General features: G+C 41.9%; 45 protein-coding genes and 1 pseudogene (2 of these 46 running past the window's edge). 27 read left to right on the forward strand and 19 right to left on the reverse strand.

The annotated features are described in order from the left end of the window. The 3 genes in view from NBH01_RS09205 to NBH01_RS09215 are tightly spaced (at most 12 nt apart) and all read right to left on the reverse strand, a layout consistent with a single transcriptional unit that may run on beyond the window. On the reverse strand, positions 1–345 hold the 5' portion of the coding sequence (locus NBH01_RS09205) for an HlyD family secretion protein (protein WP_072066287.1). Its footprint begins 723 nt before the window's first position; 345 of the gene's 1,068 nt are visible here — the first part of the coding sequence; its start codon is at positions 343–345; its stop codon lies beyond the left edge, outside the window. 12 nt (positions 346–357) lie between these two features. Continuing rightward, positions 358–1,677: a TolC family protein gene (locus tag NBH01_RS09210; RefSeq protein WP_225679125.1), complete on the reverse strand. Its 1,320-nt coding sequence runs from the start codon at positions 1,675–1,677 to the stop codon at positions 358–360. Then, positions 1,658–2,098 (reverse strand): MarR family winged helix-turn-helix transcriptional regulator, encoded by a 441-nt coding sequence (locus NBH01_RS09215; protein ID WP_072066319.1) that lies wholly within the window; start codon positions 2,096–2,098, stop codon positions 1,658–1,660. The genes NBH01_RS09210 and NBH01_RS09215 overlap by 20 nt, the downstream gene beginning before the upstream one ends. A 203-nt stretch (positions 2,099–2,301) precedes the next feature. On the opposite strand from NBH01_RS09215, the gene NBH01_RS09220 reads away from it, so the two are divergent. From NBH01_RS09220 to creD, 3 genes are read left to right on the forward strand one after another with little or no spacing between them, the layout of a single operon-like run. After that, positions 2,302–2,901 carry a hypothetical protein gene (locus tag NBH01_RS09220; protein WP_162303162.1) on the forward strand — a complete coding sequence of 200 codons (600 nt, stop codon included), beginning with the start codon at positions 2,302–2,304 and terminating at the stop codon, positions 2,899–2,901. Next, a complete protein-coding gene (locus tag NBH01_RS09225; RefSeq protein ID WP_008763041.1) occupies positions 2,902–3,198 on the forward strand; it encodes a winged helix-turn-helix domain-containing protein in 297 nt (98 codons plus the stop codon). It begins immediately after the preceding gene. 24 nt (positions 3,199–3,222) lie between these two features. Next, a complete protein-coding gene (creD, locus tag NBH01_RS09230) occupies positions 3,223–4,578 on the forward strand; it encodes a cell envelope integrity protein CreD (protein ID WP_011107678.1) in 1,356 nt (451 codons plus the stop codon). Positions 4,579–4,702: 124 nt separating this feature from the next. Here the strand turns inward: creD and NBH01_RS09235 are convergent, their stop codons facing one another. Beyond that, positions 4,703–5,287 (reverse strand): hypothetical protein, encoded by a 585-nt coding sequence (locus NBH01_RS09235; protein WP_008765005.1) that lies wholly within the window; start codon positions 5,285–5,287, stop codon positions 4,703–4,705. Next, a complete protein-coding gene (locus NBH01_RS09240) occupies positions 5,287–5,568 on the reverse strand; it encodes a DUF2089 family protein (protein WP_008763038.1) in 282 nt (93 codons plus the stop codon). The genes NBH01_RS09235 and NBH01_RS09240 overlap by 1 nt, the downstream gene beginning before the upstream one ends. 204 nt (positions 5,569–5,772) lie before the next feature. Between NBH01_RS09240 and NBH01_RS09245 the strand changes: the two genes are divergently transcribed. Further along, positions 5,773–6,240 (forward strand): macro domain-containing protein, encoded by a 468-nt coding sequence (locus NBH01_RS09245; RefSeq protein WP_011107679.1) that lies wholly within the window; start codon positions 5,773–5,775, stop codon positions 6,238–6,240. 538 nt (positions 6,241–6,778) lie between these two features. On the opposite strand, the gene NBH01_RS09250 is transcribed toward NBH01_RS09245, so the two are convergent. Continuing rightward, positions 6,779–7,222, reverse strand: a complete 444-nt coding sequence (locus NBH01_RS09250) for a GNAT family N-acetyltransferase (RefSeq protein ID WP_008763036.1) — start codon at positions 7,220–7,222, stop codon at positions 6,779–6,781. A gap of 252 nt (positions 7,223–7,474) precedes the next feature. Here NBH01_RS09250 and NBH01_RS09255 point away from each other — a divergent pair, with 252 nt between their 5' ends. Continuing rightward, positions 7,475–8,455, forward strand: coding sequence for a linear amide C-N hydrolase (locus tag NBH01_RS09255; protein WP_008763035.1), 981 nt, complete (start codon positions 7,475–7,477; stop codon positions 8,453–8,455). Positions 8,456–8,753: 298 nt separating this feature from the next. After that, positions 8,754–10,988, forward strand: coding sequence for a DPP IV N-terminal domain-containing protein (locus tag NBH01_RS09260; protein WP_072066285.1), 2,235 nt, complete (start codon positions 8,754–8,756; stop codon positions 10,986–10,988). Positions 10,989–11,033: 45 nt separating this feature from the next. On the opposite strand, the gene NBH01_RS09265 is transcribed toward NBH01_RS09260, so the two are convergent. Beyond that, on the reverse strand, positions 11,034–11,381 hold the full coding sequence (locus NBH01_RS09265; protein WP_008763033.1) for a winged helix-turn-helix transcriptional regulator: 348 nt from the start codon (positions 11,379–11,381) through the stop codon (positions 11,034–11,036). Positions 11,382–11,548: 167 nt separating this feature from the next. Here NBH01_RS09265 and NBH01_RS09270 point away from each other — a divergent pair, with 167 nt between their 5' ends. The 20 genes from NBH01_RS09270 (at position 11,549) to NBH01_RS09365 (ending at position 40,532) form a co-directional block, all read left to right on the forward strand. Next, positions 11,549–12,076 (forward strand): DJ-1/PfpI family protein, encoded by a 528-nt coding sequence (locus NBH01_RS09270; protein WP_008765001.1) that lies wholly within the window; start codon positions 11,549–11,551, stop codon positions 12,074–12,076. Positions 12,077–12,546: 470 nt separating this feature from the next. Then, positions 12,547–15,666: an ATP-binding protein gene (locus NBH01_RS09275; protein WP_225694104.1), complete on the forward strand. Its 3,120-nt coding sequence runs from the start codon at positions 12,547–12,549 to the stop codon at positions 15,664–15,666. 55 nt (positions 15,667–15,721) lie between these two features. Then, positions 15,722–17,023, forward strand: coding sequence for a Na+/H+ antiporter NhaC family protein (locus NBH01_RS09280; protein WP_132059889.1), 1,302 nt, complete (start codon positions 15,722–15,724; stop codon positions 17,021–17,023). Between the two features lie 108 nt (positions 17,024–17,131). Next, positions 17,132–17,686: a 30S ribosomal protein S16 gene (locus NBH01_RS09285; protein WP_008763025.1), complete on the forward strand. Its 555-nt coding sequence runs from the start codon at positions 17,132–17,134 to the stop codon at positions 17,684–17,686. Positions 17,687–17,861: 175 nt separating this feature from the next. After that, positions 17,862–18,857, forward strand: coding sequence for a GntR family transcriptional regulator (locus tag NBH01_RS09290; RefSeq protein WP_055300181.1), 996 nt, complete (start codon positions 17,862–17,864; stop codon positions 18,855–18,857). Between the two features lie 66 nt (positions 18,858–18,923). After that, on the forward strand, positions 18,924–20,699 hold the full coding sequence (gene fucI, locus NBH01_RS09295; protein ID WP_117977352.1) for an L-fucose isomerase: 1,776 nt from the start codon (positions 18,924–18,926) through the stop codon (positions 20,697–20,699). A 109-nt stretch (positions 20,700–20,808) separates the two neighbouring features. Then, entirely contained in the window at positions 20,809–21,447 is a 639-nt protein-coding gene (locus NBH01_RS09300) for a class II aldolase/adducin family protein (RefSeq protein ID WP_008763022.1), read from the forward strand. 15 nt (positions 21,448–21,462) lie between these two features. Next, a complete protein-coding gene (locus NBH01_RS09305) occupies positions 21,463–22,893 on the forward strand; it encodes a rhamnulokinase (protein WP_225679129.1) in 1,431 nt (476 codons plus the stop codon). A 7-nt stretch (positions 22,894–22,900) separates the two neighbouring features. Then, entirely contained in the window at positions 22,901–23,293 is a 393-nt protein-coding gene (locus NBH01_RS09310) for an L-rhamnose mutarotase (RefSeq protein ID WP_008764989.1), read from the forward strand. A gap of 17 nt (positions 23,294–23,310) precedes the next feature. Next, positions 23,311–24,627, forward strand: a complete 1,317-nt coding sequence (gene fucP / locus NBH01_RS09315; RefSeq protein ID WP_055218472.1) for an L-fucose:H+ symporter permease — start codon at positions 23,311–23,313, stop codon at positions 24,625–24,627. A 186-nt stretch (positions 24,628–24,813) separates the two neighbouring features. Next, positions 24,814–25,365 (forward strand): RNA polymerase sigma-70 factor, encoded by a 552-nt coding sequence (locus NBH01_RS09320; protein ID WP_008764987.1) that lies wholly within the window; start codon positions 24,814–24,816, stop codon positions 25,363–25,365. A gap of 59 nt (positions 25,366–25,424) precedes the next feature. Then, entirely contained in the window at positions 25,425–26,411 is a 987-nt protein-coding gene (locus NBH01_RS09325) for a FecR family protein (protein WP_225679131.1), read from the forward strand. 197 nt (positions 26,412–26,608) lie between these two features. After that, a complete protein-coding gene (locus tag NBH01_RS09330; protein ID WP_234141109.1) occupies positions 26,609–29,941 on the forward strand; it encodes a TonB-dependent receptor in 3,333 nt (1,110 codons plus the stop codon). 13 nt (positions 29,942–29,954) lie between these two features. Next, complete coding sequence (locus tag NBH01_RS09335; RefSeq protein ID WP_250700077.1) at positions 29,955–31,550, forward strand: RagB/SusD family nutrient uptake outer membrane protein; 1,596 nt, start codon at positions 29,955–29,957, stop codon at positions 31,548–31,550. Between the two features lie 23 nt (positions 31,551–31,573). After that, a complete protein-coding gene (locus NBH01_RS09340) occupies positions 31,574–32,557 on the forward strand; it encodes a glycoside hydrolase family 18 (RefSeq protein ID WP_225694102.1) in 984 nt (327 codons plus the stop codon). A gap of 18 nt (positions 32,558–32,575) precedes the next feature. After that, positions 32,576–33,898, forward strand: a complete 1,323-nt coding sequence (locus NBH01_RS09345; protein ID WP_234141108.1) for a DUF1735 and LamG domain-containing protein — start codon at positions 32,576–32,578, stop codon at positions 33,896–33,898. A gap of 27 nt (positions 33,899–33,925) precedes the next feature. Further along, a complete protein-coding gene (locus NBH01_RS09350; RefSeq protein WP_118307495.1) occupies positions 33,926–35,452 on the forward strand; it encodes a BT_3987 domain-containing protein in 1,527 nt (508 codons plus the stop codon). Positions 35,453–35,648: 196 nt separating this feature from the next. Further along, positions 35,649–36,569 carry a glycosyl hydrolase family 18 protein gene (locus NBH01_RS09355; protein ID WP_234141106.1) on the forward strand — a complete coding sequence of 307 codons (921 nt, stop codon included), beginning with the start codon at positions 35,649–35,651 and terminating at the stop codon, positions 36,567–36,569. 1,428 nt (positions 36,570–37,997) lie between these two features. Continuing rightward, positions 37,998–39,698 (forward strand): response regulator transcription factor, encoded by a 1,701-nt coding sequence (locus NBH01_RS09360; RefSeq protein ID WP_250700079.1) that lies wholly within the window; start codon positions 37,998–38,000, stop codon positions 39,696–39,698. Between the two features lie 177 nt (positions 39,699–39,875). Next, positions 39,876–40,532, forward strand: coding sequence for a DUF4840 domain-containing protein (locus tag NBH01_RS09365; protein ID WP_062694887.1), 657 nt, complete (start codon positions 39,876–39,878; stop codon positions 40,530–40,532). Between the two features lie 200 nt (positions 40,533–40,732). Here the strand turns inward: NBH01_RS09365 and NBH01_RS09370 are convergent. The 4 genes and pseudogenes from NBH01_RS09370 to NBH01_RS09385 all read right to left on the reverse strand — a co-directional run bounded on the left by NBH01_RS09370 (position 40,733) and on the right by NBH01_RS09385 (position 45,099). Beyond that, positions 40,733–42,081: pseudogene (locus NBH01_RS09370) on the reverse strand (ABC transporter substrate-binding protein). A gap of 23 nt (positions 42,082–42,104) precedes the next feature. Beyond that, positions 42,105–42,902, reverse strand: a complete 798-nt coding sequence (locus NBH01_RS09375; RefSeq protein ID WP_008762999.1) for an ABC transporter permease — start codon at positions 42,900–42,902, stop codon at positions 42,105–42,107. Continuing rightward, positions 42,896–43,696 (reverse strand): ABC transporter permease, encoded by an 801-nt coding sequence (locus tag NBH01_RS09380; RefSeq protein WP_008762998.1) that lies wholly within the window; start codon positions 43,694–43,696, stop codon positions 42,896–42,898. The genes NBH01_RS09375 and NBH01_RS09380 overlap by 7 nt, the downstream gene beginning before the upstream one ends. Positions 43,697–43,707: 11 nt before the next feature. Beyond that, a complete protein-coding gene (locus NBH01_RS09385) occupies positions 43,708–45,099 on the reverse strand; it encodes a polyamine ABC transporter ATP-binding protein (RefSeq protein WP_008762997.1) in 1,392 nt (463 codons plus the stop codon). Positions 45,100–45,238: 139 nt separating this feature from the next. Between NBH01_RS09385 and NBH01_RS09390 the strand changes: the two genes are divergently transcribed. Then, positions 45,239–46,339 (forward strand): TlpA disulfide reductase family protein, encoded by a 1,101-nt coding sequence (locus tag NBH01_RS09390; RefSeq protein WP_008762996.1) that lies wholly within the window; start codon positions 45,239–45,241, stop codon positions 46,337–46,339. 109 nt (positions 46,340–46,448) lie between these two features. On the opposite strand, the gene NBH01_RS09395 is transcribed toward NBH01_RS09390, so the two are convergent. The 8 genes from NBH01_RS09395 to NBH01_RS09430 form a co-directional block, all read right to left on the reverse strand. Further along, positions 46,449–49,013 (reverse strand): glycosyltransferase family 1 protein, encoded by a 2,565-nt coding sequence (locus NBH01_RS09395; RefSeq protein WP_008762995.1) that lies wholly within the window; start codon positions 49,011–49,013, stop codon positions 46,449–46,451. A gap of 38 nt (positions 49,014–49,051) precedes the next feature. Beyond that, a complete protein-coding gene (locus NBH01_RS09400; RefSeq protein ID WP_062694885.1) occupies positions 49,052–50,713 on the reverse strand; it encodes a glycogen/starch synthase in 1,662 nt (553 codons plus the stop codon). A 205-nt stretch (positions 50,714–50,918) separates the two neighbouring features. Beyond that, a complete protein-coding gene (locus NBH01_RS09405) occupies positions 50,919–51,380 on the reverse strand; it encodes a V-type ATP synthase subunit K (RefSeq protein WP_005675599.1) in 462 nt (153 codons plus the stop codon). A 52-nt stretch (positions 51,381–51,432) separates the two neighbouring features. Beyond that, positions 51,433–53,256 (reverse strand): V-type ATP synthase subunit I, encoded by a 1,824-nt coding sequence (locus NBH01_RS09410; RefSeq protein ID WP_032850648.1) that lies wholly within the window; start codon positions 53,254–53,256, stop codon positions 51,433–51,435. After that, entirely contained in the window at positions 53,253–53,858 is a 606-nt protein-coding gene (locus NBH01_RS09415; RefSeq protein WP_008762992.1) for a V-type ATP synthase subunit D, read from the reverse strand. The genes NBH01_RS09410 and NBH01_RS09415 overlap by 4 nt, the downstream gene beginning before the upstream one ends. 40 nt (positions 53,859–53,898) lie before the next feature. Beyond that, on the reverse strand, positions 53,899–55,224 hold the full coding sequence (locus NBH01_RS09420; protein WP_008762991.1) for a V-type ATP synthase subunit B: 1,326 nt from the start codon (positions 55,222–55,224) through the stop codon (positions 53,899–53,901). A gap of 33 nt (positions 55,225–55,257) precedes the next feature. After that, the gene (locus tag NBH01_RS09425; protein WP_250700078.1) at positions 55,258–57,015 is read right to left on the reverse strand and encodes a V-type ATP synthase subunit A; all 1,758 of its coding nucleotides are present in this window, start codon (positions 57,013–57,015) and stop codon (positions 55,258–55,260) included. Positions 57,016–57,032: 17 nt separating this feature from the next. After that, positions 57,033–57,671, reverse strand: partial view of a DUF2764 domain-containing protein gene (locus NBH01_RS09430; protein ID WP_008764970.1) — the 3' portion only. Its footprint extends 204 nt past the window's final position; only the last 639 of its 843 coding nucleotides appear in the window; its start codon lies off the right edge, out of view; the stop codon is at positions 57,033–57,035.

The raw sequence follows: 57,671 nt of genomic DNA on the forward strand, positions 1-57,671 counted from the left end.
AAGAACATCCTGCAAACCGTGCGCATCCAGCAGAGCTGCTTCGGCTTCCTTCACTTTAATTTGATATTCACGGTTATCGAGTACTAACAAGGTATCTCCCTGACGCACATATTGATGTTCCTTGAAACGGATATCCTTGATATATCCCGAAGCACGTATATTTAAAGGAGCAACGTATTGGTCTACAAAAGCATCATTGGTCACTTCATAGCTAATGTAACGCCAAAAATAAGTAATAGTCCACCAGAGCCCGGAGACAGCCAAACATACACACACCATATTTAAGATGATATTGCGAGCTCTCATTTTTTTAAGTTTCCGTTTTTTTTCCTTTAATGTTGCCATAACCTTAATATATTATAGACGACCACAAGCCTTCTGAAGTTGATAATAAGTATAAATCACACGAGTGCGGGCAGTGACCAGCTGCAACTCTACATTCAAACGGACAGAGTTGGCATCCAGCAAGTCAGTCAGAATAGCCAACTGATTCAGATAACGGTTCTGCATAATACGGTAGTTCTCCTGCGCCTGCCGGACAGACAACTGCAAGGCTTCTACCCGTTGCAAAGCTTCCTGATGCCGCAGAAAAGCAGTGCGCACATCCATGCGGATTCTCTGCATCTTCTGCTCTTCATCATTCTTACGCAAAGACACTACCAGTTTGCTTTCCTTTATTTTATGACTGTTTTTGTAGATTGAGGATAAAGGATAAGAAACCGATAGTCCTACATTCCAGTTATTGTTGTACATATCCGCCAATGTACGCGAAACAGGGCGTGCCAGTGTATTTGAGGCATACAGCGATATGCTGGGAAGAGACAACAACCGAGTCAACCGGATCTCGTTCCGGGCAAGTTCCGTTTGTTTTCTGAGCAATTTCATTGCCGGATCATTTGTGTAAGCAAGGGTGATATAGTCGTCATACGCTTCCAGAGCAACTGCCTGATGCAGTAGGGTCGTATCCGGTTTCAGTAGCAGGTTCTCATTCTGTCCCAATAAAATATCCAGCTGCTGCGACACGAGTACGATGCTATTTTCCGTTTCCTGCAAAGACAAACGATCGTTCGTCAACTGCATCTCGCTGCGCAATACATCATTATTCGTTATCAGCCCTTCCTTTTTCATCCGGCGAATATCCCGCAGGCGTAATTCGGATTCCTCAATGTTCCGCATCAATATCTCATGCTGCTTGAAAAGGCTGAACAGATTCATGTATTGGTTCAGCAAACCAAGTTTGATTTCCGCCTGGTCTGTCAATGTCTGCAACTCGGCAACTTGTTTTTCCATGTCTGCCTTACGGATAGTCCTCCGAATCTTGCCACCTTGATACAGTGGTTGGGAAAAGTCGATGGCGTAATTCTGCGACCAGTCCGGAATGTCCGGATATGTCGGGTCGGACAATCCCCGTTCCCAAACGAGCGGCTGTCCCACAAAACCTCCTTTCAATCCCACTTGCAGATCGGGCAGTGATGATGTGCGTGCCGTTCGTGTCCGTTCTTGTGCCATGGCTTCTTTCAGCGCATCCGCCTGAAGCTGCAAACTATGCTGCACCCCCCGTTCGAAAAGCTGGTCTACGGAAAGAAATAAAGAATCCGTCTGCGCCTTTGCCGGCTGACCGGCGAAGATCAGGCAGAGCGGCCCTAGCAGATATACCCTATACGTTTTCAAGAACATCGTATACTCCCTTTAATTCCGATAACATGACTTTAATGCTTTCTATGCCAATCACCTGTTCCGCGTGTACATAAACCTGATCCAGTATGGGACGAATCTGTTCCTTAAACTCCTCTCCTTCCGGAGTCAGATAAACCAGCTTGTTGCGGCGGTCTGCCGGATCTTCCTTCCGGTAGACATACCCTTTCTTCTCCAGATTGTTCATCAGATTGGTCAGACATGCTTTGTCTTTTGCGATACGTTCAGCCAATATTTGCTGGCTAATGCCTTGTTCATGCCATAAACAGCTCAGTACCTGAAGCATTTCGAATGTGATACCTGCGTTGTTCTTTCTCAGTGTCCGCTGCATCGACCTACGGAAAGCCATGCGGGTGCGGAAAACCTGTAGCATGAGTTCTCTAAACTCTGCTCCTTCTCTTATCATAAAAGTACTTTTTACCTTTTCCGGGCGCAAAGGTATGTATTTCTACCGAATTAGTCAAACGTTTGACTAATTTCATGTAAAACGACTCTATAAATTGTTCCATTCACCCACACTAATCTCTTATTTTCAAAATAAATGAGCAGAATCTTTGTTCATCTGAAATCTTTTATTTTACTTTGCATCACAAAGTACTTTTTTATATGAATAAAGATAAAGCATTAGAATCAGTAAATGAGATAAAAGAGTTGATGGAAAAGTCCTCCAAGTTTATCTCGATCAGTGGATTAGCGGCTATCATGGCCGGAGTTTACGCACTAGCGGGTACATACATCGCCACTTGCCTTGTTACCCCGGACACAACATTAATCACAGCCTTGAAGCTGATGATTATAGTGGCCATCCTTGTATTGGCAGCTGCCACCGTCACTGCCGGCATACTGTCTTACAACAAGTCCAAAAAGCTGCGACAAAAGTTTTTCAGCAAGCTGACCTATCGGGCATTATGGAATTTTTCACTTCCGATGCTGACCGGAGGCGCTTTATGTATTTCTCTGCTGCTGCATGGATATTATGACATTTTATCCTCGGTCATGCTTTTATTCTATGGACTGACTTTGGTCAATGTTTCTAAATTTACCTATGCCAATATAGCTTGGTTGGGATACGCTTTTATCTGTCTGGGAGTCATAGATAGTTTTTGGGAAGGCCACGCCTTACTGTTCTGGACGATAGGTTTCGGTGGATTTCATATCCTCTATGGAATACTGTTCTATTTACATTACGAAAGAAAGCAGTCATAAATGATAGAAGCATTTCAAAATATAAATAAGGCATTCGAGAGTAAGGTCCGGCTAGGAATTATGGCTGTTCTGATGGTCAATGAGGAAGCTGATTTCAATTTTCTGAAAGAACAACTCTCACTGACAGACGGCAATCTGGCCAGCCACACCCGTGCGCTGGAAGAACTCGGCTACATCGAATGCAGCAAAGGCTTTGTAGGACGAAAACCGCGAACTGTTTTCCGGGCCACAAAGCAAGGCAGAGAAGCCTTCAAATCTCATATTGAAGCCCTGGAGAATTTTCTAAAGTCAACATAATAATTCACTAAACACTATTATCTTATGGACGGTTTCAATGAAAAATCAACTGAGCAAGTGCAGGAACAACAACCGCTGGGATGCCTCCGCCGCTTCTCTAAAACAATCAAGGTCATCATTATCGGAGGATTAATCATTCTTCTGATGATACCGATGTTCATGATCGAAGATCTTATTTCCGAGCGGGGACGCACGCAGGAAGAAGCAATTAATGAAGTAAGCGAAAAATGGAGCCTTGCCCAAACCATTACCGGCCCCTATCTGAATATCCAGTATCCGGTAACGACAGAGAACAACGGGGAAAAGAAGGTATCAATCAAGGCCCTTTTCTTGTTTCCGGACGAACTTCTGGTCAATGGACAATTGAAAACCGAAATACTCAAAAGAAGTATTTATGAAGTGAACGTGTATCAGTCGGAACTGACTTTGAAAGGTTTATTCAGTCCCGAAGAGCTGATAAAAAGCAGGGTGGATATGGAACAACTGCAATTTGACAGAGCTGCCATCTGCCTGAACCTGACAGATATGCGGGGCATCAGTGAGCAGATCAGTATCACGCTGGGAGATTCAGTTTACGTCTTTGAACCGGGAATGGATAACAGAGGGATAGGCGCTACGGGAGTACACGCCATTACCGACTTATCCGATCTGAAGAAGAACAAGAAACTGCCTTATGAGATTAAAATCAAGCTGAAAGGTTCGCAGTCCATCAACTTTATCCCACTGGGTAAAACGACCCGTGTTGATTTGAAAGCCAACTGGAATACTCCAAGCTTTACAGGAAACTACTTGCCCAACAACCGCGAGATTACAGAAAAAGAATTCTCGGCACAATGGCAGGTACTGAATCTGAACCGCAACTATTCGCAGGTCCTGATGAATTACAACAATACCAATATCAAGGATATTGAGAACTCCAGTTTCGGCGTCAACTTCAAAATACCGGTAGAGCAGTATCAGCAGTCCATGCGTTCAGCCAAATATGCTATTCTGATTATTCTGCTGACGTTCGGTGTCATTTTCTTCACTGAAATCATGAATAAAACCCGTATTCATGCGTTACAGTATTTGCTGGTAGGTTTAGCACTCTGCCTGTTCTATAGTCTGCTGCTCTCCTTCTCCGAACATATCGGCTTTAATCCTGCTTATTTGTTATCTGCGGCACTGACTATTATATTAGTTGGCGGATATATGTTGGGAATCACCAAAAAGAAGAAACCGTCATTGATCATGTCCGGACTATTAAGTGTACTCTACCTTTATATCTTCGTTTTGATTCAACTGGAAACCTTTGCATTATTAGCAGGCAGTTTGGGACTATTTATCATTTTGGCAATGGTAATGTATTTCTCCAAGAAGATAGACTGGTTCAATGAGTAAAATTAATTATGGTGTAGTAATTACCATGATTGAAAATAGTGTCACTATCCGCTCGTTATAGTGACACTATCACAGAGACATAGTGACACTATCGTGACGGGATAGTGTCACTATATTTAAGCCGTTAATACAACCATCCTATCAGGAACCGGCACAAGACATCACCACCAATAATTCCTATAAGTGCGACTGTCCATAACTTCCATTGTTTCAAGTTACAAGACACTTTCAAGGCATTAAACATCCAAATCAAAGTAAGTATCAGAAACGGCAATCCCAACAGTGTAAGAATCATTGCCAGGATAAAATAAGGCTGTGCCAGCATTTCTTCGGGAGACATATTCATGTTCATTTGTGACATCATCCGCATGGCCGGCAACAGGCTGATCAGATTCATTCCAAGCAACGGCAGCTGAGCAAACAAAACAGTACCCAGTACATCTATCACACGAATGCGGGAATGAGACAGAAAAAGACCTCCTAGATAAAAGAGCAGTGCAGGAATCAGCCACACAATCAGATGTTCCGCCAGATAACACCACCAAGCCGGATTGGGGGCCGGTCCAAAATGAAGCAAACCATGATAATGATAACCCGATATCCAACACAATAAGGTAGATACTATTAAGCCCAGAAAGCCCCATATCAACGCTTGACCACCTGCAATCCGAATAAACGGATTCACTATTAATTTTACTTTGTTTTTCATCACATATCCATTTTAGTTAGTTTATCTATTATATCGTCCAACATATTCCGAACTGTAGGGTAGCTGACTCCTATGTTCTTCGCCATATCTTTCAAACTGCCGCTCGACTTTACAAAATCAAGAACAAATTGCTGCTCTTTCTCCGACAGGCGCGCCAGTAAAGGCAATTCAAAATTGCCACAAACTTCCGTATTGCATTCTTCACAAAACAACCGTCCTACTTTCAATGGAGCATCACAGGATGGACATTGCAATGGTAACCGTTTCTTTACTTCATTCATATCATCTTCATTTATGATGCAAAAGTAGAGATAAATTCGAATAAAAACAAACGATTATATCAATAATATTAATATAGAATTTAATTTTATTCATTATTGATTTAATTATAATCAATTTTATATTCATTCAAAGAAGAACTTTCCATTATTATTCACCATATCTCTGTTTTTTTCTATCTTTGCTTTGATTAAAAAGATAAAACGATGGAAATACTATATATAAAAGGAGATGCCACAGCACCGATTGGTTCAGGTGTCAAAGTGATTACTCATATTTGCAACGATATCGGAGGATGGGGAAAAGGGTTTGTACTGGCACTTTCTAAAAAATGGAAAATGCCGGAAGAAGCCTATCGCCAGTGGTACAAATCACAGGAAGAATTTACTTTGGGAGCTGTACAGTTTGTAAATGTTGAAAATAAGTTATATGTCGCCAATATGATAGGACAACATGGCATTTATAAAGACAGTAAAGGACTCCCTCCCATCCGTTATGACGCCGTCCGGCAATGTTTGAAGGAGGTAGCCCTGTTTACAATTGCCCACAAGGCAAGTGTACATATGCCCCGTATTGGCTGTGGACTGGCAGGTGGCAAGTGGGAACTTATGGAGCAAATCATAAAAGAAGAGCTTATCACCAAAGAAATAGCTGTAACCGTATATGATTTATAAATAAAATCAGAGCTATTTGGTGAACAATCCGCTTTTCTTATGAAACACTTGACAAACGGCTTTTAATGTTGTATCTTTGAGGAAAGAAAACTAAAAAAGAATGAGTTTTATTAAAAAAATAGATACATAGCACACACATAAACTGATATCTCTTTATATCAGAGCAACCATGATATGGGGCAATAAGTCGGATGATTATTGCCCCATTTTGTTTATATTTTCGCTTAATTCATTTTATATTTTCTTCCAAAACTCAAAAAATAGTTTTTAATAAACTCGGATACCGTTTCTAATAAACGTGCAAAAAGTTTATTAGAAACTGAAACTGCGTTTATTAACAACGGAAATAATAAATGTAAGAATAATAGACCTCTCTTTTCAGATGAAGAAACTATCAATATTATGGGTTCTTCTATTGGTAATATAAACATACAGTTCTATTATTTCATCCACACAATCGGATAACCTAAATCTCTTTTGATAGCTTCCATACTCTTTCACCAATCGATTTATATCCATCTCCATCACAAAGCAAATACTAAAATGTCTTTTTCAGATATACCATATCCACCAGTTGCTTGCCGTCTTCGTACATAGGATGGTCGTAATTGTCGGTAAAGAAATTCTTTAGCCGATGGGAAATGGTGAAGCCACAATGTTCGTAGAAAGAAAGCGTAGAAGGTGCATCGCCTGTACCGACCAGCATTTCAGAACATTTCCCCCGATAATGATCAAATAAAAATTGAATCAAGCGTTTTCCATATCCCTGCCGCTGGAAAAAAGAGATCGTAGCTATGTTCTTGATTTCATAAATTCCTTCCCCTTCACGGGTTACGACACAGCACGCTTTCAATCCGTTATCGTACAAGACGAACATATCGCCACGTTCCAGATAGCGGTCGATCATACTCTCCTGTTCATCAGCCAAAAGCAACAGTTCCAAGAACTCTTTTTTATCCGAAATTACTTTTTTTATCTCCATATTTTAAAACTTTGAACCTTTCATCAGTATCTTGCAAAGGTATAAAAATTCACCTGATAAACAATTTCCCGAAAGTATATCTTGAAAAACCGGCTCAGCAATCTCGCACTATCAATACAAACGCTGAACTTTAAGGGCATATTCTTGTTAACTTGTCACTATCGTGACTGATAGTTCTGTGACAGAATTCCGAACAGGTTGCATCTCACAGATGAATAACCAATAATAAACCTATAACTAAAAATCGAAATTATGTGTACGAGAGTCGTTTATTCAGGAAGCAATGGTATGGTAGCAACCGGTCGTTCTATGGACTGGAAAACAGATATGCACAGCAACCTTTGGGTGTTTCCCAGAGGGATGAAACGGAACGGAGAAACCGGAGAGAACTCGCTGGAATGGACTTCCAGATACGGTAGCGTAGTGACTTCCGCTTTCGAGATCGCCAGTACGGACGGTATGAATGAGAAAGGATTGGTCGCCAATCTGCTTTGGTTGCCCGAAACCGAATACCCCGTAAGAGATAAGAATAAACCGGGACTTGCCATTACAGCCTGGGTGCAATATATGCTGGACAATTTTGCCACCGTAGAAGAAGCCGTAGCATACATTGACGAAGATACCTTTCAGGTCGTTTCGGATATGATGCCGGACGGTTCCCGTCTGGCCACTTTACATTTATCTATTTCGGATGCTACAGGTGACTGTGCCATTTTTGAATATATCGGTGGGAAACTCACGGTATATCATAGTAAGGAATACAAGGTTATGACCAACTCTCCTACTTACAACAAGCAACTGGCACTTAGCGAATACTGGAAATCGATAGGAGGACTGAGCTTTCTGCCCGGTACGAATCGCGCTGCCGACCGCTTTGCCAGAGCCAGCTTCTACATCAACGCATTGCCCGAGACCGATGATGAAAGAATAGCTGTTGCCAGTGTATTCAGTGTTGTACGCAATGCTTCTGTTCCTTACGGGATATCCACTCCCGAAAGTCCCGAGATTTCCACTACGCAATGGAGAACCGTTTCGGAGAGCAAGAACCTGAGATACTTTTTCGAATCAAGTCTGACTCCGAATACCTTTTGGGTAAATCTGAAAGATTTCGATTTATCGGAAGGGGCTCCGGTGTTCAAACTGTCTATTGCCAATGGAGAAATGTATCATGGAAATACAGCCAAGAATTTTAAAACAGCGTTGCCTTTCAAATTTATGGGCGTAAAGGGATAAATTGATAGCAGCTTGCTGCATCACATATATCAGAGAAGTATTTTCTCCACGTCTTCGGGAACATATACTGTTCCCGAAAACTCCTGAGCAGCTTCTTCCGTATAATACAACAAAATATTTCCGAATACTATTCACGCACCACACCACTGACTTCCATTTCAAGGAAGTAGTCATTCTCCAATTTAAAGGTGTACTAAAGAATCAAACAATCATCCAAATCAATAGAAAAATAATACAATGCACTTGTTTTCTCTTATTATTATCGTTTACTTTGTTGGCAAAAATTAATTAACGAGCCATGAAAAACCTACTATTAGCAGCCATGCTTTTCTGCACAAACATAGCCATCGCACAAGGTACTATAGAAGATTACCGTCGTGCTTACTCAGCAGGAGAAAAATTCAGTGCAAACAAAGTATCCTATTCCAATGTCAATCCGGAGTGGATTGGTAAAACGCATTATTTCTGGTATGTACGAAATACTCCCGACGGACGTATCTATGTATTAGTGGATGCCGACACTCAAAACAGAAAAGACTTGTTTGACCACAAACTCGTGGCAGCAGCTTTAAGTGAGGCATCGGGACGCAAAATAGAAGCCACTTCTCTTTATCTGGATCGTCTGTCTGTCAACAACGGACTGGATACGCTACGTTTCGTTTTCAATAATCATCGCTGGATGTATGTCATCGATAAAAATCAGCTGACAGATGAAGGTGCTCTGCCCACTCCACGCAAACAACGCCACTGGATGGAAACAGATGATGAAAAGACGGCTGCTCCCGTCACCTCTCCTGACAAGAAATATACAGCATTCATTAAGAATCATAATATATATGTAAAAGAAACAGCTACCGGAAAAGAAAAACAGCTAAGTCTGGACGGTACTTTGGGAAATTATTACTCAGCCTATATCCGCTGGTCTCCCGACAGCAAAAAAGTCGCTTCCTGCAAGATTCGTCCGGTAGAAAAACGCTATGTATATTATGTGGAATCCTCCCCAAGCGATCAGCTTCAACCCAAACTCCACAAACAAGAGTATGCCAAACCGGGCGATGAACTTCCGTTTAAGATACCCTGCATATACGATGTGGAAACAGGACACAGTGTGATTCCATCGACAGATTTATTCTCTCAACAATATTACATTACGGCCCCCGAATGGAACAGTGACAGTCAAGCCATCACTTTCGAATACAATCAGCGCGGACATCAGGTCTACCGGGTATTGGAATTTTCTGCCGCAACAGGAAAGGTACGCCCGTTAATAGAAGAGACAAGCGACAAATACGTTAATTATTCCCGTCGTTTCCGACATGATTTACAAAATGGAAAACGAATGATATGGATGAGTGAACGTGACAACTGGAATCACCTGTATATGTATGACCGTACTACAGCCCAGCCTATTCGTCAGATAACCAAAGGCGAATGGTACGTACGTGATATCCTCCGGGTAGATGAAACCAACCAACTTATTTATTTCTCGGCAAATGGCGTACAAGCTAAAGAAGATCCCTACCTGATCCGTTATTATCGTATCGGCTTCGACGGTAAGAATCTCACTTGTCTCACTCCGGCAGAAGGAATGCATAATGCATGGTTCTCAAAAGATATGCAATATTTAGTTGATGTATATTCTATGGTAGACAAAGCTCCTGTAGCCGTACTCCGGGATGCCAAAAACGGAAAAGTCATCATGCCACTTGAAACGGCTGATATCAGTCGTCTGGAAGCTGAAGGCTGGAAAGCTCCCGAAGTATTCACCGCCAAAGGTCGTGACGGAAAAACGGATATGTGGGGAATCATCATTCGTCCCAGCAATTTTGATCCTGACAAAAAATACCCCGTTTTGGAGTATATCTATCAAGGACCGGGTAATCAATACGTACCCAAAACCTTTATTCCTTATAACTACTTTATGAGTGGTATTGCCGAACTCGGTTTTATTGTTGTCATGGTAGATGGGATGGGAACTTCTTTCCGTTCACGCACTTTCGAAAACGTATGTTACAAGAATCTGAAAGATGCCGGATTGCCCGATCATATTGCCTGGATAAAATCCGCTGCCCAAAAGTACCCTTATATGGACATAGATCGTGTCGGAATTTATGGTTGTTCCGCAGGTGGACAGGAATCAATGACAGCAGTACTGTTTCATCCCGAATTTTATAAAGCAGCATATTCTGCCTGTGGCTGCCATGACAATCGTATGGATAAGATATGGTGGAATGAACAATGGCTGGGTTATCCGGTTGGTGAACAATATAAAGAAGGATCGAATGTTGAGAATGCTCACTTGCTCAGTCGCCCGTTAATGCTGGTAGTAGGTGAAATGGATGATAACGTAGATCCGGCTTCTACCATGCAGGTAGCAAATGCGTTGATCAAAGCCAATAAAGATTTTGAGTTAGTGGTTATTCCCGGTGCTCACCACACTATGGGAGAAAGTTTCGGTGAACATAAACGCTACGACTTCTTCGTGCGCAATCTATTAAATACAACTCCGCCGAAATGGAATGAAATAAAATAGTGAATACTTTGTAGAACAGTATCCACTACTTTATTCATAATCCAGTCAGTTACTTTTTCTATGCTCCAGAATCGTATCCATATTTTCCAAAGCCCAGCCTACTAATCCTTCAATATGCGGAATCAAAGTTCCTCCTGTATCTGTTAGATAATACTCTACACGGGGAGGTACTTCCGCATATATTTTCCGTTCAATCAAACCGTCAGATTCGAGCGTACGAAGAGTAACAGTCAGCATCCGCTGTGAAATATCCTCTATCGTTTTATGAATATCGCTAAAACGCATCGTACCATTCGCATTCAAAGTTATCAGTACCAGCATCGACCATTTGTCTCCCAAGCGGCTTATGACATCTCTTACAGGGCAATTCCCTGTCGGGTGAAAGTTTTTCATCTTTTTAACGTTTTGTATTATACTGAGTTTCAACAATAGTTACTTCCATGTAACTACCTTATTCTAAGGTTCGTTCTTGTATTTTTCAATTAAGGTAGATACATTTGCATCACAAAAGTAATAAACTTACTAAAAATAACTATTGTTTCATTTAAATAATTATGATTATGGCAAAGAAAGTAGCAGTTTTAGCAGTGAATCCGGTAAATGGTTGTGGTTTATTCCAATACTTGGAAGCCTTTTTCGAAAATGGCATTTCCTATAAAGTATTTGCCGTATCGGATACGAAAGAGATCAAAACCAATTCAGGAATGGTCCTAATAGTAGATGATGTGATTGCTAATCTAAAAGGGCATGAAGACGAATTTGATGCACTTGTATTCTCCTGTGGAGATGCAGTACCTGTATTCCAGCAGTATGCAAACCAGCCATACAATGTGGACTTGATGGAAGTCATCAAGACTTTCGGAGAAAAAGGAAAGATGATGATCGGACACTGTGCCGGTGCAATGATGTTTGACTTTACAGGTATAACAAAAGGTAAAAAAGTCGCTGTCCATCCGCTGGCCAAACCTGCCATTCAAAACGGAATTGCCACGGATGAAAAATCTGAGATAGATGGCAACTTCTTTACTGCACAAGATGAGAATACGATCTGGACAATGTTGCCGAAAGTCATAGAAGCATTGAAATAATGCCGGAAAGTATAGAAAGGAATAAATCCACACACAAAAAGAATTGTTCATACAATTGAATAATAAACTCATTCTTTCCTTTAAAACCAACGGCCCGTTCCTCGGTGTGCAACGGGTCCTTCCTTTAAAACCAACGAGCCGTTGGTTTTAAAGGAAAAAACAGTCGCCCATACAACATTCATAATCAACAATTTACGCATTCTGCTTTTAACAAGCAAATATTGCAGCTTCATTCATTAATAAAAACAGACAACAATAGGCCAATTATTGATAAAAACAAGTGTATCCTTTTTCGTACACCTACATATTTTTGGTTTACACATCCGCATAAGGTCGGATTCGAAATTCCTTGAACAATACATCTACTTTATTATTTTTTAATTGGATGCCATCGTTTTTCAGATTGTTTTTAGTACTTTTGCCCGTATCAAATCAATAAATAATATATCGAACACAAACATCATACTCTCATGAATATGAAAAAATATGTGCTAGCATTTTTTCTATGTTTCATATCTATTACTCCTATTTTAGCACAAAGAGACCACATAGATATTTCAAACTATATTTTATGCATCAATTCCTATGCAGAATCTTCTCCTTGGAGTAACAGGATGATTTCAACCGTATCGGAGTACGTTCAAAAGAACCCAAAACTGGCATTATATGCGGAACATATGAATACTTTAATGATCGATAACGATACGATTTTAGGAGAATTCAAGAATATGATCTCTCAGAAATACGAGCATCATCGCCCACGGCTGCTAATATTATTGGGAAACCCTTCTCTATTACTACGTGATGAATATAGAGAGCTTTGGGGAGACATTCCTATTGTACTCTGTTCGGAAGAAAAGTTTATAGGTCCTAAAGACACCTACATCTACAAACAGCCAGTTACACAAGCGGAGCGTGTTCCGATCTCCCAACTTGCCGATCCCTACAATCTGGTACTTTTATATTCAAACCTTTATTTACGGGAAAATATCCAACTGATTTCTCACATAATCCCTGATATGAAGAAATTCATATTTATCGGTGACGAGCGAGAAATCAATCAGACCAATAATTTGGAAATACAGACAAAGTTAAAAGCCATAAATCCTAATATTGAATACCAGTACATCACGCCACAAAAAATGACAACGAACCAATTATTGGATTCATTGTATCATGTTGATCCGAATACAACCGGAATTTTATTTGCTTCCTGGTTCTACAAAACGACATTTGCAGGTAATACTTCATTAGTCACCAATGCTCACAAACTTATCGTAACAACTACAGCTCCAATTTTCACCCTTAATATGGCTGATATAACAGAAGAAAACGGTGGCATGATAGGTGGTTATACTTATGACCAAAAACACTATAACCAGCAATTAATTCATACCATTTCAGAAATACTTACAGGAAAGCCGGCTAGAGAAATTCCCTTTTATATGCCATCAGATGGCGCACCTATTATCAACTATACGATATTACTCCGTAAAGGATTCTCTCCTTCCATGTGTCCTCCAAACACACATTTTCTGAATAAACCGCTTGGATTCTGGAAACAGAACAAATATTTCATTATGGGTACCTTGTCTTTTATGATATTACTGGCAATCGTATTCTTTTATCGTATCCATAGCCTGAATAGCATCAAAAAAGCACAGCAAAAAGAAATTGACGCAATGACAAATTATAAGAATCTGGTTAATAACATGCCCATTCTCTATATGCAGGAAGAAGTGCTTGCTGATAAAAATGGCATTCCCGTAGAACTGATTTACCGCAATGTGAATGCGCATTTTGAGAAAAACTTTTTCCGCAAAGAAGAAGTTGTCGGGAAAAAAGCGAGTGAAATATTTCCGGAATCAATGCCGGACTTCCTGCACTTCACTCAAATAGCCTTATCAGAAAATAAAGTAATAACATTCCCCTACTATTTCAAAAAAATAGATACCTTCTACGATATAGTACTTAAAGCAAACCGGCAAAATAATATGATTGATGTATTTTGCCTGAACAGCACAGAGCTCCATAAGGCACAACAAAAGCTAAGCACTATCAACAACAAACTCGCCATGTCACTTGACGTAGCTAATATCGTGCCATGGAAATGGGATTTGCGAAGTAAAACAATTTTATGCGACATCAACAAACCGATAGAACTTAGCACACAAGGAAAAGACGTTGCCGAAGAACAACTGGCAGTACCCGACTATCACTATTTTTCCAAGATATTTAAGGAAGACCGGAAACGGGTAGAACAAGCTTATCAGAACTTAATAGACGGTCATTCGGAAAAAGTAAAAGAAGAATATCGCGTAGTCAGCACACAAAAAGGATTTCATAGGATAGAATGGGTGGAAGCCCAAGCAGCCGTTGAAACGCGGGACGGAAATGGCAACCCATTGACTCTTGTTGGCTCCTCACTCGTTATCACTGAACGAAAAAAAATGGAGATGGAACTGATTAATGCCAAAAACCGTGCCGAAGAGTCCAATCGGCTGAAGTCTGCTTTCCTTGCCAACATGAGTCATGAAATTCGTACTCCTCTAAATGCTATCGTCGGTTTCTCCGGTATATTGGCATCCACCGAAGAAGAAGAGGAAAAACAAGAATATGTCAGTATCATTGAAAACAATAATACGTTATTATTGCAGCTCATCAGTGATATCCTTGATTTATCAAAAATAGAAGCAGGAACATTGGACCTGCACTATTCCAATGTTGAAATCAATGATTTAATGAAAGACCTGGAAAACATGTGTCAACTGAAACTTAAGTCGGATGCTGTCAAACTGGAATTCGTAGCTCCTGAAGAACCATGTTTCGCACATATAGAAAAGAACAGGTTATCTCAGTTAATTATTAACCTGGTGACGAATGCCATAAAATTCACCATTCAAGGTAGTATCCGATTTGGATACAAACGTCAGAACAATGAATTATATTTCTATGTGGCTGATACAGGTTGCGGCATTCCTCAAGATAAGCAAAAAAGTATTTTTGGACGTTTCGTCAAATTAAATTCATTTGCACAAGGTACGGGTTTAGGACTCTCAATCTGCCAGACACTTGTCGAACACATGGGAGGTAAAATCGGGGTAGAATCAGAAGAAGGAAACGGCTCTACATTCTGGTTCACTTTGCCTTACAAGCAAGCAGAGACTGTTAAGAAGAGCCTTCCAAAGGACATACAACCTATTGCCATAGAAAAGGATAAGCTGGTAATTTTGATTGCTGAAGATAATGAAAGCAATTATAAGTTGTTCGAATCTATTCTAAAATATGATTATCATCTGCTTCATGCCTGGGATGGTCAGGAAGCTGTAAACATGTTCAAGGAGCATAATCCACAAATTATATTAATGGATATCAATATGCCTGTCCTGGATGGATATGAAGCAACCAAAGAAATCCGCAAGTACTCTGCCAAAGTACCGATTATCGCCATTACGGCTTTTGCATATGCTTCAGACGAGCAACGGGTGATGGAAAGTGGTTTTGACGGGTATATGCCGAAACCTATCAATGCCCGTCAGTTGAAGGCGCAACTGACAGATATCATGCAAAAACGTATTGTATTGCTATGACTTATGTGTTTCCTTACTATCTTTGCAGTTCGAATATATACCACAATATCAATTTATGACTGAAGAAAAAATACATAAAGAACGTCATGGCAGCTGGTGGGCATTGAGTCCGTTACTCGTCTTTCTCTGCCTTTATCTGGTAACTTCCATTCTTGTTAATGACTTTTATAAAGTACCCATCACTGTGGCTTTCCTCGTGTCTTCCTGTTACGCAATTGCCATTACGCGAGGATTGAAGCTCGACCAGCGTATCTACCAGTTCTCCGTAGGAGCCGCCAACAAGAATATCCTTCTGATGATATGGATATTCATCCTTGCCGGAGCTTTCGCACAAAGCGCCAAGCAGATGGGAGCTATTGATGCAACCGTCAATCTGACACTGCATATCCTCCCTGATAATCTGCTATTGGCCGGGATATTCATTGCCGCCTGTTTTATATCATTATCCATCGGAACCAGCGTAGGGACAATTGTAGCCCTTACTCCCGTTGCTGTCGGCCTGGCCGAAAAGACAGAAATCGCCCTTCCGTTTATGGTAGCAGTCGTTGTCGGAGGTTCTTTCTTTGGAGATAACCTGTCGTTTATATCCGATACGACCATTGCCTCAACCAAAACTCAGGAATGCGTGATGCGTGATAAGTTTCGGGTAAATTCTATGATTGTGGTTCCGGCAGCGATTATCGTACTGGGAATCTACATTTTTCAAGGACTATCCATCACTGCGCCCGCACAAGTACAGACTATTGAATGGATAAAAGTCATACCTTATATAATAGTACTGGGAACAGCCATTGCCGGAATGAACGTGATGTTGGTATTAATAATTGGTATCCTGACCAGCGGTATCATCGGCATAGCTACCGGAAGTTTTGGCGTATTCGATTGGTTTGGGGCAATGGGTACGGGTATCACAGGCATGGGTGAATTGATCATTATCACATTACTGGCAGGCGGTATGCTCGAAACAATCCGTTATAACGGAGGTATCAATTTCATCATCAAAAAACTGACCCGTCATGTCAACAGCAAGCGTGGTGCGGAACTGAGCATCGCCGCTCTGGTAAGTATCGCCAACCTATGCACTGCCAACAATACGATTGCCATCATCACCACAGGACCTATTGCAAAGGATATTGCAAAGAGATTCCATCTCGACCGGAGAAAAACAGCCAGTATTCTGGATACATTCTCCTGTCTGATACAAGGCATCATACCCTATGGAGCACAAATGCTGATTGCTGCAGGGTTAGCCAACATCTCTCCTATCAGTATCATCGGCAATCTCTATTATCCGTTTACGATGGGGATCTGTGCCCTGCTCGCTATCCTGTTCCGATATCCGAGGAGGTATTCATAAGAAAAAGAAAGGAAATATTTGTCAATCAAAAGAAAAGCTGTATCTTTGCGCCCGCTATTACGAGTTAGTAGCATAATTCAAATCATTAATTAAAAACAATTATTAAAAATGGCAACTAGAATCAGATTGCAAAGACACGGACGTAAAAGTTACGCGTTTTATTCAATTGTAATTGCAGACAGCAGAGCACCACGTGATGGTAAATTTATTGAGAAGATTGGTACTTACAACCCGAACACCAATCCTGCTACAGTAGATTTGAATTTCGACGCTGCATTGGCATGGGTACTGAAAGGTGCACAACCAAGTGACACTGTACGTAATATCCTTTCTCGTGAAGGTGTTTACATGAAGAAACATCTTCTTGGCGGTGTTGCAAAAGGCGCATTCGGAGAAGCAGAAGCAGAAGCTAAATTCGAAGCTTGGAAGAACAACAAACAGTCAGGTCTGGCTGCTTTGAAAGCTAAACAAGACGAAGAAAAGAAAGCTGAAGCTAAAGCACGTCTGGAAGCAGAAAAGAAGATCAACGAAGTGAAAGCAAAAGCACTCGCTGAAAAGAAAGCTGCTGAAGCTGCTGAAAAAGCTGCTGCTGAAGCACCTGCAGAAGAAGCAACTGAAGCTCCGGCTGAAGAAGCTGCTGCAACAGAAGCTGCTGCTGAATAAATTTCGGCAGGTTCCTAACAAGACATTTGGAAAAAGCTATAAATCCTCTTCGGTTCGCCGAAGGGGATTTTTTTATTTCCTGCTATAGAACATATTAAAATAGTTCTCTACTTCTGAATAAATTTCTTTTCTTTGCAACAGCATAGCTCAGCACAGTCATTTATCTTATAACAGTATGAGACGAACTGATAAAAAGAAAACATTCGGTCAACAGTCCAGCAAGGTTACGCAATTAGCGGATACATTAAGCCAGGCGATTTCCATGAAAAAATTTCGTGAAGGAGATTCTTTGCCTTCCATCAATCAGTTAAGTGCAGAATATGGAGTATCACGCGATACCGTTTTCAAGGCCTTTCTTGATTTGCGCGAACGGGGACTGATCGATTCCACTCCGGGAAAAGGATATTATGTAACCAGTCAGGTGACCAATGTCCTGCTCCTGCTCGACCAGTACACTCCTTTTAAAGAAGCCCTTTACAATAGTTTCGTCAAACATCTGCCTATTAATTACAAAGTAGACTTGCTGTTTCATCAATATAATGAACGGCTTTTCAATACCATTATCCGCGAATCTGTCGGAAAATATAATAAATACATAGTGATGAATTTCGATAATGAGAAATTCAGTATGGTTCTCAATAAGATTCATCCAACAAAATTATTGCTTCTTGACTTCGGTAAATTCGAGAAAGAAAAGTATTCTTATATCTGTCAGGATTTTGATGAAGCTTTCTATCAGGCATTACTCATGCTGAAGGAGAAACTACGGCACTACCCACAACTTGTTCTGTTATTCTCTAAAAATCTGAAGCATCCCCAAAGCAGTAAAGAGTATTTTACCCGTTTTTGTGAGGAACAAGGATTTTTATACGAAATTCAGGAAGATATCGAGAATCTGACCGTACGCAAAGGAGTAGTCTACATAGCCATCAAGCAACAAGATGTAGTGAAGGTTGTGAAACAAGGAAGACTGGAAGGACTAAAATGCGGAAGAGATTTCGGTCTGTTGGCATACAATGATATTCCTTCCTACGAAGTGATCGACGAAGGAATTACTTCATTGAGTATTGATTGGGAGATGATGGGAAATGAAGCGGCAAACTTTGTCCTGAATAATGTCCCGATACAAAAGTACCTGCCTACTGAAGTAAGACTCCGAAAGTCCCTGTAATTTTTTTGCCGTATTGACAGCACAGTTCAGCACAGAATTCAATCACCAAATAAAAATTTAGAAACCATGAAAAAGTATCCGAAAATCGGGATTCGTCCCACTATCGACGGTCGCCAGGGCGGCGTTCGTGAAAGCCTTGAAGAAAAGACAATGAATCTTGCCAAAGCAGTAGCCGAGTTAATCAGCAGCAACCTGAAGAACGGTGACGGAAGTCCTGTAGAATGTGTTATTGCAGACAATACTATCGGACGTGTAGCCGAAAGCGCTGCTTGCGCAGAGAAATTCGAAAGAGAAGGCGTTGGGTCCACTATCACTGTTACCTCCTGCTGGTGCTATGGTGCGGAGACAATGGATATGAATCCTCATTACCCGAAAGCTGTCTGGGGCTTCAACGGAACCGAGCGTCCGGGAGCAGTATACCTTGCAGCCGTATTGGCAGGTCATGCACAAAAAGGACTCCCTGCATTCGGTATCTACGGACGCGACGTACAAGACCTTGACGATAATACAATTCCTGAAGACGTAGCGGAAAAAATTCTTCGTTTTGCACGTGCCGCACAGGCAGTAGCAACGATGAGAGGCAAATCTTATTTGTCAATGGGTAGTGTATCAATGGGTATCGCCGGCTCTATTGTCAACCCCGACTTCTTCCAGGAATATCTGGGAATGCGCAATGAGTCAATTGACCTGACGGAAATCATCCGCCGCATGGAAGAAGGTATCTATGACCACGAAGAATATGCCAAAGCAATGGCATGGACTGAAAAATACTGCAAAGTAAATGAAGGAGAAGACTTCAAGAACCGCCCGGAGAAACGCAAAAAGCGCGAACAAAAAGATGCTGACTGGGAATTTGTCGTGAAGATGATGATCATCATGCGTGACCTGATGACCGGAAACCCGAAACTGAAAGAAATGGGATTCAAGGAAGAAGCTTTGGGACACAATGCTATCGCTGCCGGCTTCCAGGGACAACGCCAATGGACAGACTTTTATCCTAACGGTGACTATCCGGAAGCATTGCTCAACACTTCTTTCGACTGGAACGGTATTCGTGAAGCATTCGTAGTGGCTACCGAAAACGATGCTTGTAACGGTGTAGCAATGCTGTTCGGACACTTGCTGACCAATCGTGCACAAATATTCTCTGATGTACGTACGTATTGGAGCCCTGAAGCCGTGAAACGTGTAACCGGTAAAGAACTGACCGGCTTGGCAGCCAACGGTATCATCCACCTGATCAACTCCGGTGCAACAACACTCGACGGTTCCGGCCAGTCATTAGACGCAGAAGGAAATCCTGTCATGAAAGAACCATGGAATCTGACTGATGCAGACGTAGAAAACTGCCTCAAAGCAACGACCTGGTATCCGGCAGACCGCGATTACTTCCGTGGCGGCGGCTTCTCGTCCAACTTTCTTTCAAAAGGTGGAATGCCTGTTACTATGATGCGTCTGAACCTGATCAAAGGCTTGGGCCCTGTCCTGCAAATCGCAGAAGGATGGACCGTTGAGATTGATCCGGAAATCCATCAGAAACTGAATATGCGTACCGACCCGACATGGCCGACTACGTGGTTCGTTCCTCGTCTGTGTGATAAATCCGCTTTCAAGGATGTATATTCTGTGATGAACAACTGGGGCGCTAACCACGGAGCCATCAGCTACGGTCACATCGGACAAGACCTGATTACGCTTGCCTCTATGCTTCGTATCCCTGTTTGCATGCACAATGTAGATGAAAACGAAATTTTCCGTCCGGCTGCATGGAACGCATTCGGTATGGACAAAGAAGGAGCAGATTACAGAGCTTGTACAACTTACGGTCCTATCTATAAATAAACAAGAATCTTTCGTCCTATTTGATTTAATAATTTAACTTTGCCGTATCATAGTGGAAGCAGTCTTCAAACACAAGCTTCCACTATATGACGGCTTAAATAAAAACACTATGATAACTGACGAACACATCGAACTGTTTCTGGCACAGGCACACCGCTACGGAGACGCAAAATTAATGCTTTGCAGCAGCGGTAATCTTTCCTGGAGAATCGGAGAAGAAGCACTGATTTCGGGTACAGGTTCATGGGTCCCTACCCTTGCCAAAGAAAAAGTTTCTATCTGTAATATAGCCAGCGGTACACCGACGAATGGCGTAAAACCATCTATGGAAAGCACATTCCATCTTGGCGTTCTCCGCGAACGGCCGGATGTAAATGTAGTACTCCATTTCCAGTCGGAATATGCCACTGCCATCTCTTGCATGAAAAACAAACCGACAAATTTCAACGTAACGGCAGAAATACCTTGTCATGTCGGGTCGGAAATTCCCGTAATTCCTTACTATCGGCCGGGATCTCCCGAATTGGCCAAAGCGGTAGTAGAAGCAATGCTGAAGCATAATTCCGTCTTACTGACCAATCACGGACAAGTAGTATGCGGAAAAGACTTCGACCAAGTTTACGAACGGGCTACCTTCTTCGAAATGGCTTGCCGCATCATTGTTCAGTCCGGCGGCGATTACTCCGTACTGACACCGGAAGAAATAGAAGACCTGGAAATATACGTATTAGGAAAGAAAACCAAATAAGTATCCGGGAATACCATGAAAGATACCACAAGAAACACATATTTGGCAGTAGACTTTGGAGGAGGAAGCGGTCGGGTCATCGCCGGCTCCCTTCTCCAGGGAAAGCTGGAATTAGAAGAAATACACCGCTTTACCAACCGGCAGGTTAAACTCGGGAATCATGTTTACTGGGACTTTCCCGCCCTGTTCGAAGATATGAAAACCGGACTGAAACTTGCTGCACAAAAGGGATATCATGTCAAAGGAATCGGCATAGATACCTGGGGAGTAGACTTCGGCCTGATTGACAAAAAAGGAAATCTACTGGGCAACCCCGTCTGCTATCGGGATGCCCGAACAGACGGAATGCCGGACAAGGTATTTCAAATACTGGATGCACAAAAGCATTACGCCTGCACAGGCATACAAGTAATGCCTATCAATACGCTGTTTCAGCTTTACAGCATGCAACAGAATCAGGACGTACTGCTAGAAGTTGCACAGCGACTTCTCTTTATGCCCGACCTCTTCAGCTATTACCTGACGGGAGTAGCCAATAATGAATATTGCATAGCTTCCACCTCCGAACTGCTCGATGCACGCCAACGAAACTGGTCGATGGATACCATCCGTGCTTTGGGACTCCCCGAACACTTATTCGGAGAAATTATTCTGCCGGGAACTGTCAGAGGAACACTTAAAGAAGAGATAGGCCGTGAAACAGGATTAGGTCCTGTCGACATTATTGCTGTCGGCTCGCATGACACAGCCAGTGCCGTTGCTGCCGTTCCGGCAACCAAAGGTCAAGTAGCCTTTCTCAGTTCCGGCACCTGGTCATTGTTGGGAGTCGAAGTGGATGAACCCATATTGACGGAAGAAGCGAGACTGGCTCAATTTACCAATGAAGGAGGCGTAGGCGGTCACATCCGATTCTTGCAAAACATTACCGGACTGTGGATTCTGCAACGCTTGATGAGCGAATGGAAGCTACGTGGCGAAGAACAAAGTTATGATACGATTCTTCCGCAAGCTGCGGACGCAGAAATTGACACGATTATTCCTGTGGACGATGCAGAGTTCATGAACCCCGAAAATATGGAAACAGCCCTTCTGAACTACTGCCGGAATCATTCACTTAAAGTTCCCGGAAACAAGGCAGAAATGGTCAAATGCGTACTACAGTCACTGGCCTTCAAATATCGCGAGGCGGTAGCACAGCTCAATCGTTGTCTCCCCTCTCCGATTCACCGGCTAAACATTATCGGAGGAGGCTCACAAAATAAACTGCTCAACCAACTTACTGCCAACGCACTCGGCATCCCTGTTTATGCCGGACCGGTAGAAGCCACAGCAATGGGGAATATCCTGACTCAGGCAATGGCGAAAGGAGAAATATCCAGCCTCCGGGAAATCAGAGAAGTAGTAAGCCACAGTGTTACACCACAAGTATATTACCCTGAAAAATAAGAAAGATATGGAAACACCTCAAACTGGCTATCAAGTAAAAACCTACAACGTCCCTGTCAAGCGATATTGCCAGACTCTTGATCTACGGGATTCACCGGAGTTAATAGCTGAGTATCGGAAAAGACACAGTCAGGCAGAAGTATGGCCCGAAATCCTTGCAGGAATCCGTGAAGTAGGTATCCTTGAGATGGAAATCTACATTCTCGGTACCCGTCTGTTCATGATCGTCGAAACACCCGTCGACTTTGACTGGGACACAGCCATGGCACGTCTGAACACTCTCCCCCGGCAACAAGAATGGGAAGAATACATGTCCATCCTCCAGCAAGCCGCTCCGGGAATGAGTTCCGCTGAGAAATGGATCCCCATGGAGAGAATGTTCCATTTATATAATACCTAAAATAACAAGAAATTACCATGAAACACACTAAGCAGTCTATTATCTCAAAGGATGGCGTCAGCTATCTTATTCCATTCATACTTATTACCTCCTGCTTTGCACTGTGGGGATTTGCGAACGATATTACCAACCCGATGGTAAAGGCATTCTCCAAAATTTTCCGGATGAGCGCTACCGACGGGGCACTGGTTCAGGTAGCCTTCTACGGTGGATATTTTGCCATGGCTTTCCCTGCCGCCATGTTCATCCGCAAATTCTCCTATAAAGCCGGAGTATTGTTAGGACTCGGCCTGTATGCTTTCGGAGCCTTCTTATTCTTTCCCGCCAAGATGACAGGAGAGTATTACCCGTTTCTGATCGCTTACTTTATTCTGACCTGTGGACTCTCCTTCCTGGAAACCAGTTGCAACCCCTATATACTTTCTATGGGAACGGAAGAGACAGCTACAAGACGTCTGAACCTTGCCCAGTCTTTCAATCCGATGGGATCGCTGCTCGGAATGTACGTAGCGATGCAATTTATTCAGGCTAAACTGCACCCGATGGGCACTGATGAACGCGCTTTACTGAACGACAGTGAGTTTCAGGCCATCAAGGAAAGCGATCTTGCCGTGCTGATAGCTCCTTATCTCATTATCGGACTCGTTATTCTGGCGATGCTGCTTCTGATACGATTTGTAAAAATGCCCAAGAATGGAGATCAGAATCACAAAATAGATTTCTTTCCTACGCTAAAACGTATTTTCACCCAGACACGCTATCGGGAAGGTGTAATTGCACAATTCTTCTATGTGGGTGTTCAGATTATGTGCTGGACCTTTATCATTCAGTATGGTACACGCCTGTTTATGTCGCCGGAATATGGCATGGATGAAAAAAGTGCGGAAGTACTGTCCCAGCAATACAACATCGTAGCGATGGTTATTTTCTGTATCAGCCGCTTTATCTGTACTTTCATTCTGCGCTATCTCAATGCAGGAAAGTTGCTCATGATCCTTGCCATCTTCGGAGGCATTTTCACATTAGGAACGATCTTCCTTCAGAATATCTTCGGACTATATTGTCTGGTAGCGGTTTCTGCCTGTATGTCTTTGATGTTCCCTACCATTTACGGAATTGCACTGAAAGGTATGGGAGACGATGCCAAGTTCGGAGCAGCCGGTCTGATTATGGCCATTTTGGGAGGTTCCATACTTCCTCCCTTGCAAGCAAGTATTATTGACATGAAAGAGATAGCTTCCATGCCTGCTGTCAATGTATCATTCATTTTGCCGTTCATTTGCTTCCTGGTAATCATCGGTTATGGCTACCGTACAGTAAAAAGAAACTGGTAAAAACTAACTTTAAGATAGTAACACTATCCTGTTGCGATAGTGTCAGCATCCCACTCATATAGTGACACTATCCGGACCGGATGGTGTCACTATCTTTTTTCTTTTTTATAAACTATTCCTTTTTTCTTCGTATCTTAATTTAATTTGTTTACATTTGTCTTTCGATTTCAATAATCTGTTAACCCGATGACCCCAAACCAAGACGAAAGACTTTTAGCGCAACAATTCGAAACAATATTCACGAAATATTATTCGGTAGTGAAATATTTCGCCCTAATGCTGCTTAAATCCGAAGAAGACGCAAAGGATATTACCCAAGATGTTTTCACAAAACTATGGACTAAGCCTGAATTATGGACGGAAGTTCCTAATCCGACTCCTTATATCTATACCCTTACTAAAAGTACAACTCTCAATTTTATCAAACACAAAAAAGTAGAATTGGCTTATCAGGAGAAAATTATAGAAAAGTCTCTCATCGACGAACTTTTCCAATCAGAAGATACACTCAATCCCATCTATTATAAAGAGGCTCAACTAATCATCAAATTAGTTCTCGAACGCCTTCCGGAGCAACGCAGAATGATTTTCGAAATGAGTCGTTTCAAGCATATGAGCAATCTTGAGATAGCCGAGAAACTAAATATTTCGAAACGAACAGTGGAACATCACATCTACTTAACTCTGCTTGAAATGAAAAAAATCATCTTTTTTGCATTTTTTTTGCTGTTCCCTTAAGTAAGCTGCCTTAGTTAATTGAAGTATTAATATAACAGTTATAACATTAATACCTCAATATGAAGAATTACTTTCAGAAAATAATAACATTATTCACCGGAAACGACTATCCGGAATCAACCCAGCAAGATTTCTACAAGTGGCTGGTAGATGAAGAGCATACTTCCGAAAAAGACGAAGCATTACAAAAATTATGGAATGAGGCTCATAAACAGAGAACTGCAACCGACATGCAGGAGGCTTATGAACTTTTGAAAAAGAATGCCGGAATACCTCCCATACAACGAAAAAGAACAATCCGACCGATTCATATATGGCAGGCTGCCGCTGCGGTTTTCTTTTTAGTAGCGGCTTCTTCTGTTTACCTTTCTACCATCGGCAAAGAAATACAAGAAACTCTTATTCAGCAATACATTCCAACTGCTGAAATAAGGACTCTCACTTTACCCGATGGAACTCAGGTACAGCTGAACTCACAAAGTACACTTTTATATCCACAAAACTTTACCGGGAAAGATCGTAGTGTCTTTTTGATCGGTGAAGCTAACTTTAAAGTTAAACCGGATAAGAAACATCCGTTCATCGTCAAGTCCAATGATTTTCAGGTGACGGCGTTGGGTACGGAGTTCAACATTTCGGCTTATCCGGAAAATTCGGTGTTGGCAGCCACATTGATTTCAGGAAGCGTATTGGTAGAATACAATGATTTAAAATCGCAGGTGATTCTAAAACCGAATGAGCAGCTGGCTTATAACAAAAATACTCATTACCATAGCCTGGACCATCCGGATATGAAAGAAGTTACCGCCTGGCAACGTGGAGAACTTGTGTTCAGAGAAATGTCCGTCAAAGATATCATCACAATCCTTGAACGTAAATATCCTTATACATTCGAGTATCAGCTCAAAACGCTGAAAGACGACAGATATAGTTTCCGGTTTAAAGACCAGGCACCACTATCTGAGGTTATGGATGTGATAGTAAATGTGGTAGGCCAAATGAACTATAAGATAAAAGGAGACCGCTGCTACTTAATCCCAAAGTAATGGGTATCATCCCAAAAGAAAAACAGTAAAAAAACAACAATATAATAACCTTTTTAACCACTAAAGATTCATGCAAAAAAGTATCCGGAACGGAGCCCTAACTCTATCCCGGATATGAAATCAAGATTCTCAATATTAGAGTTTTACTCTATTCAATTACCGTGAAATAATTTAGTTAATAACCTAATACTAAGAAAATGCTACAAATTTATGAATTTATAGTAGATCAAACCGCAAAGGAAAGAAGTTTTTTACTTTTTTTCTGTTTGTTGATGATGCAAACACCCTCCTTTGCACAAAATAGTGCCAAGATCACGATTCAGAAGAAAAATATATCTGTTATCGAGGCACTTAAGGAAATAGAAAAACAATCCGATTATTCTGTCGGATACAATGATTCGCAACTGAAAAACAAGCCTGTTTTAAATCTTGACCTAAAAGCAGCGACACTTGAATATGCCCTTTCGCAAATCCTTCGGGGAAGTGGATTTACTTATCAGTTCAAAGATAAGTATATCATGATTATTCCCGACAAGAAACTTAAAGAAACTCCTACAAAAAAAGTAAGTGGAATAGTAATCGATGAAAATAATGAGCCACTGATCGGAGTGAATATTAAAGTAGAAGGAAGCTCTGAAGGTGCAATCACCGACATTGATGGTAATTTCAATATAATGGCTCCTCAAGGCAGCACATTAAGCTTCACTTACGTGGGATATACACCTCAAACTGTAAAAATAACAGATAAGAATATCTACGAAATAAGATTGGCAAGTGATACTAAACAGCTGAACGAAGTGGTAGTCACCGCTTTAGGTATCAAACGCGAACAAAAAGCGTTAAGTTACAATGTACAACAAGTCAAGAGCGATCAATTGACTACAATCAAAGACGCTAACTTTGTGAACAGCTTGAGTGGTAAGGTAGCGGGTGTCATTATCAATAGCAGTTCTTCCGGTGTCGGCGGTGCCAGCAAAGTAGTGATGCGCGGTACAAAATCCATCGAAAAGAGTAATAATGCACTTTATGTAATCGACGGTATACCTATGTATAACTTCGGAGGTGGTGGCAGCACAGAATTTGGTTCAAAAGGAGAGACGGAAAGCATTGCCGACCTCAATCCGGATGACATCGAAAGTCTGTCCGTTCTTACGGGAGCAGCCGCAGCCGCCCTTTATGGCAGCAATGCTGCGAATGGCGCTATTATTGTCACTACAAAAAAAGGGAAAATAGGGAAATTACAGGCCAGTGTTTCTACCGGCATCGACTGGTTGAAACCATTCGTAATGCCCGAATTTCAAAACCGTTACGGGACAGGAAGTAACGGTAAATCTGACGGTTCCACCGTATGGAGCTGGGGACCGAAAATGGGAAACAGTCCTGGCTACACCCCCAACGACTTTCTAAAAACAGGAGCTGTTTACAACAATTCAGTCACTTTATCCACCGGTACGGAAAAGAACCAGACTTTCTTCTCTGCCGCTGCGCTGAACTCCGACGGAATGATTCCCAACAATAGGTATAACAGATATAATTTTACTTTCCGCAACACTACAAGTTTCCTCAATGACAAGATGAAGCTAGACGTAGGAGCCAGCTACATCCTGCAAAACGACCGTAATATGACTAATCAGGGACAGTATTCCAATCCTTTAGTTCCTGCTTACCTTTACCCGCGTGGTGATAATTTCTCTACAGTCAAGGTCTTTGAACGCTACAACGAAGCTCGCAAAATCAACGAACAGTTCTGGCCATCGGGCGAAGGTGATCTCCGCATGCAGAATCCTTATTGGATAGCCTATCGTAATCTACGTGAAAACAGTAAAAAACGTTATATGCTCTCTGCCGGATTAACTTACGACGTGCTCGACTGGTTGAGTTTATCAGGACGCATCCGCATAGATAATTCAAACAACACGTATGAACAAAAATACTATGCAAGTACCATCACTACACTTACCGAAGGTAGCGAACAAGGATACTACGGCATAGAAAAGAGTGGAAACAGCCAGACGTACGCTGACTTTCTTGTAAATATTAACAAGAGAGTGGGCGACTTCACTATCGTAGCCAATATTGGTACATCATTAAGCGACAACAGCTATGATATGCTAGGCTACAACGGTCCGATACAGGAAAAAGGAATACCTAATGTATTCAACGTATTCGACCTTGATAACACAAAGAAACGCGCCACACAAGAAGGATGGGAAGAAATGACCCAATCCATATTTGCAAGTGCGGAAGTGGGATGGAAAAGTATGCTCTATCTTACTTTAACAGGACGTAACGACTGGGCTTCACAATTACTGGGTTCGTCACAAACCTCTTTCTTCTATCCCTCCGTCGGACTTTCCGGCGTGATCAGCGAAATGGTCAAACTCCCCGAATGGATTGATTATTTGAAAGTGCGTGGATCATTCAGTTCTGTAGGTATGCCCTACCCCCGATTCCTGACTATCCCAACTTATAAATATGATACCACTATATTAGGATGGCTGCCAAAAACGCATTATCCTATCGGTAAGCTTTATCCGGAACGTACGGATTCATGGGAAGTCGGCTTAGACGCCACTTTCTTCAAAGACCTTCGCCTAAGTGCTTCATTCTACTATGCCAATACTTATAACCAAACCTTCGACCCCAAAATATCCGCCTCTTTCGGGTATTCTAAATTCTACGTACAGACAGGTTATGTACGTAATATGGGTATGGAAGGAATGTTAAGTTATGGACACCGCTGGAATGAATTTGGCTGGAATAGCAACTTTACTTTCTCATGGAATAAAAACAAGATCATAGAACTGGTAAAAGATTTTCACCATCCCGAAACTGGTAAAATCCTCAATATACCCGAACTTGAGATGAACGGTCTGGGCTATTCACGTTTCATCTTGAAAGAAGGCGGAACTTTGGGCGATCTCTACTCTAAAGCTGACCTTGTACGTAATGACAAAGGTTATATTGAGATGGACGCCAATGGTGCTTTGGCCAAAGATGCCAACGTAGAACCGATCAAATTGGGAAGCGTGTTACCTAAAGCCAACTTTGCTTTCAGTAATGAGTTCACATACAAAGGTGTTTCTGCCGGCTTCTTGCTTTCCTGCCGGTTGGGAGGTATCGTTTATTCTGCTACGCAAGCAGCTCTCGACCAATACGGAGTATCTGAAGCCAGTGCAAAAGCCCGCGACGCAGGCGGTGTAGTTATCAACGGACGCACTATGATCAATGCCCAGCAATGGTACGAAACAATTGGCAGTTCCAGCGGACTCCCGCAATACTATACTTACAGCGCGACTAATATTCGCCTGCAAGAAGCACATATCGGATATACTATTCCCCGCCGTTGGTTGAAAAACATATGTGATATCAACGTGTCTTTGGTAGGGCGTAATCTCTGGATGATTTATTGCAAAGCACCTTTCGATCCCGAATCAGTCGCTACTACCAGCAACTATTATCAAGGGATAGATTACTTCATGATGCCGAGCACCCGCAACATCGGGTTTAATGTTAAGTTTAACTTCTAAAACCATGAAATTTATGAAAAACCTGCGATATATGCTGATAGCAGTATATTCAGCCTTCCTGCTTCTGCCTTTGGGAAGTTGCATGGATACGGACATGAACCGTAATAAATACGAAGTGGACAGCGAAGAAATCGGCCGTGAAAACTACGACCTCGGCTCCACTATCAGAGGCCTGCAAGGCTTAGTAATACCTGCACAAGAGCATCTTTACCAATTCATGGAAGCCATGTGTGGTGGTTCTTATGCAGGATATTTCGGTGAAACACGTACCGGATGGCTGGAGAAATACTCTACCTATAATCCTAAAACCGACTGGTTGAAGGCACCATTTACAGATGTTATATCAGAAACATATCCTAAATATTATGCAGTCTTACAACATGAAGATGCCCCTGTAGCCCTTGCATTAGCCAAACTGCTACGAGTAACTATCATGCAACGCGTAACGGACATTTACGGCCCTATCCCCTATAGCAAAGTGTTAGTATCCGGAGAAGGTTCTGAAAGCGACGGACTGAATGCGGCTTACGATTCACAGAAAGATGTCTACATGCGTATGTTTCAAGAACTTGAAGAAGCCGATCAGGCACTTGAAGACAACATGACAGAAGGCAATAGCGGATTTGAAAAGCTGGATGATGTCTACTACGGAAAACTGCAGCAATGGCGACTTTTTCTCCATTCACTACAACTACGCATGGCTATGCGCCTATGCTACACCGATATGGCTACCGAAGCTCAAAGCATTGCCGAGAAAGCCGTAGCGGCAGGAGTGATCGAAAAGAACGACGACAATGCCTTATTCCATGTAGCAGAAAATCGTTCCGCACTCTGCTTCAACGATTGGAAAGACTATCGTATAGGAGCCGATATTATCTGTTACATGAATGGTTATGCAGACCCACGTCGGGATAAATATTTTACCAAGGTGAAGAATAACGATCAGGAAGGTTATTACGGCATGCGTATCGGCATAAATTCACCATTTTCTGATGACGACATGATAACATCGTACTCCAATCGTTTGATGACCGCCAGCGATCCTTATGTATGGATGACTGCCTCCGAAGTAGCATTCCTGCGAGCTGAAGGAGCATTACGCAAATGGAATATGGGCGGTGAAGCCAAAGATTTCTACGAAACAGGGGTTAAGCTTTCTTTCGAAGAACATGGAGCCAGCGGAGCGAAAGACTACCTGAATTCAATAGCTTCTCCAAGTGGCTATACTGATCCGCTAGGTTCGTATAGCACAGGTAGCCCCGCCAACATTACAGTAAAATGGAATGAAATGGGAGAACAGGCATTCGAAGAGAATCTGGAACGTATCATTACCCAAAAGTGGATTGCACTTTTCCCCAACGGCATTGAATCATGGAGTGAACACAGGCGTACCGGATATCCCAAATTATTGCCTGTTGTCGTGAACAAAGGCCGCAATGTCAGTACCGAAGCCGGCATGCGCCGACTCATGTATCCCAACGAAGAATACACCCAGAATTCTTTCCACCTTAACAATGCCATTAATGTATTGATAAAGGAAAGTAGTAATAATCAGGGAGGAGATACCGGTGGCACTCATGTGTGGTGGGATCGTAAAGCAAACAAGTAAGAATCTTTAAAAACTAAGATAATATGAAAAATAAAAACCTTATATTCAGTTTCCTAACTGTCGTTACTCTCACGATTGGTGCAGGCTGTCTGTGGACATCGTGTGACGATTGGACCGAAACGGAACAGGTGGATTACGGAGTAACTACCCCCGATGGTCAGAACCCTGAACTATATGCCCGCTACACACAAGCTGTTCGCAACTATAAAAGTCGCAAACACTATGCCGTATGTGTACGCTTCGACAATGGACATAGCGGAGACGGAGAAAAAGACTTTCTTCGTTCGATGCCGGATAGCATTGATGCCGTCATTCTGGAAAATGCGGCAACACTTAATTCAGCCGATCTGGAAGACATTCCTGTATTGCAGACTAATTTTGCAACAAAGGTTCTTTTTAGTTTCAATCTGACCAGTATCAAAGAAAACGCAGAAAGTTCGGGACAAGAAATCAAAACACTTCTGGCTCCCGCTTTAGAGCAAATGGTATCCGCCATTAACGACAATGGGCTTGACGGAGCCTCAATCTCCTACACCGGTGACATCGGACTTGGTAATAACGCAACAGTCAATGCAAGTATAGCCGAGATGCGTCAGTTACTGCTTGACAAAATTACACCGTTAGCAAAAAATGGAAAAATCTTTTTTCTGGAAAGTAATCCACTTTTTATTCCCGAAGCGAACCGGGATGTATTCACCCGCTACGTACTCAATACTACGTCCTCTAAAAATGCCAGCCAGTTACGTCTTCTGATTAATGAAGCTATCTATTATGCAGGTATTCCCTCGGACAAGCTGCTCATTACCGGCGATCCGGAGCTAATGACTACGGACAATAATGACGGGCTTGTCTCACAAGTGCCTTTTTTCGCCATACAGGTAATAGACTGCGGGCCTATCGGCGGCTTAATGATACAGAATGTCGCTGCAGATTATTCGCATGCTAACATCACCTATAAGGAGACACGTGGTGCCATACAGACTTTAAACCCTTCACCTTCAAAATAAACACAGGAGGAATCTAAGATGAAAAAGCAAAAAATACAATTCGCAATTTTCATGTTGTTACTTGCTGTCACTGCTTGCGACAATGCCGATTATAGTAAAAGCGCCCCCTTCGACAACGGTGTCTATTTAAGTGTAGCCGAAAGCAAAACATCGGAGACTATGACATTCAACAAAACGATTATTCAGCGCGAAAAGAGCTTCACAGCCCGGCTGGCATATCCTGCCGGTACTGATGTTACAGTCAACGTAACAGTTGACCCTTCACAAGTAGAAGCCTACAACTCACGAAACAATACCAGCTATGATATATTGCCGACCAAACATTACCGATTGGAGAGCAACGAAATGACAATACGCGCAGGCAAAATCAATTCTGCTCCGTTACATATTTATTTCGAAAACCTGACAGAATTGGAGATTGATAAAGCATATCTCTGCCCAGTGTCTCTTAACTCCGCACAAGGTGTAGGCCTATTGGATGGCTCAACCACCTACTGGTATATAGTGAAACGCTCCAGCGCCATCACTACCGCTGTTGACTTACGCTATTGCTACGTCGAAGTTCCCGGATTCTATGTACCCAAATGGGGAACAGAGCCTGCCGGCAATGCTGCTCATCTGAACAATTTGAAGGCTGTCACCTTTGAAATAATCACCCGTATAACCAATTTCGACGAAGCCAATACAGACATTTCCAGTCTGATGGGCATCGAGCAATATTTCTGTTTCCGGGCAGGCGATGCAGGCTTCCCACGCCAACAGTTGCAGATACAGACTCCGGCAGGAAAGTTCCCCGAAGCCAACAAAGCCAAATTACTGAAAGAAAATGAATGGTACCATCTCGCACTAACGTACGACATTGCCACCAAAACAATTATTTTCTACGTCAATGGAAAAGAACAAAGTCGAAGCACTAACTATGGCAACAGCGAGTTCTCTGAAATAAAACTTGCCAACCGCAAACAGGAAAGTTTTCCCGGTGCAAGCGACGGTGACTGGCTTTTCTACATAGGACGTTCTTATAATGACCGCTGGCTTATCGACCGACAACTTAACGGTAATGTCTGTGAGGCACGTATCTGGGATGTAGCACGTACACAACAGGAAATATGGAAAAACATGTACGACATTGAAGATCCGGAAAATGAAGCACACCTCGCTGCTTACTGGAAATTCAATGAAGGAAGCGGCAATGATATCAAGGATTACTCCAAATATCATAACGATGCACACATTGTTCGTTATTGGAAAGATTTCAATAGTAAAGAAGAATATGACGTAAAAAATGAGGAACTATGGCCAAGCGGCATAGAAGTTCCGCAAGTGAATAGGGAAGATTAGAAATGAGAAACTTATAAAAATCAAAATATGAAACAAATATTGAAACATATACTGATTCTGGCATTTGCGGCAGGTTTTATTGGGACTGCCTGCGAAAATAACGATCTTACTATCGATGCCGGCACATTCCCCGAAACCGGAGGTATAGGTCTTTCTATGGGTATATTACAAAGCGATAATTATGCGATGGAAAACCCGCAGATAAACATGGACCATGCCAGTTTGAGCGATCAATTTCACATCAGCTTAACAGAACCGGCTTCACAAACAGGAAATTATACCGTAAAAGTAGACGAATCCAAAGTACTGGACTTCAATTCGAAACACGGAACGAATTACCCTCTGTATCCTACAGAATACGTAGATTTAGGTAACAGTGGAAAAATGACAATAGAGAAAGGAGAACAGCAGTCAAACTCTGTCTCTATTGCTTTCAAATATGATGAAGCCATAGAAGATTCTGTTATTTATGTACTCCCTCTGACAGTGGAAGAGAACAATAGTTCCCCGGCCATGTCTAGTGAACGCAAAACATTATATTATATAATTAATGTATGGGGAATGGCTCCTGCCGAATATAACGCCATAAAGAAAAACTTCATTCAGATAGCAGGGGTAGATCCCGAATTCACCAATCCTCTACTGCTCAACAAGCTCTATTTTGAATCTCTGTCTCTTTCATCACCAGAAGTAGATTACTACAATCCATTCGATATAATCAACCTACAGTTCGCTACCGTCAAGGCAGACGATAATCAGTTGCCATCCTTATATCTAAAAGATGATCTGGCATACGTACTAAAAAAACGTGAGAAGTACATTGTACCATTACAACAGTTGGATCACAAAGTTTGCCTTGCCATTAAGGGAGCCGGAGAAGGAATTGGGTTTTCCAATCTGGGAGAAAAAGAAATGATGATATTTGTAGAAAGAATAAAACAAGTGATTGATATATATCATTTAGATGGAGTCAATCTATATGATGCTAATTTCTCCTATGAAGAAAGTAATGAAAACATTAATTACTCAAACAATCTATGCAAATTCGTAGCATCTTTACGAGATAAGCTAGGAAACAAGATCATAACCTATACACAAACTTCTGAATCTCCGGAAGGGATTACTAATGACGCTAATTTGAAATTAGGAGAACTTGTAGATTATGCTTGGTGTGATCAATTGAACACAATTATTGATCCTTGGAGTACTCCTGAAAAATGGACACGTCCTATTGCAGGATTAAACAAAGAAAAATGGGGAGCTTTGAACACTGATATACATATATCAAGTGAACAAACTAATATTTTAGATCAAGTGATAGAAATGTTTACTCAACCCTCACCAATGATAACCGCTGGAATAAACCATGTATTTGTAGTAAATAGAGTAGACTATGTTAGTGCAGGAACAGAATCTTATGCACCGACTTATATGGCTTATGGTGCTATCTGTAACTTATGTGATATGGAAAAAGAATATTTTGTAACAGGTATTAACTCTCCAAATAATCAATACCTCAACATTCATGATCTTCTCATGCCTAAAGATTATTAAGATATAACATTCATATTTATAAAGCATCTGTGAATATGGACAAACTGAGAAAGGAGATGCAGAATATTTACGCATAAAAATCAGACTATGAAGGAGGAACTTCCACCAAACACGTATCCTATCAATGCCAAAGACATGTCTTCCGCATTGATTATAAGAAAAGAAAAATCATTAAATCAATTTTAAAATTTACATTATGAAAAACTTGTATAAAATTTTAGCGTCATCTATCGCTATATTTGCATTTTGCGCATGCTCACAAGAAGAAATGCCAGTAAATCAATCAGATAATAATCAATCTGAAGTAGTCACTCGTTCGGCCACAGGTATTAAAAACATCGTTTATATTGAAGTAAATGATATCAATCCTCTTAATGCAGGGTCATATATTATGGATGATGCTCCATTTTTCGATTATGTAATTCTGTTCGCTGCCAACATAAGAGGTGTAGGCTCAGACGCTACTTTATATAACAATCCAAATGTACAGTACATTTTGGACCACAAAGACACTCTGATTAAGCCTCTTCAAGACAAAGGTATCAAAGTTTTACTCGGTCTATTAGGTGACCATACAGGACTCGGATTCGCAAACATGAATTCAGCTCAGACTGAACAGTTTGCTACCGCCGTTGCCAATGCTGTTAGTCAATATGGATTAGATGGTGTAGACTTTGACGACGAATGGGCTGAATACGGTAGAAATGGTTATCCATCTGGAAGTACAGGTTCTTTCTCTAATTTGATTACTGCGCTCCATAACAAAATGCCAAGTAAGACGATTACTGTATTCAATTATGGCTACACAAGTGAGCTTACAGGAGTTAATAGCTATATTGACTATGGCATTTACGCATTCTTCAACTATCCATCATGGGGTACAGATTTTGGTATGCCGAACAGTAAATGGGCACCATTAACCATCAACCTTAACAGTACCCCATCTGCTAGTAGTGCCCAACTTTATGCAACACAAGTTGCAAATAAAGGTTTTGGTGCTATTGGTTACTATGACCTTAGAGCCAACAACATTGTAAGCGTATTGAATGGTGTTGCAAAAGGAGCTTTCAAGTCTACTTGTACTTATGACGGTAATTCTTATCCAAAGAATTATTAATCAAAGGATTTAAAGCATCATACTTGATAAAGTATTAAAATACACTTCTCCCTCTTTCAACAAAAGAGGGGGAAGTAGTTTAAAGTGAGAGAGTAATGTATTTCTTCACATGTTCCTTTTTAGTGAAGGAAACATGTGAAGAATTACTCATATAACATTTATTAGATAATATATCCTTCGGAAGCTACTCGCTCTTCTAACGCTCATATAATTAACTGGAGGGAAAGTTACGGGCAAGAAAAGAAGAGAAGTAGCAACCGAGGATAATCAGATGAATGCTGTGACATTTTTGTATCTAACCTAATTATTATAAGGGGAAAAACAAAAATGTCACAGCATTACTAATCAACACTTTAAGTCCCAAAACAGTTCTTTTTCCTACAAGTTTACAAAAATCATCTATATACTTTTCACTTTTTCATAGAAGAAAACTGCACTTTTTCACTCCCCCCTATCCAATCATAAAGAAACAATAAAGTTACAGTCGAGTAATCAGACAGGCAGACTAGTGCAACAAGTCTGCTACAGTTATGTATCCCTGTAGCTATACAAGTGCAACAGAATAAAACATAAGCAACAAACAGCTAATAGCTGGCGAGAATTTATTAATTCATATGGTAGAATGCTTCAAACCAACCTGATAAATATAGGAAAAGATATATAGCATTATACCAATTTATTAAGCATACTCCATAGAACCATACTATAAATCTACGTATCAATCTCCCAAATCAGGAATAAAAACAAAGAATTCCATGACTGTTTTGATCTAATTATGATTTTATTAAACATAAATTAATAATAAGCAGAACCTTAAATAAGCAAGCATTATTATTTTCTACGAACAATAAATATAACATTGTATTAAAAATATACAAGTTTTCAATACATTTTATCGCAAACATCATACAAAAAGTAACAAGTCTCTATTTTTAATCAGATATTATATCAATTTTTTATAACTATGGCGTATATTTACCTCATAAGAACAAGCAATATTATATTATAAAAAAATACGTATATATTATCCAAAAACCCAAAAATGAGAGAATCTGAATTGGTACTAAATGGAAGTTATTCCAAAAGTACCCAACCAAAAGCACGGGCACCTCCTGAGCAGCCCGCATTACTTACAATATATTTAACATTTATGTTTAATAAAAAATAATCAAATTAATTATTGTTACTTGGAGGAGATTTGCCCTATTCCTTTCAAAAGGGTTCAAACATTAGAATTAAAACTCTACATATATACTACGCATTCCCGATATCAGCCTTCAAAGAACAAATAATTTTGAGATCATGTTATTTGAACTTATTGATATACAATCATGAGACCATAATACTGTGCATTTTTCCTTGCTTCAAACCCGAACAAGAGGAATAGATCAATTTCACCAAGTGACGTTACTAAAAAAACAGATTAATATGAAATATTTAATTATAACGTCATTATACACTTCTATTATCGCAGTTACAACCACCCAAAGTGAATTATTTCCAATTTTATTTTCAACAGCAGGAATACTTTTATTGTATTGGTTCTTGTCTCATTCTTTTGCCATGCGGAAAGAAATTGCTTTCTTAAAAGAAGAAAATCAGTACTTCATGGATTCCTTCCGAAACATTCGCACCCCAATCACATTGCTTCATACGCCTTTAAAGTCAACCTATAGTAATAACTGTCCAGACAATATCAAAAAAGAGCTGTCACTGGCTATCCGCAACATAGATTGCCTTAATGATCATTTAACCAGATTAATGGACCTGAAGCAAATAGCCGCTCATTCCAAAAAAATGAATATTACGGAACATGAATTAGGAAATTTCCTTAAAAATAAAATATCTTCTCTGAAAGATCACGCAGCAAACAGACATATTAAATTAGAAATCCAAACAGAATTCAAATATGCAAGCGTGTGGATAGATCAAAGTAAAATATCTCCCGTAATAGAGAAATTCATAAAGAATATAATAGATCATACAGAATATTCAAAAAAAGTTATTATACACGCATCTTTATGCAACAAATATTGGATAATTAAAGCGAGTTATACTGGAAATGAAAACCTAATCAAATGCTATAAATGCTCCGGTAAACATCTTATTAAACAAAAAACAGAACCTAAATATTACTTTGCAAAAAGTGCTTTATGCAAAAAACTGACAGAAATATGCAATGGAGAAATATTAATCAATAATTCATGTCATACGATCACATTACGTTTTCCTGTAAAACCCTCTTATGAAAATGTATCCGAACGCAGTTTGGTTCATATAGAGAAGAATATAGAGGAAGAAAAGATTGATGCCTTATTCCACAAAAGTTCACAGAAAAGAAATTCATCCAGACCTGTCGTGATTATGGTCGACAGTAACGAAGAATTCAGATCCTATCTGGAGACCTGTTTATCAGAGGAATACATAGTCAGAGGTTTTGAAAACGGAGCGGACGCATTGGGATATATCAAAAATGAACATCCGGATCTGGTAATATGCGATACAGTGCTCAACGGAATGGGCGGTGATGAACTTTCTTCAAGACTGAAGACGTCTAAAGAAACATCTATTATACCAGTCATCCTTTACGGATCGCACATAGATGCCGACCAACGCAGTAAAAGGGAAGCGTCATTGGCAGATACATTTATGCATACCCCCTTTCATGTGGAGGATTTAAAAATAGAGATTGCTGTTCTTATCAGAAATAGCCGCCTTCTTAGAAAAGCATTCCTGCACAAAGTATTCGGAGAACATTTTCTGCAAGTACAACCAGTAGAAATCATAAAGGAAGCTACTGAGGGGGCTAAAAACTCATTGATCAATGAAGTGAAAGATTATATTCTGGAACGAATAGAGCACGAAGACCTGACTATTGATGCAATTGCTTCACACTTAAGAATGAGCAGAACTAAATTCTACAACAGGTGGAAAACGCTGACCGGTGAAGCTCCCACTGTCTTTATTGAAGCTATTCGAATGGAGAAGGCACATGAATTGTTAGAAAGTGGGAAATATCCTGTCGGCACCATACCGGAAATGATCGGATTGAAAGATGTAAAAAACTTCCGCAACAGATATAAAGAATACTTCGGAATTACCCCTAAAGAATCTATCAAGAAAAAATAGTCGGAATAAAACGAACATATAAAAATATGTCCGGAGGTACTCCAGCGTGGTATTTACGGAGAAAGTGACTGGAGTACTTTTTTATTTCCATGATGCAGTATTTCGTTATTTCCGGTATTTACTCTATGTACGTACACCTTAATTTTGAGAATTAATAACCTAATTTGTTTAACAAGTATGAAAACTTTAACTAAAATGAAAAAAGTATGTTGCTTAAGTCGTTTTGTTTTATTGGTAATGGCATTGGGTATGACCAGTATCTTTACCTCTTGTAGTAGTGATGATGATGAAAATATTCCGGTATATTCTCTCAAAGATGTAGAAGGCACCTATTCCGGCAAAATGCAGACAACCTCTATCGCTCCTTTGGAAAATGCAGAGAATGAAGCTGAAGACGGAGTCACCGTAAATGCCGAATTAAAAGATAATCATATATTAATCAGCAAATTCCCGGTAGAGGATCTGATCAAAAGCATTATCGAAGATCCGGACGCAGCCGAAGCCATCATCAAAGCGGTAGGAGATGTAGAATACAAAATCCCTTATCAGGCAGCTTTCAACGACAATAAAGACAATATCTTACTTCAAATGTCACCTGAACCCTTGGTATTGGAAATTGCAATGAAACCACAACCCATAAGAAAAACTGAAGGGGAAGAAGAAACTCCTAAACTCACCGTAAAAGTGACAATCAAAGCTGACGAAAAAGGCAGTTATGCTTATGAAGGTCAGAAACTGAAGTTTGCTATTCAGGCAACAGAAGTTACAGTAAATGAAGAACGGTTTGATAAATTTCCGGCAACGACCTTTTCTTTTGATATGACTAAGAAATAAGGTGACTGTTTAATTATTTACAGAATAAAATGTAAAAGAGAGTGTGTCTGCGAAAGAAGACGCACTCTTTTTTTTATAGACGAAAGGCATCATCCGTTCTATGAAAAGAGTAGGATAAAAAACGGTGGATGACAAACGATGCCCGGTTTTAACCGTATCATTCGTTTATCATCCACCGCTTATTACCGGGTGTTTTTAACTTACCGCTTCACATTCTTTTTTCTCTTTCTTCTGCTTCTGCGATTTTGTTGTTTCCGACGGCTGTAGCGTTGCCATCTCTTATAAATCATCCATCCGCTCATCAAGGCTACAACAACAAAAATCAGAATAGTAATGCCTACCCCAAGTTGTCACCTTTGATGCGTGACCAGATATCCAGTACCTCTTTGGTTTTATCTCCGAAGTCACGAATCATAGCGCAGCGTTCCACCACCTTACGGTCGGGATATTGAATCTTATCAATCTGTATGCTGTCGGCATCCGGACCGAAGAAATAACTTAAATCCGCATAATAATCCAGAGTCGTATCCACTTTCTCTTCCAGAATCTCCGGTGTAGCGATAGAACTCACATATCCACAGAAATCCATATTACGCAACGCAATGTCCGGACGGCACATAAAGTTGATAAAGTAGCTGGCAGCCACCGGATTCTTCGCATATTTAGGAATCACCCAGCCATCATACCAGATATTACTTCCTTCTTTCGGAACCACGTAGTCAAGGTCCACTCCTACCGCATTCGCCTCTTCAATCGCCCATATCGCATCGCCACTCCAGGTCATATTCAGCCAAGCTTTATTCTTCGTCATCATCTCCTTACCGAAGTCCGCTTCCCAACCGGCAATATTCGGTTTCATAGCTTTCAGATACTTTTCGGCTACCTCCATAGCACGTGGCGAGTAATCATTCATCAGGTCTTCCACCGTCACCGTCCCTTCTTCCAGCTCTTTGGCATGGGCATAGATAACGGCTGTTCCATAAGCGTCACGGTAACTGTCTTTCATCAGAATCTTTCCTGCATATTTCTTATCCCAAAGACATTCCCAGGAGAAAGCGTCGGAATCGGGAACGTATGCCCGGTTATAAAGAATACCTGCGGTCCCCCACATATAGCAGACAGCGTAACGGCTTGCTTCTTCACCCGGCTGACTCAGTTTATTAATCTGTTCGCGAATAAATGGTGACACATTATTCATGTAATTAGGGGAATGAGCGAAAGTGGTGTCAATAGGCAACAACAGATGCTTTTTCAGCATTCTCTCAATGATATATTCCGAAGGACAAACCACATCAAAATCCTCATGTCCCTTTTCTATTTTCGTCAACATGATCTCGTTGATGTCGAATGTCTGATAGACGATGTGGATATCTTCACCTGTCTGTTCTTTATAGTACGCCTGGAAATCTTCGAGTACACCTTCTCCTATATAATCTGCCCAGTTATAGATCTTAAGGACTCTCTCGCGTGACTCACCGGAATTGTAGCAACCGCTCAGAAAACCAGCCAGCACCAGCAAAAACAAGTTAACAGCAACTATTCTTTTCATTTTATTTACGTAGCAGCACATGTTCATGATTCTTTCTTCTTCGTTTTTCCGGCACGGTAATTAATCACTATCAGTAAAGCCAGTACCACCACAAAAATAATGGCGGACAACGGGCGGAGCTCAGGAGTCAGACCTCCCTTGCGGGCATCGGCATAGATATAGGTGGAAAGCGTTTCCAGCCCTTGATTACCGATGGTAAATACAGTTACGGCAAAATCATCGATTGAAAGCGTCAGTGCAAGCATAAAGCCACTGATCATTCCCGGACGAATCTCCGGAATGATTACCTTCCGCAAAGCCTGCATAGGTGTAGCTCCCAAATCGAGGGCAGCTTCATAAATGTTCGGATTCATTTGTTTCAGGCGCGGCAGAACGCTTAATACGACGTAAGGAGTACAAAAAGTGATGTGCGCCAGTACCACTGTGGTATATCCCTGCGTGATTCCGAGAGATACGAATAAAAGGAAAAGCGATATACCGGTTATGATATCACCGTTCAGAATAGGAATACTATTCACAAAACCAATCGCCTTGCGCGAGCGTGCTTTTAAGTTGAAGATGCCGATGGCAGCGATGCTGCCCAACAAGGTAGATGCCGTGGCAGCCAGCAGCGCAATGGTAATGGTATTGATCAGAGCATTCATCAGAGAATGATGGGCACCTGTATTAAATAGCGATGAATAAAGTTTGGTCGAAAACCCGGTCCAGTTACCTAATACCTTCGCCTCGGTAAAAGAGTAAATCACAATGATCACAATAGGGGAATATAGCAACAGCAGTAATACCCACAGGTAAGTCTGAGCGAATATCTTCTTTACCATAGCCCACCTCCTTCGTTCGTATTATCCTTATCATCGGTACTGAACAGTGAAGTCGCGGCTATCAGCAGCAGCATGATCAGCGAAAGTGCTGCCCCATAGTTCCACATACTGTTATTGATATTCTCCTGAATGGTAGTACCAAAGAGTTTGATATTGTTCATCGTCAGCAGTTCGGCAATGGCGAATGTCGAAATAGTCGGCATAAACACCATCATGATACCGCTCATGACTCCCGGCATGGAAAGCGGGAGAACTGCTTTGAAAAAGACCTGTACAGGATTAGCCCCCAAGTCCTGCGCCGCCTCAATGTAGCTATGGTCCATCTTCTGCAATGTGTTATAGATGGGATAGATCATGAAGGGGATAAAGTTGTAAACCATACCGAAGATCAGTGCTCCCTCCCCCAGCGGAACGCTGAAAAAGTCGAATAAAGCGACAGTGGCAAGGGTACGTACCAGAATATTCACCCACATGGGCAGGATAAACAACACCACCATTGTTTTGGAACGGTTCAGCTTGCTGTTGCTTAATATCCAGGCTGCGGGATATCCCAGCAGGATACAGATAAGAGTCGTAATAATGGCAATACCTATGGAATAGACGAAGGTATTGATCGCTTCGGGATGTTCGAAGAATTTCTGAAAATTGGCGAGTGTCAGATGACCGTTATCATCGGTAAACGCATACACGACAATTAGAACCAACGGTATGACCACAAAGATCGCCGAGAAAATAATGTAAGGAAGAGTCCAGCTCTTACGTGATGACAAAAATACTATAAACTTCTTATTCACTTCCTTTCCTGTTAATCGGTTATTTTAATTACACGAATCGCATCCGGAGGGATAGTAATACCCACACGGTCTCCGTCATCCCAGACATCGTTCGTATCCACAAACACATTCTCGTCCCAGTCAGACCATACAGTCAGATGGTAATGATCACCTTTATAAAGGATGAACTTCACTTCTCCCGTCAGCGTACCGTCTTCTTCGTTATCCTGCAGGATCACTTTATCAAAGTCTACTTCGACCTTGACATCCGTACCGGATTCCAGCCCTTCCACAGAGGCACATTCGAACGTACAGCCCAGGAACTCTACATGAGTAGCATCCTGCAACTTTCCTTCAAATGTATTGCATACACGTTCTTTCTTCATAATATGAATATCAAACGGCTTCACCAGCAGCCCCACTTCCGCACCGACTTCAAAATGATGATAATCCTGAACAAGGAACTCATATCCGCCACAAAGCACAGTCATTTCATAGTGTACCCCTTTGAAGATCGAAGTCTGTACCACACCGGTCAGTTGCGCCATCTCCGAAACCGGGAAAATATAAAGGTCTTCCGGACGAATGACTACGTCCACCGGAGTATTTTCACCGAAACCTTCGTCCACGCATTCAAACTCCGTACCACAAAAGCGTACCAGTTTATCATGAATCATCGTTCCGTTGAGAATATTACTTTCTCCGATAAAATCCGCCACAAATGAATTGATCGGCTCATTGTAGATATCAATCGGCGTACCGATCTGCTGGATTTTTCCTTCGCTCATCACGACAATCGTATCACTCAATGTCAAGGCTTCCTCCTGATCATGAGTTACGTATACAAATGTAATGCCCAGAGATTTATGCATTTCTTTCAGTTCCATCTGCATATCCTTGCGCATTTTAAGGTCGAGTGCAGCCAACGGTTCGTCGAGCAGCAACACTTCCGGCTCATTGACAATGGCACGGGCAATAGCTACACGCTGTTGCTGGCCACCGGAAAGAGAATCTACATCCCGATACTCGTAATCTGTCATACCAACCATCTTCAATGCGGCTTTCACCTTCTTGCCGATTGTCTGTTTCGGCGTCTTTTTCAATTTCAAGCCGAAAGCAATATTGTCGTATACATTCAAATGCGGGAACAGGGCATATTTCTGAAATACCGTGTTCACCGGACGTTTATGGGGTGGAGTCTGTGTGATTTCCTTACCCGATATTCGGATTTCGCCTTCCGAAGCTGTCTGAAAACCGGCAATGAGACGCAACAATGTCGTTTTTCCGCAGCCGGAAGGTCCGAGAATCGTAACAAACTCGCCCTTTTTCACGTTCAGAGTTACATCATCCAAAGCTGTTTTGTCGCCAAAAAACTTCGATACATGGCTAACCTCAATGATGGATTTGTCTTCTTGCATATTCATACTAAAAGTTTGGGCTGCAAAGGTACACATTTCTACGATTTCCACCTACGTGTTAATCTAATATAACAGTGTTTTTCGATGCCAGACAGAAAAAAAATCTATCTTTGCATAAATATTTATTCACTAATTTTACAAAAGCATGAAAAAGTTAACTTATTTAGTTATTGCGACGGCAGCGTTGGGTATGGTAGCTTGTACCGGAAACAAAGCCGGATACGTTATCACAGGTACAGTAGAAGGCGCTGCTGACGGCGACACTGTTTACCTTCAGGAAGCAACAGGCAGAAATCTTACAAAACTAGATACCGCAGTCATCTCTAAAGGTACTTTCACCTTCGAAGGCACGCAGGATTCTGCAGTAAACCGTTATGTCACTTGCGAAGTGAACGGAGAACCTCTGATGATTGATTTCTTCCTCGAAAACGGTAAAATAAACATTGCGCTGACAAAGGACAATGATTCTGCAACCGGTACTTCAAACAATGACGCTTACCAGGCAATCAGAACTCAAATCAATGATATCAGCCAAAAGATGAACGCTATCTACGAAGCGATGGGAGATTCTTCTTTGAGTGACGAACAGAAAGAAGCCAAACAAAAAGAAGGTGCCCGGCTGGAAGAAGAATATGATAAAGTAATCAAAGAAGGTGTACAGAAAAACATCACCAACCCGGTAGGTGTATTCTTGTTCAAACAGACTTTCTACAATAACTCTACTGAAGAGAATGCAGCTTTGCTGGAACAAATCCCGGCTAATTTCCAGAATGACGAAACAATCGTAAAAGTTAAGGAACAGACTGAAAAACAAAAGAAGACTGCCGTAGGTACTAAGTTCATTGACTTCGAAATGCAGACTCCGGAAGGAAAAACTGTGAAACTGTCTGATTACGCAGGGAAAGGTAAAGTGGTACTGGTAGACTTCTGGGCTAGCTGGTGTGGTCCTTGCCGTCGTGAAATGCCTAACCTGGTAGAAGCTTACGCTCAGTACAAAGGCAAAAACTTCGAAATCGTCGGTGTATCTCTGGATCAGGATGCTGCTGCATGGAAAGAGTCTATTAAAAAACTGAATATGACCTGGCCGCAAATGTCTGACCTGAAGTTCTGGCAGAGTGAAGGCGCACAGCTTTATGCAGTGAACAGCATTCCTCACACTGTTCTGATTGATGGCGACGGTACTATCATTGCCCGTGGTCTTCATGGAGAAGGTCTTCAGGCTAAATTGGCAGAAGTAGTCAAATAAAACACTTTAAAAAGATAGCCCCTGCAATCTAGATCATTCGAATTGCAGGGGCTTCTTTTATATAGGGACGTCAAGCAGGGAAGCGTCACTTCCCTACTCCGTCAAGCTATCAGATAAACCAACGTACGTAGCAGAAGTCTTGACGGTGCGGAAGTTCCGGATTTTTCGGGAACATACGGTAAGACACCTTGAAGCTACCGGCATTTGACAGGCTATGTTTAACCTGGAATGTGTAAAGGTCGCCTTCTTTCTTGATAACGCTGAACGGTTCTACAGAGTAAACGTGTTGTTTACCATCCGCAGTTGTATAAGTAGTTACCAGTTCAAGCCCTATAGCATCATTCAAGCCTTTTTCATCGATTACGTAAGTAATAGTATATTCTTTTCCGCTTTCGATATCACCGGCTTTCAAATCTTCCAGCTTGTCGCAAGATACGATTTCGATAGAATCCCACTTGGCAACGACTTCTTCTTTCCATGCAGCAATTTCTTTTGCTTTTGCATTGTCATTAGCAGACAGCATATGGAAACGTTTTGCCAACTTATTGTAGAACTTATTGTAGTAGTCGTCCAACTGGCGTTTCATCGTATAGTGAGGAGCGATCTGAGCGATAGAATTCTTCACTACCTTGATCCAGCCTTCCGAGTAGCCTTTCTTGTTACGAGCATAGTACAACGGCAGGATTTCGGTTTCAAGAATGCTGTAGATTGTAGCAGCATCCAACTGATCCTGATGTTCCTGATTCTGATATGTACGTTTTTCAGTCAACGCCCAACCTGCACCTTCACGGTAACCTTCCAGCCACCATCCGTCTAATACAGAGAAGTTGACAACACCGTTCATCAAAGCCTTTTCACCGGATGTACCGGATGCTTCCAACGGACGAGTCGGAGTATTCAACCAAATATCAACACCGGAAACCAGACGACGCGCCAACTGCATATCGTAGTTTTCGAGGAAGATGATCTTACCCAGGAATTCCGGACGACGGGAAATTTCGATAATACGTTTGATCAGCCCCTGTCCTGCTCCATCGTGCGGGTGAGCCTTACCTGTAAACAGGAACTGTACCGGATAGTCAGGATTGTTCACAATCTTAGAAAGACGTTCCAGATCAGTAAACAGCAGGTGCGCACGTTTGTAAGTAGCAAAACGACGGCCGAAACCGATCAGCAATGCATTCGGATTGATCTTATCCATCAATGAAACGATACGTGAAGGATCTCCCTGATTCTTCAGCCATGTATCACGGAATGACTTGCGGATATAATCTACCAGCTTGTTCTTCATCGTCATACGAGTCTTCCAGATCTCTTCATCGGGCACATTATAGATTGCTTCCCAAATCTTAGGATTCGACTGGTCGAACCAGAAGTTTTCATTGAAATATTTAAAGTACAGTTCTTTCCACTCCGTAGCACTCCATGTAGGGAAGTGAACACCGTTAGTCACATAACCTACGTGCATTTCTTCGGGGAAGTAACCTTTCCAGATAGTAGAGAACATCTCCTGAGATACTTTTCCATGCAGCCAGCTTACACCGTTTACTTCCTGAGCAGTGTTGCAAGCAAATACTGACATGCAGAAACGTTCGCCCTTATCCCCCGGATTATTACGTCCAAGGTCCATCAGGTCATCCCAGCTGATACCCATTCTTGCAGGGTAACCGCCCATGTATTTACCGAACAAACCTTCGTCGAAGTAGTCGTGACCGGCAGGAACCGGAGTATGAACTGTATAAAGAGAAGAAGCGCGAACCAGCTCGATAGCCTGATCAAATGTCAGTCCGGTAGCTACATAGTCGCAGATACGCTGAACATTGATCAATGCAGCGTGTCCTTCGTTACAATGATAAACGTCTTTTTTGATGCCCAATGCTTTCAGTGTCAGGATACCACCGATACCCAACAGGATTTCCTGTTTCAGACGGTTTTCCCAGTCGCCACCATAAAGCTGGTGAGTAATAGGACGGTCGAATTCGCTGTTCATTTCATTATCCGTATCCAACAGATACAAAGAAATACGTCCTACGTTTACGCGCCATACGTTAGCATGTACATAATAGTCCAGATAAGGAACATCCACTACCAACGGCTGACCATTCGCATCCATCACTCGGTCGATAGGAAGCTGACCGAAGTTTTGTGCTTCATAGTTAGCAATCTGCTGACCGTCCATAGACAACGTTTGAGTAAAGTAGCCGTAACGGTACAAGAAACCTACTGCACAAAGATCTACATTGCTGTCAGAAGCTTCTTTCAGGTAGTCGCCAGCCAATACACCCAAACCACCGGAATATATTTTCAGGACGCTGCTTAAACCATATTCCATGCTGAAATAGGCTACAGACGGACGATTCTCATCCGGCTTCACATCCAGATAATCTCTGAATTTTGTATAAACATCATTCATTCTTCTCAGAATTACCTTGTCTTTTGCCAAAGCTTCCAGCTTCTCATAGCTCATACGTTCCAGCAACAACACAGGATTCTGTCCACATTCTTTCCAAAGTTCCGGATCTAGATCTCTAAATAGTTCTGTCGCTTCAAAATTCCATGCCCACCAGATGTTGCGTGAAATTTCGGACAATTTCTCCAACTCAGCAGGGATACGTGATTTCACTGTAACCTCTTTCCAGTTCGGAGTATTCACATTACTAACTTTAATTTTCATAATGTTTTTGTTTACTTATTGATGAATAAAATGTTTTTTTAGCTTAACTGACGCTTCAGAGCATTGCGCAGAGCAATGTCATAAGCCTCATAATAATATTGAATGAAGTGCTTCCACAGTGCCTGCTCTGCAACATCTGCCGCACGTTTGCGGATTTCCTTCACTTCTTTTTCCGATTTATCCGCAAAGAGCGTAATCGTATCCTTGATACCATCCGCCACTTCCGAATCATTATAGTCCGAACGATGCAGCACTTCTACTCCATCATTGATGCCATGCTGATTCTTCAGACTGTTCACCCAAAGGCCAAAGCCTGCCAGATCAGTAGTTATTGTAGGTACACGGAACGCTACACTTTCCAAAGGAGTATATCCCCAAGGTTCGTAATAGGAAGCATAAACGCTCAAATCCTGTCCCAGCAATATATCATAATACTCTTTGTTCATAATACCATCACGACCGTCCAGATAGCAAGGTACGAAAATCACCTTTACTTTATCTTCGGGACGATTGCCCATTCCTAAATACTTCAGCATATCCAATACCTGGTCATGCGTCATATTGTGCAGCCAGTGAGTGATGAAAGGAACTTCAAGCGGTGTGTCGAACTTTTCTTTGCTTTTCAATCGCGCCTGTAAATCCTCACGGGGATCTCCCACCCAACCGGGTACATTGATGAATGCCAATACATTCTTATGCAGGTTTTTATCTCTGTTCAGGCGGTTCAATGACTCCAGAAAGACATCGATCCCCTTGTTCTTGAATTCATAACGACCACTGGTTCCGATGATTAACGTATCATCATCCAGATTTGTTCCCAACAATTTATTGGCTACGTTCAACATTAATGAGCGCGCACGCTTACGTTTTCCGGTAAATGTATTGCCTTTGGGTACGAAATCGTCTTCGAAACCGTTCATCAGTACTACATCTGCCGGTTTGTCGAGCAATTCCTTGCACTCGTTATTGGTGATTTCACTTACTGTCGTAAAACAGTCTACATGATGCGCCGTCTGCTTCTCAATGGAATGCTTCGACTGCATATTCAGTTCCTGCGCCATCTGATCGCCATTATACGCAAACAGATAGTCATACAGCGGCTTATGATTGCCGGCTATCGAACGTCCGATGGAAGTAGCGTGGGTTGTAAAAATAGTAGCAACTTCGGGGACAGCTTCCTGTACATAAAGTGCTCCCATTCCGGTCATCCATTCATGTGCCTGATATACCACCTTATCCGTTTCTGTCAGGTTGTAGCGGTAGAAACTTTCTACTACTCTTCCAGCAGCGTACGAAAACATAGAAGCCTCGTCATAATCGCCATAAGCGTGCAACGAGTCTACTTGAAAACGATTCCACATTTCTGTGTATATATCGTTCTTCTTTTCAAAAAAAGGTTGGAAATCAACAAGAATGACAATAGGTTCACCGGGTATATTCCATCGTCCTATACGGACGGAAAGATGATCGTTTTCAAGTGCATGCGTTTTCCAGACAGCGCACAGATTATCCGACTCGATGAATAGAGGGTTCTCTTTTCCTTGCCACACATCAGGACCTATGAAAAAAATTCTGTCGCGGAATTTTTCCTGCAATGTATTCGCCCGTGTCGACAATACGGTGTATATCCCTCCCACTTTATTACATACTTCCCAGCTGGACTCGAAGATATAATCGGGGGTTAATAAATCTTTTACCATATAATATATTAAAACTCTTTTTAGTATGCGAGTGCAAAAGTACGCATTATTCTTTGAAAAATAATACTTTATGCGAAAAATATGAGTTAATAAGAGGAAAGAAAGGTTAGCCCGCCATGAAAAAAGAATATCCCCTTGCGAACGCAAAGCTGCATTCACAAGGGGATTGAAAGATCTTTATTAAAAAATTTTTTCCTTGAAAAATTTACGCAAGTGCACTACCGATCAAGAAAGTGGCAGCCAAAGCAACGATAGCGTAAAGTTCCGGGAATACGGCAAGAATCAATGTATTACTAAACACGTTGTGTCCCTGGCCGATAGCAGCGATACCGTTTGCACAAACCTGTCCCTGACGGATAGCCGAGAACAAGGCTACCAATCCCAAAGCGATACCTGCACCGAGAACTGCCGATGCCTGGATAGCAGTGATTTCAGGAGTCAAGATACCGAAGATAGTCTGGAACATAAAGTAACCGGCAAAACCGTACAGACCCTGTGTACCCGGAAGCGCAGTCAATACCAGGAAGTTACCGAATGCACTATCATTCTTTTTCAATGCGCCGATAGCAGCGTTACCTGCAATAGTTACTCCGTAAGCACTACCAATGCCTGACAAACCAACCATAACCGCGATGCCAATGTAGGCAATAAACAAATTCATTTCCATAATCTTATTCTATTTTTATTGTTTAATTCTTAGTTTATTATTTCTCAATGTTTTATTCTAAATTTCTAAAAGGCTTGTACTCCTTGCCGCCTCCTTCATAACCGGAGTTCTTGAAGAACTCTACAAATGTCAGACGCATCGGGTGAACCATTGCACCAAGCACATTCATAAAGATGTTGATTGCATGACCGATCACAAAGATCAGCACCATTACGATAGGACCGGCAATCACGTTATCCGGACTCATACCTACTGCCAGACTGTTGAACACTCCCGCCAGAATACCTCCGGAAAGTCCGAGGGCAAACAGACGAACGTAGGACAAAACATCTCCCAGCAGACCGGTAGCCATGTTATATGAATCCCACAAACCAAGTCCGATATTCATGAATATGTTCTTTCCCGGACTGTTATAGAGGAATATCATCGCACCGGAGATACCCAGAATAACCAAATGCACTGTACCTCCCATTGGCAGCACATTCGGCAACAAAGCCGAAACAGCCATTGAAACCAACAGGATAATCCATCCGATCGTTGCCACTGCATATTTGAAACCAAACTGAATCGTCTGATTGACTGCTTTTAGCACCATACCGAACAAAATCTGAATAGCACCCAAAATCAATGATAACTGGAACATATCGTTATTATCCATCAGCACCGCGTGTTTCAGACGTTGCACGATAGGCCAGTCCAGATCATAAATGTTCGCTCCGAAGAATGTACCTGTCAGCAACCCGCAGAAGAAAGTTGAAACAGCCAATACTTGTATCAGCGAAAGAATCGACTTCATTGACGGAGTCACCTTCTTTGCCAGTAAGCGATATGCCGTAGCTCCAAGGAACAGGAAAAGTCCATATCCGGAATCTCCCAGACAGAGTCCGAAGAAGATCATAAAGAACGGGGCGAAGAACGGTGTCAAATCCAGTTCGTTATACTTCGGAAGCATATACAATTTACAGATCGGTTCAAACCAGGCAAAGAATCCCTTGTTATTCAATCGAATAGGAACATTATCACCCGGCATCGGATCGGTTATCTCATAATATACATGTGCGTCATTCAGATAGGCTTCTATCTCCACCTTACTATAGGCAGGAGCCCATCCTTCAATCAACATCAGTTTATCACCGGCAGCCTGTTCAGAACTCAATACTACTTTCGAGAATTCAATCTGTCCCTGCAACTCCCTCAAAGCAACCTTCAAGGAAGGCACATCCGTTTCAGAAAGTGTTACCAACTTCTTTTCGTTCTCTTCGATAGCCTGCTCCGTTGTATTATACAACGTTTCAAGATGTGCCAGCGAATAGGCGGGAAGTTTTGCCTGCTCAACGTCCAAATCTACTTCCTGACCGGCTTTGGTGACAGTCACAAAGAATACTTTGGAAGAAATACGATTTATGATCATCGCATTGTATTCCGTCTCCCATTCTTGCTGGTAGTTTCCTTCCGAACAGCTATAGAAACCGATTACATAGCCGGCATCTTTCAACTTCCGGACACTTGCCGGATCGAAGTTGCCCCATGCCTGCAATGCTTCCTTTTCTTTGGCATAGCCCTGCAATTGCTGAGACAATTTGCCGTGTTCAGTCTGCAAAGCATCTACTTCATCCAATACCTGCAAACCACGAGCAGCTGTCCCTCCTTCCGTTGCGATCACAGCATCTTTCTCATGCTTCTGATTCTGAAGCAATTTCAGAGTAGCTGTCAGACGGTTGGAAAGACGGATATTCTCTTGCAGTTCCGTATTGTCGGCAGCACCTTGCTGTTTCTCCACGATGTGGACTACACCAAGTTCGCGCAGACTGTTCAGGAATTCTTCGTATTCCTTATGATAAACCAGGAATGTGAGTTTCTTCATTTTTGTAATCATGCCTCTTCCTCCTTCCTTTTTTCCTGATGGGACTTCATGATCTTTTGCGATGATTTCGACAAGTTCTCTTCATCTTCCATAAATCTCTTGATCTTTCGCAATGCATCCTGATAGCCCGGTATCTGTACCTTCTCAAAAAGATTCACTTTCTGAGTGGTCTTTTTCCTCGCATGTTCTAGCAGATTCAGCTTGGCGAGCATAAACTCACGTTCAATTGCCGTATGCGCAAGTTCCTCCAGCAAATGGATACCGTCGGCATACCATTTGGGAGCGTTAAACATACTGTACGGACGTATCTCGAAATCGATATTTTCGAGAAGCGGTACACGTACACCCGCAATCTTTTTCACGCCAAGATGAACGTCATTCACCTTTATCAATGAAGCGTCAAACTCATTCCAAAGGGCGAACATGGCTTCATAGGCTTGAATTTGTTGTTCGAGCCTATCCTCCAGATCGGCAGCTTCCGTTTTACAGCGCTTCACTTCCATGCGGAGGGCGCTTTCCTTATTCTTGATGATAGGAAGCGTACGCACCCGCACTTTCAGTTGCTTTTCGAGCTGCTGAAGAGAGGTTTTGTTATATTGAAACTTTATAGCCACGTTGTTTTTGCTAATTATTGGTTATAAATTTAGTTGCTGACTATTCTCCTTTCGGCCAGTACTGGTCAACAAGCTCCTTCTTGATATTTACTTCTTCCGGACGGAAGTATTCGCCGAACAAGCCCCAGGCCACATCCAGCATTTCAGTAGTATCAAGGTTAACATCAATAGCCAGCAACTGGTTAGAATAGTCCTTCGCAAAAGCCAACGTACGTTCGTCGTAATTTGTCAGGTCGAAACCGTTTTCCATCTTAGTCTTCGCATTTGCAGCATCGGCATACAGACGTACAGCGGCATTCATCACCTGCGGATGGTCTTTACGTGTCTTCTTACCGGTTACCAGCTGTTTCAGACGAGACAATGAACGGAACGGGTCAACAATAACCTTACCGATATCACTGTCACGACGCAAGAACAACTGTCCTTCTGTGATATAACCCGTATTATCAGGCACAGCATGTGTGATATCTCCACCGGACAACGTTGTCACCGCAATAATCGTAATAGAGCCACCGGAAGGGAACTGCACCGCCTTTTCGTAAATCTTCGCCAAATCCGAATAGAGCGAACCCGGCATAGAGTCTTTGGACGGAATCTGATCCATACGGTTGGATACGATAGCCAACGCATCGGCGTAGCTGGTCATATCGGTCAACAGTACCAATACTTTCTCGTTATTGTTTACGGCGAAGTATTCGGCAGCAGTCAGTGCCATATCCGGAATCAGCAGACGTTCTACCGGAGGATTTTCCGTCGTATTCATGAAGCTCACAATACGGTCGAGAGCACCGGCGTTGGAGAATACATTCTTAAAGTAGAGGTAGTCATCGTTCGTCATACCCATACCGCCCAGAATGATCTTATCTGTTTCAGCACGCAATGCCACGTTTGCCATCACCTGATTGAAAGGCTGGTCGGGGTCGGCGAAGAACGGAATCTTCTGACCGGATACCAGTGTGTTATTCAAGTCGATACCGGCAATACCCGTTGCAATCAGTTCCGACGGCTGTTTACGGCGCACCGGATTCACTGACGGACCACCGATTTCCACTTCCTGTCCTTCAATTTCCGGACCTCCGTCAATCGGATCACCGAAAGCATTGAAGAAACGTCCTGCCAACTGCTCACTCACTTTCAACGTAGGCGATTTGCCGAGGAACACCACTTCGGCGTTGGTAGGAATACCTTCCGTACCTTCAAATACCTGCAGAGTGACATCGTCACCGGCAATCTTAACCACCTGTGCCAGTTTACCGTTCACAGTGGCAAGCTCGTCATACCCTACTCCTGTCGCTTTCAGCGAACAAGTAGCCTTGGTAATCTGAGTAATCTTGGTATATATCTTTTGAAAAGCTTTTGTTGCCATCTATATATTTACAATTTAGCTATTTACAATTTACTATTTAACGCTTCTTTCGGCAATCAATTCTTTTAATTGCTGCTGGAATCCTTCGTACTGCTCAGATTTGAACTTCGAGTAGTTCATCTGCTTGCATACATTGATCATCCTTTTGAAGTAATCCATTACTTCATTGAAATTGTCAAATTCAAATTCTGTATGGCAGATGTCGATTATCATATTCAGAATTGCTTCCTGACGTTCCATCGGAGTCACCGAGTCAACCTCATCAAAGGCATCCTGTTGCAGGATTACGAAGTCGATCAATTCGGATTTCCAGAAAATCACGTGGTATTCCACAGGTACACCGTCATCACCCAGAATGTTAATCTGCTCGGCAATTTCCTTACCACGCTGCAAGCGGGTTTTAAGTTCATTCACCTTGCCGATCCATTCGTCATTGATATGTTCCTTGATATATTCTTCAAATTCCGGATATTCGATATATTTGGAATAAGAGTCAATCGGGTTCACGGCCGGATAGCGTTTCTTATCGGCACGATCCTGTTCCAATGCGTAGAAACAGCGGGCTACCTTCTTTGTATTTTCCGTTACAGGCTCTTTCAAGTTACCACCGGCAGGTGACACCGTACCAATGAAAGTAATTGAACCGGTTTCGTCGTTACCCAGTTTCACATAACCTGCACGACCGTAGAAGTTAGAAATAATAGCAGAAATATCCATCGGGAACGCATCCGGTCCGGGCAATTCTTCCATACGGTTGGACATTTCGCGCAACGCCTGCGCCCAACGGGAAGTAGAGTCAGCCATCAGCAATACCTTCAGTCCCATCGAACGGTAATACTCAGCCAAAGACATTGCTGTATATACAGATGCTTCACGGGCGGCTACCGGCATGTTGGAAGTATTTGCAATAATAATGGTACGCTCCATCAATTTGCGTCCTGTATGCGGGTCCACCAATTCCGGGAATTCTGTAAAGATTTCCACTACCTCGTTGGCACGTTCACCACAAGCCGCAATAATTACGATATCCGCTTCCGCCTGTTTGGAGATAGCGTGCTGAAGCACTGTCTTACCTGTACCGAACGGGCCGGGGATAAATCCTGTACCGCCTTCCACAATCGGGTTCAGCGTATCGATTACACGTACACCGGTTTCCAGCAATTTGAAAGGACGCGGCTTTCCTTTGTAATTCGTCATAGCCCGTTTTACCGGCCATTTCTGAATCATCGTTACCGGAATGTCATTTCCTTCCTCATCTGTCAGGATCGCAATGGTATCTTCTATTTTATAATCTCCTTCGGGCATAATGGTCTTTACGGTAGCCGTTCCGTTCATAGTAAACGGAGCCATAATTTTCAGCGGCTGGAAGTTTTCGTCCACCTGTCCCAGCCATGCGGAAGCTACGACTTTATCGCCGGCTTTCACCATCGGAACAAAATGCCATATACGTTCTTTATCCAATGGATATGTATATTGTCCTCTTTTCAGGAAAACACCGTCCATCTTGTCAAGGTCGTTTTGCAGACCATCGTAGTTCTTCGATAACATACCCGGACCTAAGGTCACTTCAAGCATGTGTCCTGTAAATTCGGCTTCGGCACCTACCTTCAGTCCACGGGTGCTTTCGAACACCTGGACATATACGTTTGCACCTACCACCTTAATCACCTCCGCCATCAACTTATCGCCACCGGTAGAGATATAACAAATCTCATTCTGAGCTACCGGTCCGTCAACGACGAGGGTCACCATGTTGGCAATAACGCCACTAACAGTTCCTTTTGTTGCCATATATTTTTTTAAATTTATTATCTGAATTCTGCGGGAATCTGTACTTCATTCTTCAGCGATTCAATGATGCTTCGGAACAATTGATTTCCTCTTTCCTTATCCAATGAAATCCAACGCTCAATCATTTCCAGTTTCAGCAAGAAAGCGAAAATACGTTCAACGGTGAAATAGTCGAAGAAAATAGCATCTTCCATCCAGTTCCACCGCAGAGCATCCAATTTCTTCTCACGTTCCACCAGTTCCGTGATCTCACTGATCTTCACCAACGATTCAAAAACATCCACCTCACCGGACAATCCGAAATCGCGGGCGCTGGATGTACGCAAGGCTTCGCATACTTCCGTGTTTCCTACGATATGGGCAGCAATATCCCATTTGAATTTACGAGCGGTAAATGCAACAAGAATATTATTAATGTTCAGATTGAATTCAAACCAGGAAGAGACGAACTTATTTCCACATTTCATGGCGTACTCATAATATAAAGCAGCCAAATGATCTTCCTGCAACACCATGCTTTCGGCAGGTGTATTCAGATAATCGGAAATAAAAACAGACAGATAAGAAGGAAATTCTTTAGGGCTGATTTCCCCGCCTTCTCTCAGAATAGAAATATATTCGGTGAGTTCCGCGGCAGAGTAGTTTCCACGTTTGTC

Source organism: Bacteroides sp. B1-V-101 (genome assembly GCF_023656585.1).
GTDB lineage: Bacteria > Bacteroidota > Bacteroidia > Bacteroidales > Bacteroidaceae > Bacteroides > Bacteroides thetaiotaomicron.

What these genes read in the sequence shown, in the direction of transcription:
- NBH01_RS09210 (WP_225679125.1), bottom strand. Translation starts at nt 1,677, where the DNA reads ATGTTCTTGAAAACGTATAGGGTATATCTGCTAGGGCCGCTCTGCCTG.
- NBH01_RS09220 (WP_162303162.1), top strand. Translation starts at nt 2,302, where the DNA reads ATGAATAAAGATAAAGCATTAGAATCAGTAAATGAGATAAAAGAGTTG.
- NBH01_RS09225 (WP_008763041.1), top strand. Translation starts at nt 2,902, where the DNA reads ATGATAGAAGCATTTCAAAATATAAATAAGGCATTCGAGAGTAAGGTC.
- creD (WP_011107678.1), top strand. Translation starts at nt 3,223, where the DNA reads ATGGACGGTTTCAATGAAAAATCAACTGAGCAAGTGCAGGAACAACAA.
- NBH01_RS09235 (WP_008765005.1), bottom strand. Translation starts at nt 5,287, where the DNA reads ATGAAAAACAAAGTAAAATTAATAGTGAATCCGTTTATTCGGATTGCA.
- NBH01_RS09240 (WP_008763038.1), bottom strand. Translation starts at nt 5,568, where the DNA reads ATGAATGAAGTAAAGAAACGGTTACCATTGCAATGTCCATCCTGTGAT.
- NBH01_RS09245 (WP_011107679.1), top strand. Translation starts at nt 5,773, where the DNA reads ATGGAAATACTATATATAAAAGGAGATGCCACAGCACCGATTGGTTCA.
- NBH01_RS09250 (WP_008763036.1), bottom strand. Translation starts at nt 7,222, where the DNA reads ATGGAGATAAAAAAAGTAATTTCGGATAAAAAAGAGTTCTTGGAACTG.
- NBH01_RS09255 (WP_008763035.1), top strand. Translation starts at nt 7,475, where the DNA reads ATGTGTACGAGAGTCGTTTATTCAGGAAGCAATGGTATGGTAGCAACC.
- NBH01_RS09260 (WP_072066285.1), top strand. Translation starts at nt 8,754, where the DNA reads ATGAAAAACCTACTATTAGCAGCCATGCTTTTCTGCACAAACATAGCC.
- NBH01_RS09265 (WP_008763033.1), bottom strand. Translation starts at nt 11,381, where the DNA reads ATGAAAAACTTTCACCCGACAGGGAATTGCCCTGTAAGAGATGTCATA.
- NBH01_RS09270 (WP_008765001.1), top strand. Translation starts at nt 11,549, where the DNA reads ATGGCAAAGAAAGTAGCAGTTTTAGCAGTGAATCCGGTAAATGGTTGT.
- NBH01_RS09275 (WP_225694104.1), top strand. Translation starts at nt 12,547, where the DNA reads ATGAATATGAAAAAATATGTGCTAGCATTTTTTCTATGTTTCATATCT.
- NBH01_RS09280 (WP_132059889.1), top strand. Translation starts at nt 15,722, where the DNA reads ATGACTGAAGAAAAAATACATAAAGAACGTCATGGCAGCTGGTGGGCA.
- NBH01_RS09285 (WP_008763025.1), top strand. Translation starts at nt 17,132, where the DNA reads ATGGCAACTAGAATCAGATTGCAAAGACACGGACGTAAAAGTTACGCG.
- NBH01_RS09290 (WP_055300181.1), top strand. Translation starts at nt 17,862, where the DNA reads ATGAGACGAACTGATAAAAAGAAAACATTCGGTCAACAGTCCAGCAAG.
- fucI (WP_117977352.1), top strand. Translation starts at nt 18,924, where the DNA reads ATGAAAAAGTATCCGAAAATCGGGATTCGTCCCACTATCGACGGTCGC.
- NBH01_RS09300 (WP_008763022.1), top strand. Translation starts at nt 20,809, where the DNA reads ATGATAACTGACGAACACATCGAACTGTTTCTGGCACAGGCACACCGC.
- NBH01_RS09305 (WP_225679129.1), top strand. Translation starts at nt 21,463, where the DNA reads ATGAAAGATACCACAAGAAACACATATTTGGCAGTAGACTTTGGAGGA.
- NBH01_RS09310 (WP_008764989.1), top strand. Translation starts at nt 22,901, where the DNA reads ATGGAAACACCTCAAACTGGCTATCAAGTAAAAACCTACAACGTCCCT.
- fucP (WP_055218472.1), top strand. Translation starts at nt 23,311, where the DNA reads ATGAAACACACTAAGCAGTCTATTATCTCAAAGGATGGCGTCAGCTAT.
- NBH01_RS09320 (WP_008764987.1), top strand. Translation starts at nt 24,814, where the DNA reads ATGACCCCAAACCAAGACGAAAGACTTTTAGCGCAACAATTCGAAACA.
- NBH01_RS09325 (WP_225679131.1), top strand. Translation starts at nt 25,425, where the DNA reads ATGAAGAATTACTTTCAGAAAATAATAACATTATTCACCGGAAACGAC.
- NBH01_RS09330 (WP_234141109.1), top strand. Translation starts at nt 26,609, where the DNA reads ATGCTACAAATTTATGAATTTATAGTAGATCAAACCGCAAAGGAAAGA.
- NBH01_RS09335 (WP_250700077.1), top strand. Translation starts at nt 29,955, where the DNA reads ATGAAAAACCTGCGATATATGCTGATAGCAGTATATTCAGCCTTCCTG.
- NBH01_RS09340 (WP_225694102.1), top strand. Translation starts at nt 31,574, where the DNA reads ATGAAAAATAAAAACCTTATATTCAGTTTCCTAACTGTCGTTACTCTC.
- NBH01_RS09345 (WP_234141108.1), top strand. Translation starts at nt 32,576, where the DNA reads ATGAAAAAGCAAAAAATACAATTCGCAATTTTCATGTTGTTACTTGCT.
- NBH01_RS09350 (WP_118307495.1), top strand. Translation starts at nt 33,926, where the DNA reads ATGAAACAAATATTGAAACATATACTGATTCTGGCATTTGCGGCAGGT.
- NBH01_RS09355 (WP_234141106.1), top strand. Translation starts at nt 35,649, where the DNA reads ATGAAAAACTTGTATAAAATTTTAGCGTCATCTATCGCTATATTTGCA.
- NBH01_RS09360 (WP_250700079.1), top strand. Translation starts at nt 37,998, where the DNA reads ATGAAATATTTAATTATAACGTCATTATACACTTCTATTATCGCAGTT.
- NBH01_RS09365 (WP_062694887.1), top strand. Translation starts at nt 39,876, where the DNA reads ATGAAAACTTTAACTAAAATGAAAAAAGTATGTTGCTTAAGTCGTTTT.
- NBH01_RS09375 (WP_008762999.1), bottom strand. Translation starts at nt 42,902, where the DNA reads ATGGTAAAGAAGATATTCGCTCAGACTTACCTGTGGGTATTACTGCTG.
- NBH01_RS09385 (WP_008762997.1), bottom strand. Translation starts at nt 45,099, where the DNA reads ATGAATATGCAAGAAGACAAATCCATCATTGAGGTTAGCCATGTATCG.
- NBH01_RS09390 (WP_008762996.1), top strand. Translation starts at nt 45,239, where the DNA reads ATGAAAAAGTTAACTTATTTAGTTATTGCGACGGCAGCGTTGGGTATG.
- NBH01_RS09395 (WP_008762995.1), bottom strand. Translation starts at nt 49,013, where the DNA reads ATGAAAATTAAAGTTAGTAATGTGAATACTCCGAACTGGAAAGAGGTT.
- NBH01_RS09400 (WP_062694885.1), bottom strand. Translation starts at nt 50,713, where the DNA reads ATGGTAAAAGATTTATTAACCCCCGATTATATCTTCGAGTCCAGCTGG.
- NBH01_RS09405 (WP_005675599.1), bottom strand. Translation starts at nt 51,380, where the DNA reads ATGGAAATGAATTTGTTTATTGCCTACATTGGCATCGCGGTTATGGTT.
- NBH01_RS09410 (WP_032850648.1), bottom strand. Translation starts at nt 53,256, where the DNA reads ATGATTACAAAAATGAAGAAACTCACATTCCTGGTTTATCATAAGGAA.
- NBH01_RS09420 (WP_008762991.1), bottom strand. Translation starts at nt 55,224, where the DNA reads ATGGCAACAAAAGCTTTTCAAAAGATATATACCAAGATTACTCAGATT.
- NBH01_RS09425 (WP_250700078.1), bottom strand. Translation starts at nt 57,015, where the DNA reads ATGGCAACAAAAGGAACTGTTAGTGGCGTTATTGCCAACATGGTGACC.